The sequence below is a fragment of the Pseudomonas sp. AC193 genome (assembly GCF_979258075.1).
This window is the reverse complement of sequence record NZ_OZ409832.1, coordinates 3,793,979-3,849,617: the sequence shown is the minus strand read 5'-3', so window position 1 is coordinate 3,849,617 and position 55,639 is coordinate 3,793,979. Positions and strand designations below refer to the sequence as shown.

The following is a 55,639-nucleotide window of genomic DNA, read 5'->3' as shown; positions in this document are numbered from 1 at the left end:
TTGAGAATCGGCAGTTCAGGAATCAGGCTGCCGATTTTCAGTTCGGTGGCGGAGATTTTCACTTTGCCGGTCAGGCCGAGCTTGGAGTATTCGTCCGCCGCGCGTCCGTCATCGTGGGTCGGCAGCAGGCCGGTGCCCGTGCGATCCGGGCTGGAATCGAGTTTGACGCCGAGCATGCCCAGCGCATCGACACCAAAACCGACGGGGCCATCGGTGTATCCCGATTGCAGATTGAGCATGAAGCCCTGAGCCCATTCGTCACGCTTGGATTGCTGGGCGCTGGTGCCATCGCGGAAGTCGCGGTTGAAATACATGTTGCGGGTTTCGAAGGTGGCGCTGCTGTCTTCAATGAAGTCGGCAAAACTCAGCGGCGAAAAACCGGCAAGGGCGGCGGCACTGGCGAGGGCGGTGTGGCTGAAACGGGAAGGGCGAACAGGCGTGAATGCCTGAGTCTGCATGGACGGCATGCGGGTGTACTCCGTTTATTGTTCTTATTGGTCGAAAACGCTTCGTGGCGTTTTTCGTATCGCTGTGTGGCAGCAGCGACGGCAGTCGGGACTGTCCGTGAGCCGACTCTAACCGGCTAACCTTTCACTAACCTTTCAGCTGACTTTCACGGTTTTCGGGCTTCACAGCGGCGGTTGCGGCTGTAAACTCCGCGGCAAAGAGTGGCGTCGGCCATCCCTGAACGAGGTAAAAATCCATGCGTGTCCTGCTCGTCGAAGACCATCTGCAACTGGCCGAAAGTGTTGCCCAGGCGCTCAAGAGCACCGGTCTGACCGTGGACGTGTTGCACGATGGCGTGGCCGCTGATCTGGCCTTGAGCAGCGAGGAATACGCCGTGGCGATCCTCGATGTCGGCCTGCCGCGCATGGACGGTTTTGAAGTGTTGGCGCGGTTGCGCGCACGCGGGAAAAACCTGCCGGTGTTGATGCTGACCGCGCGCAGTGATGTGAAAGATCGCGTGCACGGCCTCAATCTCGGCGCCGACGATTACCTCGCCAAACCGTTCGAACTGACAGAGCTGGAGGCGCGGGTTAAAGCCTTGTTGCGCCGCAGTGTGCTCGGCGGCGAACGCCAGCAGCGCTGCGGTGTGCTGGCCTATGATCTCGACACGCGACGCTTCAGCCTCGGCGAAGAATTGCTGACGCTGACCTCCCGCGAACAAGCCGTGCTGGAAGCGCTGATCGCCCGACCGGGCCGCGTGATGAGCAAGGAGCAACTAGCCGCGCAGGTGTTCGGTCTCGACGAAGAAGCCAGCCCCGACGCCATCGAAATCTACGTGCATCGCTTGCGCAAAAAACTCGATGGTCAACCCGTAGCGATCGTCACCTTCCGTGGCCTCGGCTATCTGCTGGAAAGCCGTGATGCATAAGCCCAGCAGCCTGCGCTGGCGGTTGCTGTGGAACCTCGCGTTGTTGCTGGTGGTGTTGATGCTCGCCAGCGGATTGAGCGCTTACTGGAACGGTCGCGAAGCCGCCGACACTGCCTACGACCGCACGCTGCTGGCCTCGGCGCGCACCATCGCCGCAGGGTTGTCGCAACGCGATGGCAGCCTCAGTGCCGATGTGCCTTACGTGGCCCTCGATACCTTCGCCTACGACAGCGCCGGGCGTATCTATTACCAGGTCAACGACATCCATCAGAAGCTGATTTCCGGTTACGAAAATCTGCCAGGCCCGCCACCGGGCACGCCTCGAACTGACAGTTATCCGGCGCTGGCACGTTTCTACAACGCCACTTACAAGGGCCAAAACGTTCGCGTGGTCAGCCTGCTGAAAGCCGTTACCGAACCGAACATGAACGGTATGGCGGAAATCCGTGTCGCCGAAACCGACGAGGCGCGCGTGAGCATGGCGCGCAGTCTGGCCGCCGATACTTTGCTGCGTCTGGGCATGTTGGCGATTGGCGCATTGTTGCTCGTCTGGTTCGCCGTCAGTGCGGCGTTGCGCCCGCTGGAGCGTCTGCGCACGGCGGTGGAAGAGCGTCAGCCCGATGATTTGCGGCCATTGCCGCTGGTGGAAGTGCAGCATGAGTTGTGGCCACTGGTGCGCGGGCTCAACCATTTCACCGAGCGGTTGCGCGTGCAGTTCGAGCGCCAGGCGCAGTTCATTGCCGATGCCGCGCATGAGTTGCGCACACCGTTGGCCGCATTGAAGGCGCGACTTGAGTTGGGGCTGCGCTCGAACGAGCCCGAGACGTGGCGCACGACGTTGGAATCCTCGGCGCAAAGCACCGATCGCCTGACTCATTTGGCCAACCAGTTGCTGTCGCTGGCACGTGTTGAAAACGGCGCGCGGGCGATTGCCGAGGGTGGCGCGCAGTTACTCGATCTTAGCCAGTTGGCCCGTGAATTGGGCATGGCCATGGCGCCGCTGGCGCACAAACGCGGGGTTGCGTTGGCATTGGAAGCGGACGAGCCGGTGTGGTTGCGCGGTGAGCCGACGTTGCTCAATGAGTTGCTGAGCAATCTGGTGGACAACGCTCTGGCGCACACACCACCGGGCGGCAATGTGATTCTGCGCGTGACGGCGCCGGCGGTGCTTGAGGTTGAAGACGACGGGCCGGGTATTCCGCATGAAGAGCGCGATCGCGTGTTTGAGCGGTTTTACCGGCGCAATCAGCAGGTGGCCGGGTCAGGGTTGGGACTGGCGATTGTCGGCGAGATTTGCCGGGCGCATCTGGCGCAGATCAGTCTGCACGATGGCGAGGAGGCGGGGTTGAAGGTGCGGGTCAGCTTTGTTGCCGGGTGATTGCGGCGTCTGTGTTGGCCTCTTCGCGAGCAAGCCCGCTCCCACAGGGGTTTTGTGTACGACACAGATCCAATGTGGGAGCGGGCTTGCTCGCGAAGGGCGCACCTCGGTTCTGGATCAGCTCAATAAAACATCGACCGTGATTCTTCCAGATCCACGCACAGCGCTCTGTTCTCCGGATCTATCCCCAACTTCCTGAACGCCGGCACACTCGCCAGATCAATCCGCGCAAACGGATGATCGGTGCCTTTACGGCAATGCAGATTCGCCACCTGCACCAGATCGACATAATCAATCTGCGTCGAATCGCGTTTGAAATCCTGATAACGCCCCGGCAATTCCACCAGCCGTTCCGGAAACTCCCAGACCCGCAACAGTTTGTCACCGAGCAACGGATGAATGCGGTCGATCACATGGTTGAGGCTGACCGGATCCGACAGCAACTCGTAGTGATCTTCGGCGTAAGTCAGAATCGGCAGCACACCAATCTGATGCACCAGCCCGCCCAGCGCTGCCTGATCCGGCTTGAGCTGGGTGTAGCGGCGGCACAGCGCGTAGCTGACCCCGGCGATCTCCAGACTGCTGCGCCAGACTTCGCGCATCTTCTGTTCGACCACTTCGGAGCGGGCGTGGAAAATCTGCTCCATCACCAGACCGATCGCCAGGTTGCTGCTGTAGTTGATGCCCAGCCGCGTGATCGCGGTGTGCAGGTCGGTGACTTCCTGCGCGGCGCGCAGTAGCGGGCTGTTGACCACTTTGATCAGGCGCGCCGACAGCGCGGTGTCGCGACCGATGACTTTGCTCAGGTCGCTGACACTGATTTCCGGATCTTCAGCAGCCTTGCGAATTTGCAGGGCCACTTCCGGCAACGTTGGCAGAACCAGGTCATCGTTATCGATGGCCTCAACCAAATCCCATTGGGCAGCTTTTCCGCCAGTTCGCTCATTTGGACTCTCTAGGGTGTTGCAACCAGGCTGCGATCAACGCTGGATTTCGCGGTCGCGATCCAGTTCGTAGGGCAAATCGAGCACTTGCAACGCAGGCCCTTCAAGGCTGCCCAGATGCAGATCGCCCGCTTCGGCAGCTTCGGCCTGCAGCACCGCCAGGAGTTCAATGTTTTGCTCGGCGTTGGCGGCCAGCACCACTTCACCGATGGAGCTGTTGTGGCTCGGCGCGAACAGTTGTGTGCCAGGCTCTGGCAGTTCGCTCGCGTCTAGACTCAAGCGATACAGGCGACGTTTGAGTTTGCCGAGGTACTGCATGCGCGCGACGATTTCCTGGCCGGTGTAGCAGCCTTTCTTGAAGCTCACGCCACCGACGGCTTGCAGATTGAGCATCTGCGGAATGAACAGCTCACGGGTGCTCGGCATGACCTGACCGATGCCGGCGCGGATCTGGCCCAGCAGCCATTGATTCAATGCGGCCTCTGGCAGTGCGGCGGACAGTCTGGATTTGATCGCATCGGCTTGATCGGCCGGTACCCACAGTTCGGCGCGATCCGGCGAGACGCGAATCGCAATCAACCCTTCGTCGCGCACGACACTGTCGGTTTCTGCCGGCAAGTCGAGACCAAGGCTGCTCAGGGCAGCGTCAGCGTGCGCCAGACCAAAACGCACCCAAGCGGCGCTTTCGTCGGTCAGTTTCGATTTGGAGAACACCGCGTATTTTTTCAGATCGGCCAATTGCGGCTCGAGCAACTCGCTGGCCATCGCCAGCACCACGCCGTCACCTTCGAGCAGAATGCGGAAACTCGACTGCATCCGGCCTTTCTGGGTGCAGCGCGCGCCGAGGCTGGCCTTGGTGTCACTGAGGTAATTGAGGTTGCAGGTCAGCTGGCCTTGCAGGAATTTTCCGGCATCCGCGCCGCGAACCGCGAGAACGCCTTCATGAGACAGGGTGCAGAAAAAAGCAGAATCGGCCATGGGTCTTCGCAGGGTAAAAAAGTCTGGGGCACATCATAAGGGTGCGTTGTTGAAATGGGTAGTTGATAAAGGATCGGTGGTGCCCGACCAAAGCCGACTGTGCGACCCGCTTGGGGGCTGTATACTTGCCGCCAAATTTGAGGAGGGCCCCATGGTCGAACAAGTTGAACTGAATCGCCTCTTTTGGCACAGCCGTCGCGGCATGCTTGAGCTTGACGTGTTGCTGGTGCCGTTCGTGAAGGAGGTCTACGCGACGTTGAATCAGGTGGATCGCGATCTGTATGTGCGTCTGCTGACGTGCGAGGATCAGGACATGTTCGGCTGGTTCATGGAGCGCAGCGAGTCTGAAGATCCGGAATTGCAGCGCATGGTTCGCATGATCCTGGATCGTGTCCAGCCCAAGTAATACGTTCGAATGCCGCTGGCATGCCTCACGGCAGTTGCTGGCGGCGTATCTGTTGGCCCAGGCGTTCGCACTGGGTGCTTTGTTTCTTCTATCTATTCCACTCTGGGCAAGTCTGCTCGGGGCTTCTGCTTGTCTGCTGCATGGTGTTTGGGTGTTGCCACGGCAGATTTTGCTCAGCCATCCAACAGCATTCTGCGGATTGCGCCGTGATGCCGATGGCTGGCAATTGTGGAATCGTGCGGATGGCTGGCAAGTGGTGCAGCTGCGCCCGGACAGTCTGGCGCTGCCATTGATCGTGGTGCTGCGCTTTCGTTTGCACGGCGAGTGGCGGGTCAGATCGATCTGTGTGCCACGAGATTCGCAGGTCGCCGATATGCATCGACGCCTGCGAGTGCGGCTCAAGTTCAGCCGGCGTAGGTGGGCGGTATCAGAATAGTGTCGAGCGCTTCGGGCAGCAGGTTCGGGTAGTCGAGGGTGTAATGCAGACCGCGACTTTCCTTGCGCTCCATGGCTGAGCTGATCATCAGTTCCGCCACTTGCGCCAGATTGCGCAGCTCGATCAGGTCGCGGCTGACTTTATAGTTGCTGTAGAACTCGTCGATCTCGTCCAGCAGCAAACGCACGCGGTGCTGCGCCCGTTGCAGGCGCTTGTTGGTGCGCACGATGCCGACGTAGTCCCACATGAACCGGCGCAGCTCATCCCAGTTGTGCGCAATGATCACGTCTTCGTCGGAGTCAGTGACCTGGCTGGCGTCCCAGACGGGCAGGGCGCTTGGCGCATCGATATCGTCGAGTTGCGCAAGAATGTCCGACGCCGCCGAACGGGCATAGACGAAGCATTCCAGCAGCGAGTTGCTGGCCATGCGGTTGGCGCCGTGCAGGCCGGTGAAACTGGTTTCGCCGATCGCATACAAACCCGGCACATCGGTGCGGCCTTGCTGATCGACCATTACGCCGCCACAGGTGTAATGCGCGGCGGGGACGACCGGGATTGGCTGTTTAGTGATGTCGATGCCGAAACCGAGGCAGCGCTCATACACAGTCGGGAAGTGGCTTTTGATGAATTCTTCGGGTTTGTGGCTGATGTCGAGATAGACGCAGTCGACGCCCAGACGCTTCATTTCATGGTCGATGGCGCGGGCAACGATGTCGCGCGGGGCCAGTTCGGCGCGTTTGTCGAAGCGATACATGAAGCGTTCGCCGTTGGGCAGCTTCAGATGGGCGCCTTCGCCACGCAGGGCTTCGGTAATAAGGAAGCTTTTCGCTTGCGGGTGATACAGGCAGGTCGGGTGAAACTGGTTGAATTCCAGATTCGCCACGCGGCAGCCCGAACGCCAGGCCATGGCGATGCCGTCGCCGCAAGCGCCGTCAGGGTTACTGGTGTAGAGGTAGACCTTGGCGGCGCCGCCCGACGCGAGGATCACGAATCGTGCGCCGTAGGTGTCGACTTCGCCAGTCTTGCGGTTCAGCACATAGGCGCCGAGGCAACGATCGCCGTCCATGCCCAAGCGGCGTTCGGTAATCAGATCAACGGCAACCCGCTGTTCGAGCAGTTCGATGTTCGAACGCTCTTTGGCTTGGGCCAGTAAGGTTTTGAAGATGGCTGCGCCGGTGGCATCGGCGGCATGAATGATGCGTCGATGGCTGTGGCCGCCTTCGCGGGTCAGGTGAAATTCAAATCCACCGTCTTCAGTGCCGGATTGTTCGTCGCGGGTGAACGGCACACCTTGGTCGATCAGCCACTGAATGGCTTCACGGCTGTGCTCGACGGTGAAACGCACGGCGTCTTCGTGGCACAGACCACCGCCAGCATTCAGGGTGTCGTCGACGTGGGATTCGACAGTATCGGTATCGTCCAGCACGGCGGCAACGCCACCCTGGGCCCAGAAGGTCGAACCGTTGGCGAGATCGCCCTTGCTCAATACGGCAATGCGCAAATGACCCGGCAGGGTCAGCGCGAGACTCAAACCGGCAGCGCCGCTGCCAATGACCAGAACATCATGTTGGAATTGTTGGCTCATTACAGGATTCCGCTCAAAGCGACCCGGGTCGGGGGTGGCGCGATTCGCCTGGATCGGCGAGTCAGGTCAGCCACACAGCCCACTAGTATATAGAGGGGTGGGGCGGCACAATAGCCGGGCCTATATGGCATTGTGAAACTACTGTGACGGGAAAAACCGGGTGCTTCGTCGGAAGTTTTTTTCGCCGGTTTTGGGAAAAGACGACTGTATCGGCGCTGAAACAGCCTTTTTCCGCCCAGGGTTGCCCAATGTCGGGTGGGTACGGCTATAAATAATTGGAACTTTTGCCAAAGGCCCAAGATCAATAGTCGGTGCCAGAAACAAGGGACGTGTCGGCTTCAGTGCGGAATCTGCGGTTGGATTCCTGCCCGGCGAAACCGATAACAAGATTATTCGCGCAGCCGGTTCATCCCGTGCTGCGTTTTTCGTGCGTGCCAAATCAGAGTCCGCAGGAAACTTGCCTGGAGGGGGAGAACTTTTGCGAAAAGCCCGAGTCTATGTTTGCAAGTCTGGTCGTTTAGTTATGCAAGTCTCCTTCGGGCTTATCGAGGAGTGTTCATGCTAACCCAGGAAGAGGATCAGCAGCTGGTCGAGCGCGTTCAACGCGGCGACAAGCGAGCTTTCGATCTGTTGGTGCTGAAATATCAGCACAAGATTCTCGGGTTGATCGTGCGTTTTGTGCACGACACCCATGAAGCCCAGGACGTGGCTCAGGAAGCCTTTATCAAGGCGTATCGAGCACTTGGAAACTTTCGCGGCGACAGTGCGTTTTATACGTGGCTGTACCGTATTGCCATTAACACGGCAAAGAACTACCTGGTTTCTCGCGGCCGTCGGCCGCCGGATAGCGATGTAAGTTCAGAGGATGCAGAGTTCTACGACGGCGATCACGGCCTCAAGGATCTCGAATCACCAGAACGTGCGTTGCTGCGGGATGAGATCGAAGGCACCGTCCATCGAACCATCCAGCAACTGCCAGAGGATTTGCGTACGGCGTTAACTTTACGTGAATTTGATGGTCTGAGTTACGAGGACATTGCGAGCGTCATGCAGTGTCCGGTGGGTACCGTGCGCTCCCGGATTTTCCGCGCTCGGGAGGCCATCGATAAAGCCCTGCAGCCGTTGTTGCAGGAAAACTGAGACAGCGGCGATAGCCAAGAGAGGAACGCCATGAGTCGTGAAGCCCTGCAGGAATCGCTGTCCGCAGTGATGGATAACGAAGCGGACGAACTGGAATTGCGTCGAGTGATTAATGCACTTGATGACGTCGAAACCCGTGAGACCTGGGCTCGTTACCAGATCGCTCGGGCAGCCATGCACAAGGATCTGCTGCTGCCACGTCTGGATATCGCTGCGGCAGTGTCTGCTGCGCTGGAAGACGAAACGGCTCCGGCCAAAGTATCCCGCAGCCCATGGCGCAACCTTGGCCGTCTGGCTGTTGCAGCCTCGGTAACTGTTGCCGTTCTGGCCGGTGTTCGCCTGTACAACCAGGACGAAATCGCTGGTGTGGAACTGGCTCAGCAAAGCAACCAGACAACCCTGGCCACCCCTCAGGTGAAAGGCCCGGCTGTTCTGGCAGGCTACAGCGAGAGCTCGGAAGCCACTGGCCCTATGGCCAACGGCGTACTGCAAGGTCAGCCAGGCTGGCACGATCAGCGTCTGCCAGGTTACCTGCGTCAGCACGCTCAGCAGGCTGCATTGAAAGGTACTGAAAGCGCGCTGCCATACGCACGTGCCGCAAGCCTGGAAAACCGTTAAGGAGGATCATGCGCGCCATACCTCTACTTTCGCTTCTGCTCAGTGGCTGGTTCATTGTTCCAGCCCATGCCGATGAGGCCCAGGACTGGTTGACTCGTCTGGGCCAGGCCGAGCAGCAGCAAAGCTTTCACGGTACTTTTGTTTACGAGCGTAACGGTAGTTTTTCTACCCACAACATCTGGCATCGCGTCCAGAACGGTCAAGTCCGCGAGCGTTTGCTTCAGCTCGACGGCTCGGCTCAGGAGGTCGTGCGCATTGATGGACACACTCAATGCGTCAGCGGCACCCTGATCGCGGGGCTGGGGGATTCTCCCAACTCGACCGCCCGTGCCCTGGATCCTAAAAAGCTGAAAAACTGGTATGACCTTGCTGTCATCGGCAAGTCGCGCGTGGCCGGTCGCGATGCAGTGATCGTTTCACTGACGCCTCGCGATCAGCACCGTTACGGTTTTGAATTGCATCTGGATAAGCAGACGGGCCTGCCGCTCAAGTCATTGCTGTTGAATGACAAGGGTCAGTTGCTCGAACGTTTCCAGTTCACCAGTCTCGATACCGACGAAGTCCCGTCCGACAAAGACTTGCAAGCCGATGCCGGTTGCAAGACTGTGACGCTCGACAGCGACAAGGCCTCCGCCGTAAAGACCGCCCAGGTCTGGCGTTCAGACTGGTTGCCGCCAGGTTTCGAACTGACCAGCAGCACCTCGCACAAAGATCCGCAAACCAAAACACAGGTCAACAGCCTGATGTATGACGATGGTTTGGCACGTTTCTCGGTGTTCCTCGAACCGTTGAACGGCGCGACCGTCACCGACACCCGGACTCAACTGGGCCCGACCGTTGCCGTTTCCCGTCGCCTGACCACACCCGAAGGCGAAATGATGGTGACTGTGGTTGGCGAGATTCCAATCGGCACCGCCGAACGGATCGCCTTGTCGATGCGAAACGACAGTGCCGCCACCAGCAAGCAGTGAGCTGATTCCAGTCACTACCACTTCTTCGTCGAGACGGAGATGAAATGTTTGCTGAGCATTTTCATTTGCAAATAACCCGAAAATTTTTTATAGGTCAGAGCCTCACGGCTCTGGCCTTGTTGTTGTTCCTGGAATAAAAGCGCCAGCTTGTGGTTGCCGGTGATTCTTGTTCCATATCGCTTAAACCTGCTCGTCGTAACGGGAGCTGTATGTCGATACCTAGCTTGAAATCTTATCTGTCCATTTTCGCCGCCGTGCTATTGCTCGGTCAGGCGGTGCCTGCTGCGCAAGCGGCCGATCTGCCGGACTTCACGCAACTGGTCGAGCAAGCGTCGCCGGCCGTGGTGAACATCAGTACCACGCAGAAACTGCCGGATCGCAAAGTGAACCAGCAGATGCCGGATCTGGAAGGCTTGCCGCCGATGCTGCGCGAGTTCTTCGAGCGCGGCATGCCGCCTCAGCAGCGTTCACCGGGCGGTGGTGGTCGTCAGCGTGAAGCGACATCGCTGGGCTCAGGCTTCATCATCTCTCCGGATGGCTACATCCTGACCAACAACCATGTGATCGCTGATGCTGACGAGATTCTCGTGCGTCTGGCTGATCGCAGCGAAATGAAAGCCAAGCTGATCGGCACCGACCCGCGTTCCGACGTGGCCCTGCTGAAAATCGAAGGCAAAGACCTGCCAGTACTCAAACTCGGCAAATCCCAGGATCTGAAAGCCGGCCAGTGGGTTGTCGCGATCGGTTCGCCATTCGGCTTTGACCACACCGTGACCCAAGGCATCGTCAGCGCCGTCGGCCGCAGTCTGCCGAACGAAAACTACGTGCCATTCATCCAGACCGACGTGCCGATCAACCCGGGCAACTCCGGTGGCCCGCTGTTCAACCTGAACGGTGAAGTGGTCGGCATCAACTCGCAGATCTACACCCGTTCCGGTGGCTTCATGGGCGTGTCGTTCGCCATCCCGATCGACGTGGCGATGGACGTTTCCAATCAGCTGAAAAGCGGCGGCAAAGTCAGCCGTGGCTGGTTGGGTGTGGTCATCCAGGAAGTGAACAAGGATCTGGCCGAGTCGTTCGGTCTGGAGAAACCGGCCGGTGCGCTGGTTGCACAGATTCAGGATGACGGCCCGGCAGCCAAGGGCGGCCTGCAAGTCGGCGACGTGATTCTGAGCATGAACGGTCAGCCGATCGTTATGTCTGCTGACCTGCCGCACCTGGTTGGCGCACTGAAGGCTGGCGCCAAAGCCAATCTGGAAGTGATTCGTGAAGGCAAGCGCAAGAACGTCGAGCTGACCGTTGGCGCCATCCCGGACGAAGACAAAGAACTGGATGCACTGCCGAAGTCCGGCGCTGAAACCACCAGCAACCGTCTCGGTGTTGCCGTGGGCGAGTTGACCGCCGAGCAGAAGAAAACCTACGACCTCAAAGGTGGTGTGGTGATCAAGGAAGTGCAGGACGGCCCAGCTGCCCTGATCGGTCTGCAACCGGGTGACGTCATCACGCACCTGAACAACCAGGCTATCGGCTCCACCAAGGAGTTCGGCGAGATCGCCAAAGCGCTGCCGAAGAATCGTTCGGTGTCGATGCGCGTTCTGCGTCAGGGTCGTGCGAGCTTCATCACCTTCAAACTGGCTGAATAAACCAGCGGCAAGGTAAAAAAGAAACCGCCTCGAAAGAGGCGGTTTTTTTGTGTCCGAAGATTTTGTGTTGCTGGATAAAACTCAGCCCATCATGTCCTTGATCATGCGTTCCTGCTCCATCAGCTCGCGCTGACGGGCATCGATGCGAGACGACAATGGGAAGTTGTTGCCCGCCTTACGCTTGGCAAAGTCGAGTTGCTGAATCGCCTGACGGTAATCGCCAACCAGCGCGAAGTATTCGGCGCGAGCCTGATGCAAACCGATGATGTTGCCCGACAAACCACGGGTCTCGGCAACTTGGTACCAGACGTCCGGATCGTTTGGCCGCGACTTCAACAGACCTTCCAGTGCTTTCTCGGCATCGGCCGAGCGATTCTGCTTCAACAGTAAATCTACGCGAACCTGATTTAGCGGATAGTTGCCCGGATACTGCGTGAGCATGCGGTCAACACGCGATTGCGCGTCGGGCAGGCGATTGTTGGTGATGTCCAGATCGACTTGCGCGAGGTTGTAGATGATCTCGTTCGGCGATTTGGCCAGCAGTTGTTTCAGGTTCTCGCGAGCCTCATTCAACTGTCCACCCTTGATCTGCGCGATGGCCAGACCGTAGCGCGCCACATCGTTCTTCGGGTTTTCATCCAGCTGCGCGCGGAAACGCTTGGCGCCAAGGCCCGGGGTTTCTTCGTAGATCAACTGCACGCGTGCACGAATCAGCTGATAGCGCATGGTGTCTTCGATCCCGCCCGGTTTCGCCTGTTCGGCGCGGTTGCGGGTGTCGGCGATACGCGATTCCGTTACCGGGTGAGTCAGCAGAAATTCGGGTGGCTTGGCGTCGAAACGGTACTGACGCATCAAGCGTTCGAACATCGTCGGCATCGAGCGTGGGTCGTAACCGGCCTTTTCCAGATTGAGGATGCCGATGCGGTCGGCTTCCTGTTCGTTCTGCCGCGAGAACGTGCGTTGCGATTGAATCGCCGCTGCCTGGGTGCCGGCAATCGCGGCGATCCCGGCATCACCGCCACCGGCCGCCGCAATGACGATACCGGCCAGCAGCGCGGCCATCATCGGCACTTGCATGCGCTGCGAGGCTTCGACGCCGCGAGCGAAGTGGCGTTGCGACAAGTGAGCCAATTCGTGCGCCAGTACCGAAGCGTATTCGCCCTCGGTCTGGGCATTGAGGAACAAACCACCGTTGACCCCGACCACGCCGCCAGGCGCCGCGAAGGCGTTGAGCTGCGGGCTGTTGATCAGAATGAATTCGAGGCGTCGGTCAGTGACCTGGCTGGTCTCGACCAGTTTGTACACGCTGGACTCGACGTAGTCCTTGAGTTGCGGATCGTTAAGCTGCGAGACCTGGCTGCGCAGCATTGCCAGCCACGCGCGGCCAAGCTGGTATTCCTGTTGCGGTGAGACGATGGCAGAACTGGCGTCGCCGAGTGACGGCAGATCGTCGGCAAAGCCTGGTGAGGCGAGCAGGCAAGCGAGCGTCAGCAGGGTAGGGCGCAGAAAAGTCATGCACAAAGCCTTAGAAGACAAAGACCTTACTGTAGCCGGACACCGGGCTTGCGACCAGATATTCTAGGCAGCTCGACTATCTCGATCGGAGTGACGCAATGACTGACGCTGTAGCCCATGACGTGGAACTGGACGCCAGTGGCCTGAATTGTCCGTTGCCGTTGCTCAAGGCGAAAATGGAATTGAATAAACTGCACAGCGGCGCGGTGCTCAAGGTGATCGCCACCGACGCCGGCTCGCAACGCGACTTCCGCACCTTTGCCAAATTGGCCGGTCATACGCTGCTGCTCGAAGAAGACGACGCGGGCGTTTACCGTTACTGGTTGAAAAAAGCCTGAAGCCGACAGCGTAAAAACAACTTAAGGATTATTGATGTTCAAAGTGTTACGCGACTGGATTCAGCGCTACTTCTCCGACGAAGAAGCCGTGGTGCTGGCAGTGTTGCTGATTCTTGCCTTCACCGCCGTGCTCACCCTCGGCGGCATGCTCGCGCCGGTGCTGGCGGGGATGGTACTGGCGTATCTGATGCAGGGCCTGGTGGTCACGCTCGAACGCCTGCGCGTGCCGGGCGGCGTGGCCGTGGGATTGGTGTTTGCGCTGTTTATGGGCGTGTTGATGCTGTTTATTGTCGTGGTCATGCCGCTGCTCTGGCATCAGTTGATCACGCTGTTCAACGAACTACCGGGCATGCTTGCCAAGTGGCAGTCGCTGCTGCTGTTGCTGCCGGAGCGCTATCCGCATCTGGTCTCCGATGAGCAAGTGCTGCAAGCCATCGAAGCGGCGCGCGGCGAGATTGGCAAGTTCGGTCAGTGGGCGCTGACGTTTTCGTTGTCGAGTCTGCCGCTGCTGGTGAACATCATGATCTATTTGGTGTTGGTGCCGATTCTGGTGTTCTTCTTCCTTAAAGACCGTGCCATGATCGGCGAGTGGGTGCGCGGTTATCTGCCGCGTGAGCGCGCGTTGATTACGCGAGTCGCGCAAGAAATGAACCGGCAAATCGCCAATTACATTCGCGGCAAAGTCATCGAGATCGTGATCTGTGGCGGCGTGACCTACATCGCTTTCGTCGCGCTCGGGCTCAATTACGCGGCGCTGCTGGCGTTGCTGGTCGGGATTTCGGTGGTGGTGCCGTATGTGGGTGCAGTGGTGGTCACGGTGCCGGTGCTGTTGATTGCGTTGTTCCAGTGGGGCTGGAGCGATCAGTTCATCTATTTGATGGCGGTGTACGGGATCATCCAGACGCTGGATGGCAACGTGCTGGTGCCGTTGCTGTTTTCCGAGGCAGTCAACTTGCACCCGGTGGCGATTATTTGCGCGGTGTTGTTGTTTGGCGGATTGTGGGGATTTTGGGGGGTGTTCTTTGCGATTCCGCTGGCGACGCTATTCAAGGCAGTGTTGGATGCCTGGCCGCGCAAGGAACCGGAAGTGGCGCCGCTGCTTTAAAGCAAAAGATCGCAGCCTTCGGCAGCTCCTACAGATTCGATTCCCGATCGCATATTTCGCGATGGCACGACTCCTGTAGGAGCTGCCGCAGGCTGCGATCTTTTGATCTTAGGCCTTGTTCAGTTCCTGAGCAGCAGCCAGAACAGCATCCACATGCCCCGGCACTTTCACACCGCGCCATTCCTGACGCAGCACACCGTCCTTATCAATCAGGAAGGTGCTGCGATCAACGCCCAGGTATTCCTTGCCGTACAGCTTCTTCAACTTGATCACGTCGAACAACTGGCAGACCGCCTCGTCCTTGTCGCTGATCAACTCAAAGGGAAATTCCTGCTTGCCCTTGAAGTTCTCGTGGGACTTCAGGCTGTCGCGCGAAATGCCGAAGACTTCGGTGTTGGCAGCCTTGAACGCTTCATGTTGATCACGAAAGCCCTGACCTTGAGTGGTGCAGCCCGGGGTGCTGTCCTTCGGATAAAAGTAGATCACCACTTGCTTGCCCTTGAGGGCAGACAACTTGACGGTCTGCCCGCTGGTGGCAGGTGCTTCGAAATCGGCAACCGGTTGGTCGATGACAACGGCCATGAAAGCTTCCTTACATTGGGTTCTGTGGGCGCCAAGGCTCGATCAGTGCGTCGAGATTCATTGCGTCGGAGAAATCGAGGAACTGGTCGCGCAGCCAACTGATCTGGGTGCCGGCCGGCAGGGTCACGGTGAACGTGGCGTTGAGCATGGTGCCGCCGGTCTGTGGCGCCTGATACGTGTCGCAGGTCAGGTTTTCCAGCTCGACGTTGTGATCCATGAAGAACTGGCACAGCTCATTGATGATGTCCGGGCGATACGCCGAACTCACATAAGCCACGTACGGCAGGGCCTGCGGACGATTTTCCAGCGGCGCGCTGCGCACCACGTTGGCGGTGAAAGCGTGTTTCTTGGCCAGACTCGGCAGACTGCCTTCGAGGCGGGCGAGGGCGTCCCAACTGCCGGTGATCTCGAGGATCAACGCGCTGCACTCGCCGTGGCGAGTCAGACGGGAGGTGACCACGGCGCAGCGATTTTCATGGCTGGCGCGGCACAGGACGTTAGTCAGCTCCATGGGGTTGGCGCCGAGGGCACTGATGACAAGGAATTGTTCGCGAACTGTGGGGGTGGACATGCAGCATTCCTAAAGCGATGAGCGGTCGGTAGGTGACGGACGCTGGTGGCCGGGGCGCGCCTGTTCTGGCTGTCCATGCAATAGACCCGGCAAGCGCTCGCGGCTCGCTCCACTATAGCGGGAGCGCGTCGATGCGACGCAGGAACGGGGTCTGGGAGGCCGAAAAGGGAGGCTGGAACCCGGCGTACAAGCTGATCGGTACCGATCAAAGTCTGAAGGGTAGCGAAAAGCGCGGCCAAGGGGAATGGCGGCAGCGCAGTACTTCGCTTGTGCAAGCATCTTGGCGCCAGTACCATTACCGCTCTCTTTTTCCGGCAGGAGCGGTTTCATGATTGCGGGCAGTATGGTGGCACTGGTCACTCCCATGGATGCACAAGGGCGTCTTGACTGGGACAGCCTCAGCAAACTCGTGGACTTCCATCTCAAGAACGGCACCCATGCCATTGTCGCGGTCGGTACTACCGGCGAGTCGGCAACCCTTGATGTAGAAGAACACATCGCCGTCATCAAAGCCGTGGTCAAACAGGTTGCCGGGCGCATCCCGGTCATCGCCGGCACTGGCGCCAACTCGACCCGCGAAGCCGTCGAGCTGACCCGCAACGCCAAAGAAGCCGGCGCCGATGCCTGCCTGCTGGTCGTTCCGTACTACAACAAGCCGACTCAGGAAGGCCTGTACCAGCACTTCAAACACATTGCTGAATCGGTCGACATTCCACAGATTCTCTACAACGTTCCGGGCCGCACGTCGTGCGACATGCAGGCCGAGACCGTGATTCGCCTGTCCACCGTGCCGAACATCATCGGTATCAAGGAAGCCACCGGCGATCTGAAACGCGCCAAAGCGATCATCGATGGCGTGAGCAAAGATTTCATCGTGCTGTCCGGCGATGATCCAACCGCCGTTGAACTGATCCTGCTGGGCGGCAAAGGCAACATCTCTGTGACCGCCAACGTCGCGCCGCGCGAAATGGCCGATCTGTGTGAGGCCGCGCTGAAAGGCGACGCCGACACCGCACGGGCCATCAACGAAAAACTGATGCCGCTGCACAAAGACCTGTTCATCGAAGCCAACCCGATTCCGGTGAAGTGGGCTTTGGTTGAAATGGGCCTGATGCATGAAGGCATCCGCTTGCCGCTGACCTGGCTGAGCACACCTTGTCATGAAACGCTGCGCTCGGCCCTGCGCCAGTGCAGCGTCCTGGTTTAATTGAGGAAGTACAACGCATGAAGCGAATGGCCGGACTTTCCGCACTTGCCTTGATTATCTCCAGCACCAGTGGCTGCGGATGGGTCTGGGGCCCGGAAGGTTATTTCCGTGACCGTGGTAGCGATTACCTGGAAGCGCAACAGACTGCACCGATGCAACTGCCACCGGATGTCAGTACCTCCAAGCGTCTGGATCCGCTGCTGCCGATCCCGCGCAACGTCGCTGATGACACCGCCAAGGGCGAATACGTGGTTCCACGTCCTCAGCCACTGTCGGCCATCGCCGATGCCACTGACTACTCGTTGCAGAAGAGCGGCGATTCGCGTTGGGTCATGGCCCAGCATCCACCGGCCGAAGTCTGGCCAGTGGCGGTGCAGTTCTTCCAGGACAACGGTTTCCGTCTGGATGAACAGCGTCCGCAAACCGGCGAATTCACCACCACCTGGCAGCATTCCGATGAGCTGTCCGCGTCGATGGCCAAGCGCCTGAGCGCGGCCGGCGTCGCCACTGACAGCGAAACCCGCGTCCGTGTGCGTATCGAGCCAGGCGTGCAGCGCAACACCAGTGAAATCTACGTGGTCAGCGCCGAGCGTCCTGCCGGCAGCACCGCCGATGTCGATTTCACCAACCGCTCGGTCAACACTGGCCTGGACGCTGCGCTGGTCGACGACATGCTCGCAAGCATGAGCCGGATCTCCGAGAAGGGCGGTTCGGTGTCGATGCTCGCTTCGCGTGATTTCGATACCCCGAGCCGCGTCAGCCTCAGTGAAGACGGCAGCGGCAACCCGGTGTTGAACGTCGGTACCGATCTGGATCGTGCCTGGTCGAGCGTTGGCCGTGCACTGGAACAAGGCGAATGGCGCGTTGAAGACATCAACCGCAGCCTCGGTCTGTACTACATCAACCTGGCCGAAAAAGCCGAGAAGAAAGACGACAAGCCTGGTTTCTTCAGCAGCCTGTTCGGCAGTGCGCCGACCAAGGAAGAAGTTGAATCCCGTGCCGAGCGTTATCAGGTTCGCCTGAGCAAGGTTGGCGAGAACATTCAGGTCACCGTCGAGAAAAACATCAACACCGTCGCGCCGGCTGAAGTGGCGCGTAAAGTGCTGAGCGTGATTCAGGACAACCTGGGCTGATCAACCATGCGTTTTGCCGTTCTCGGCAGCGGTAGCCAAGGGAACGGCACGCTGATCGCCAGTGCTGATACGTATGTGCTGGTGGATTGTGGTTTTTCCCTGCGGGAAACCGAAAAACGCCTGTTGCGTCTGGGTGTGAACCCGGCGCAACTGAGCGCGATACTCGTAACCCACGAACATGCCGACCACGTGCATGGCGTGGGTTTACTGTCTCGGCGCTACAATCTGCCGGTCTACCTCAGTCGCGGCACACTGCGCGGGATGCGCAAACCGATTGAACCCGCAGGCTTGCTGGCCGGCGGCGAGCAACTGCAGATCGGTGCACTGAACATCGGGGTCATTGCCGTGGCCCACGATGCGCAGGAACCGACCCAGTATGTCTTCAGTGATCAAGAGCAGCGGCGCTTCGGCCTGCTGACCGATCTGGGTTCCTACTGCGAGCGGGTGCTGGACGGTTATCGGGATCTCGATGCGTTGATGATCGAGTCCAACCATTGTCGTGACATGCTGGCCCGTGGGCACTACCCGTACTTTCTCAAGCAGCGGGTGGGCGGCGAGCTGGGACATTTGAACAACCATCAGGCGGCTTTCCTGGTGTCCGAGTTGGGCTGGCAGGGCTTGCAACACCTTGTCCTGGCTCATCTGAGCAGCAAGAACAACATGCCGCAGCTGGCCCGGCAATGTTTTGTCGACACCCTCGGGTGCGACCCGGACTGGCTGCAACTGGCCGATCAAGATTCAGGGCTCGACTGGCGCCACATCGCCTAGCCCACCTACTTAGCAAGCGGAGCCCATCATGGAAAAACGTGAAGAACTCTACCGCGGCAAAGCCAAATCGGTTTACAAGACCGACGACGCTGACCGCTTGATCCTGCTGTTTCGCAACGACACCTCGGCGTTCGACGGCAAGCGCATCGAGCAGCTTGACCGCAAAGGCATGGTCAACAACAAGTTCAACGCCTTCATCATGCAGAAACTCGAAGCGGCCGGCATTCCGACCCAATTCGACAAACTGCTGGCCGACAACGAAGTCCTGGTGAAGAAGCTCGACATGATCCCGGTCGAGTGCGTCGTGCGTAACTACGCCGCCGGCAGCCTGGTCAAGCGTCTGGGCGTCGAAGAAGGCCTGAAGCTCAACCCTTACACCTTCGAACTGTTCCTCAAGGACGACGCCAAGGGCGACCCGTTCATCAACGAATCCCACGTTGTGGCGTTCGGTTGGGGCACTGCCGAGCAACTGGTTCGCATGAAAGAACTGTCGCTCAAGGTCAACGAAGTCCTGTCCAAGCTGTTCGATGACGCTGGTCTGTTGCTGGTCGACTTCAAGCTCGAGTTCGGCGTGTTCAGCGACGGCTCCATCGTCCTCGGCGACGAGTTCAGCCCGGACGGCTGCCGTCTGTGGGACAAGGACACCAAGAAGAAGATGGACAAAGACCGCTTCCGCCAGGGCCTTGGTGATGTCATCGAAGCCTACGAAGAAGTCGCCAATCGTCTGGGCGTACCGCTTTAATCGACGCAAGCATCTGATAGCACGAAGAAATTTTCGAAAGAGGGTTTGCTTTCGGTAAAAGTGTTGTTATGATGCGCGCCGTTGGAGAGATGCCAGAGTGGCCGAATGGGACGGATTCGAAATCCGTTGTACCTTCACCGGTACCTAGGGTTCGAATCCCTATCTCTCCGCCATACATAGAAAATCCCCGTAAATCAATGGTTTACGGGGATTTTTGTTTTCCGGTTGTACTACTCTGTTGTACTACTTCAGCGGTGCTGTTTGCGTTCCCCTGCGGTCATTTCTTCACATGTCTGTCAGCCAGTTGCTGGGCAGCATCTAACGCAAATTTCAGAACGTTTGCAGCCTCTGTGAAAGCTTCTGGATCATTCGTCCCTTCGTAGATGATTCCGCCCTTTGTGACGTCCTGCACAACGCTATCGACGTATTGGTAGAAGCTGACAACCAACTGTGCATCCTTCGGCGATAGGTATCCCAGCTTCCCGAGGTTCGCGACATAAACTCTGCAATAGTGTTCGGGAATTCGCACCTGCAATGATGCCCATGGACGCTCGTCTTCCGGCATTGCAAGTAATTCGTTCCCAAATTCGATCAGGGCGGAAAGGTAATCACGCTCTACGGCGACCTTTCTCAGCGCCAACACCTCCGCAACGATAGCCACGCGAACGCTTGTACGTTCCTGCCAGCGTTGCCAGAGCCAGCCACTGGCAGCTATTAAAGCGGTAAGAAGCAAGCCTGCGGTGCTGATGATTTCACTAGTTTCCATCGCATTTTACCCTTCGTACTGTAGGTGGGTCTGTGAGTGGAGGGGAGTCGCAGATGCTTGCAAGTACCGATATATATAAGTACTTGTATTTCCGTCGCATTATATAGAGAGCGAAGCGGCAACAGTCTGGCGAGGTGCAGCCCTATCACCTTGATACGAGAAAGCAACGAGCCTGCCGCCAGTGTCCAGTCCTCTGGTATCGCTGATGCTTCCAGATCCCTGTCTGGAGAAATTCCAGCCCCAGTCAATCACTCCACGTCAGCACTCCCGGCTATTCAATCGCGAGAATCGGAATAAAGTTCGGCGTGAGCTTGCCTGTAGTGTGTTCGATGTAGCTATATGCGTCCAAAAATAGCCGGAGGAAACACCGGCATAAACGGCAGCAGGGGCGGCAGGAAATCTGGACGCAAAACGTATGCACGACCCTCTGAAGTCAAAGTCACGTATTTGCCAGATGTTGCATAAGAAAATTGAATCAGTTTTCTCTTTGCGAGCACGTCTGAAGCGCCCTCAACCTGCAATAGCGTCAGTTCGGTAACGGAGGGAAGATCTTTGGTGCGGCATTCCCTGTCAGCATTGTCGTAGGCAGCGATGGCTGAGATGACCTTATCCTGTTCCGGCGTCAGAGGTGGCACCTCGGGTTCCTTCAAGCCTGCAATCTCTGCGTGAGCAGTCTTCAGCTCTGCTTTATGTGCATCCAGTTCCGCTTGAGTCGAATTCAGTTTGGCTTGGATGGAGTTCAGTTCACTGAGTTTCGCATTCGCAGCATTCAATTCCGTATCAGCGGCTTGCAGCTTTGCATTTGCATCAACGATTACCCAAACCACCACTCCCACCATCAGCAAAGCCCATACGGTGACCGCAACGAGTGCCCATAGCGGCAGGGAAACTGAAAGGTTCATCCAGTTCCACAGTCCGGAAATTGCGGGGCTGAAAAACGAAAAGTTGAATTGAGACTCGACCCATTTCGTTATCGGCACCGCTACCACCGTAGCGACCACCCACCACGCAAGCTTCTTTACGGTTTTTAACTTAGATTCCTTCTTTGCGTTAACCATCTGCATTTCTCCGCCTGTGCACCTTATTCTCGCGGATGTTAACCGAGTCATCTGTTTGAAAGCCAACCACAGTTGGGCACCTGAAAAACACAACTATTGAAGCTCACAGACTCAGCGATATCTGTATGTGCACCAGCTCTTGGCGTAACTGCAATGAAAGACGAAGTAGATGGGTTGATTGCGATCCTGCCTTTGAGCTAGGGGGCTCGCACGCTGAATTGCTTCAACACTACAACCGTTTATTAGTGCAGAGTTGGACACCACACCACACCACACACACCACACCACACCACACGCCTACGTCTACAGAAGCTCGCAGTGGCATCGTTGGATTCACAGTCATGTACCGAATCCCCACTGAACTTGCTGCACGGAAGGTGGAGCACACGGGTTTCAATGGACGCTGAGCGATGTGAACCGGCACCAAAGTGAACAGCAAACTGTTCGCATGGGACATTCCTGTGGTGACCGCAGAAAAAAAAGCTGAGACGCCGTCAGCCAGCAACTGCCAGGAAGTTAATTTCCACCCACTTCCACAGGGCGATGGTGGTACTGATTGCACCCAGTATCAGCGGAGCTACGTGGTCAGTGAACCAAGGTGTCACGAAAGCGCCTTTGACTATGGCAAAAGCTTTCGCCGTCCGCGTCAGGATGGCACTGGGCTGGTACTCGCCGTAACTTGCAGTGCCGCAGAAAGGAGTCCATTCCCCCTTTGAGGTGTACTTGTAGTTTGCCCAAAGAGAAATTTTGGTGCGGCTTTCGCGAGTAATCTGGTGTAGCTCTGGCGCTTCATCCCCATGGTATCGCTGATCCTCCGCAACAGAACTACGCCCCATAGCTTGACCACTGCACGCATGTAGTTTCATGCGCTCGCCCGGCTCATGCTTCGACTTGAACTGTTCTTCTGCACATCGCCTAAGCGCTGACCGCTTTACCTTCACCGCCAACCACACCAGTGCTGTGTCATACAGATCGTGCATAGGCTCGTCAAAGTACAAGCCGAGACGGGGCATACGTTGCCAGCAGCGGAACCAGAGGTATGCGTTGAGAAGCGCCAGCACCAACCAAATGCTTTCTTTGTGATGTTCCAGTGTCAGGCTAACGCCAAGCAGGTTGAACGATTTCAGTTCGGCTTTGAAGAACCACATTGCGAGCAGAAAGACAGAATACGTCAACAGAAAACCACGGGCTTTCTTGAAATCCCCTCCATCGTCCATCAGACCCACTCCTTCATTTTTGCAAGAATGCTAGCACGACGCCCACCGCAGCCGGTGCAGCTCGTACATATGAAAAGGTACTGCTCAAGGGGCCTTTCTCAGAAAGAGTCTCGGCTACACTCGTTGAATAACTGGGAAAGCACGGGGGGCTGTCTGTGGCGAATCTAGGAAAGCTGTGGGCAGGGCGAGCATTCGGAACAAACACAGGAAATCTTTCAATCATTTTTGAAAAAGACGGGGAAGAGCTGGACGGAGTAGTTCGTTTCCGTGACGACGAATACGGGCTCGTCACCTATAAAATACAAGGCACGTACAAAGACGAAGTAGTGCTGACTGGCAAGGCCATAACGGAAACTGAGGGGGTTGAATACGCTGAGCTGACCGTCAAAGCAGCCCTCACGCCCGAAGGCAGCCTAAAAGGCGAATGGTATACATCAGCGGGATCGGGGGGGCCGTTTGTTGCTCACATGCACGATGTAGGAGCGGCAAACACCGACAAGACAAACCTCGACATTGAACAGTTTTACACGCAGGGATACACGCTTGGAGCGTTGAGGCTGGCGAAAGACGATGTGATATCGCTGATGGAAGCAGTGAAAAAAGATTTCAACGCCGAAGCGAAGCTGGTTGTGACCTACCGAAGCGCTGGAGCGGAGGTGACGCAGCATGAGAAGGACTTCCTTGCACTGATGGGCGGACATAAAAAGCTGACCTACCTGAAGGTGTACATGCAAGAGCCTGATGAATTTGGCGTGAACAAGTTTGCGTTTGCAGAGCTTGCAGAATCCGGCTTCAATCGTGTGGTTGCACAAGGTGTGCGTGAAATCTGGGTTGAAGGAAAGGCGCAGATGCTGCGTAGCGAACTGGCGAAGAACGAAAAAAGTATCATAACAAACTTCAAAAAGTTCGGACTCAACCTAAATCAAGTTGCACTGTTCGTCATGATAGTTGCCATAACCTACGTGCCAGAATTCTGGATGAAAGCAGTGGTTGGCATATTGGTTTTTGGGTTGATAAAGTTTATAGGTTGGCTGCATGTGACATTCATACCAAACGCCTCTATCCGGCTCACGGATATCAAAGAAAATTGGATTACACGCTGGGGGTCGTCAATTTTCTCTTGGGTGGCTACGCTCGCCTCGACTGTCTTTGGCGGGTATTTAATCTATATATTGACGAAGACGACATCATGACCGGAGGAGTGTATGAGCAGTGAAATCACATGCGAAAAATGTGGCTCCATCTATAAGCTCACGGGAATCAAATTCCCTGTGCGAGATCAAGGCTCTATAGATTGCAGCGTCTGTGGTGAAGAGCTGAAACGCTGGAGCGGAACAACAGACTGGATGGCAGAACTCATAGAGAAGCATGAAAAACACTTGCAGAAGTAGCCAAGACAACAGGGAGAGCAAAGCGTGAAGGAAACAATTTACAGCTTCTACTTGGTTGCAGATGCACAAGAAAGGGTAGGATTTCTCGGACATATACGCTACGAAGTTGATGGCGCAGATGAAGACAAACTTGCGTACCTGAAAGCTTCGGTAGAGCGGGATTATCAAAAGGCAACACTAACGAAAGCTCCAGTAGGTTTGACAATCGGTGCATATACTGCACGCTGTCGCTTGGGTACAGCGCTTGAACTATTCGAGCATGTATTTGAGCCGCACGAAACACGGACACCCCTCTATGGAATCACAATAATTCTCGACGGAAAGCCCTCGATAAATTATGTCTCGGATCACGCACCGCTAGATATGGATGACGTGAATAAGGAGATGGGAGAAAAAAGCGTCATGGATGATTGGCTGGCAAAATATACAAGAGACAATAGATTTCACTACGCCGATCTTATAAATGACGATTTTTTGTTGGCCTACAAACTCCTTTTCAATAACAAGCACTATGCATCTGCTGCCAAGCTATTCATGTCCTGTATCGACAGCATTGCACATGTTGAATATGGTTATGACAAGAAACCATCAGAGCGTGCCGTGTTTAGCAGATGGCTTGACGCTTATGTTGACTTGAAGCCTATAGGCGTCACTGCCGACGAACTTTGGGAGATGAGAAATGGAATGTTGCATATGTCGAATCTGGATTCAAACAAGGTATTAAAGAAAAAGTCTCGACGAATTTCAATATCGATAGGAAATGTACCAGAGGAAGCACAGGGTGTAGGTGACACCTATTATTTCAATCTCCATCCATTCTATCTTGCTGTGTGCGAAGGGATAGGCAAGTGGCTTCAAACATATGCGGATGACTACAATAAATTTCTCATATTCATCGAGCGATGGGATAGAACAATATCTGATTCAAGGATGGCGCTCTACGATCCTGGCAGATAGCACGAGGGAATCTGGAAATTATCCCACCCCCCCAATTTTTTTTTGATGCGCTTCGATAGTCGTTTGGTTTTTTGGCTGGAAATATAATCTGGTGCCCCGTCACACCCACTTAACAAAAGCCATAGCCCCCACTGGAAACCGTGGCTTTTTGAAAATAAGTTGAAACTCTGTCAGACACAGAGACGACAAAGCCCCGCGTTGGCGAGACTATAGGGCATCGTGCAAACCTTTATGGGGAGGCGTGGAAGATCGTACAGGGGCTCACAGAGCCGCTTCACTCGAAGGGAAGTGAAGGGCCAGGTTCTTCATTACACGACTCACTTGCATGGAAGACCATTGGCCTCCCCGGCTTGTCGTGATGCCCTTGCCGTTCAGGCAATCAGCAACCTGTTGGAGTGTCCGACCTCCCTTGTGTATGCACAGGTCGATAGGATCACGCACAGACTCTTGCCATGTATTCACGCGCTGTTGGACTGCCTCAGTGGCCTTCGCACGATTGGCTTCTGTACGGCCTTTATCCAGCGCTTCGGAACGGCGGGAAATCTTTCCAACAGATTGCACGTCGCCAGCGTCCGCACGCTTCTTGAGGGCTGCTAGAGCTTCTTTGGTACGGTTGGCAATGAACTCTCGTTCCTGTTGAGCAAGAGCTGCAAACAGATGGAGTTGGAAAGAGTTGGCGGTGGGCATCGTTGCAACTTTGAACTCTGTTTCTTCCATCAGGCGGGCGATGTGATGAACCGAACGGGATAGACGATCCAGCTTGGCGACAACCAGTTGTGCACCCAGCTCTTTGCATGCTGCCAGTGCCTTCTCCCCTTCTGGACGATCTTCTATTGCCAACTTGCCCGACACTACGTCCACGAACTCACCAACGATGTTCCAACCATTCTGTTGAGCTGCACGAGCGATGTACTCGCGTTGAGCTTCCAGACCCAAGCCACTTTCACCTTGTCCCTGACTAGACACACGGCAGTAGCTCACTACGTCGATTGTGTTGGTGGTGATGTTGGTATCGGTGGTCATGTTCCCGCCCTCTGAATTCCGTCTGAGAGCAACTATAACAGTTCTCGAATGGTCGTTCTAGATTTGTTATAGAGATTTCCCAGCGAAGCTTTTACTGCCTGAGCTTGAAAAGCCCTGCGGTGATGGCGGATGCGTTCGCATCAAGAGTTTGCAATGCGGTGACGGCGTTATCATGGGTTTCACTTGAGCCTCCAGCTTTGGCCCACAACGCCACCTCTTCAATTGCAGCAGCCAGAGCGTGCTGGTTGTGCAACAGGAGGGTTAGTACGTCCGCCGCAGCTACATTGGCTTCTGTGTTGTCTGGCATGGCTGTCGTCCTTGAGGGAATGGATGCACGGATCGTAGCTCAGCAACTGGATGAACGGGTTGGCGCTCATATGCAGAATCCGCATGGCCCAGGTCGAATCTGTGACGAAAGCGACGGTGACGCGCTTCTGTGTGAAACGGATCGACCATTCTCCCTCGACACTCTCCAGATTCTGCGTGCAGGCGGAGAAAACCGGCTTTTGTTTGGTGTTCTGGAAGGCAGGGGGCTCTAGAATCAATGTTTCCGGGCATCGAACCACTCCAGCGCCCTCGAATAACCACACTCAATGGCCCAGTTTCGACCGTTAAAACAGGGTTTATCAGGGTTTTTTTCATACTTTATTTTGTATAAAACTGGTGCAACTCAAGCGCTCTCGTGCAATCCGTGTGCAGGCTACGGGTGCGTGCTGGATGCCCAATCGAAGGAATGACCCTGCTAGGGCGCCCGAGCTGCCAGTGCAGTTTCATAGACAGTGCCAGCAGTACCACTGTCGCCAACCATTGCACGCGCTCGCGTCCACCAATACCAGCTGGAAGCCACGGAATACAAGGTCTGCAAGCGAATCGCACCGTGTGCGTTACACTTCTACTGCGTGCATCCGGTTGTTCTAAAACGGAGCTGGCATAAGTTCGCGATCAACTGAGGCAGAGCCGAAATACAGTGCGTCTGGAGCGATGTAAGGCGTGCAGTTATCCAAGCCGTCAAGGAACGACTCTGTCACGCTCATGGAAGCTCGTAGAGGCTTCAAAACAACTGACACAAGTGCTTCGGTTGCTGAGTACAGCAGAGGGCTAGCAAATACCTTGGCGTACATTGCGTCGATGATCGAAGTGACGGTGTGGGCTGGTCGGCCATGCAACATGTCGAAGACCAACCGAAGGTCGATGGCGTCGAATTCGAAGCTATAGCGGAAACGTGAAAAGGCTGTGTTGGCGAACAGATACTGGATGCGTTCGAGGGCTGGCAACAACTCAGGGCGATACGCCTTGCCAATACGTTCCCACTCGCTCAGAAGAACACTGGTGTCATTGTGGTAGTCGAGCCACGCACGGAAATCACCCACGGGTTCCTTGCCTTCAAGCTGGCGTTTGATGCCATCCAAAATACGAGCTGTCGCGGTTTCGATTGTCTTCAAGTGTTCGGTGTGGTCTGGATTGGCCGGGTCGAGATGATCGACTAACCACGAGTACAAGGCTTGTCGCTTGCTTGGCTTGATCTTGCGGGACTGAACGACGGCTTGCACTACTTCCACACCGATTATCTGGATAACACGCTGCACCACCTCCGAGACACTGGCGTCCTTGGAAACTGCGAAGCGAGCCGAGAGTTCTGCACGAGGGATTGAAGCCCCGCCGCTGTAGTGCTTGGCACCATGCGAACGATTGAGCGACATTGGCGCTATGACCAGATTGTCGGCTCTGAACAGGCCGATAGAAGCTTGTCCACGCACAGGGGCGATATGGGACAACTCGAATGGAGCTTCGCCGTGGTCTCTGCGTAGACCATACCCATTCATCCGCTGACAACTCGCGTACACGTCGTACAGAGCTTCAAGTTCCTGCTGGTCGAAGTGGTGATAAATCTGAACGGTGCGGGCTCTGATCGCCTGACGAGCGAGTTCGTAGAAGAACGGGGAAGTACTGGCGTTGGCGATTCGTCTAACGTGGCGTGCTTTGTTGTAGAACGCTGTGCGGCATGATGTGTTGCAAAACTTCGCTGTTTTGCTGCTAGTGCGAAAACGCTTTTTGCACAGTTGGCAGGTTGGGCGGCGTTCAGTTGTTGTTCTGGATGTTGCGGTCATGTGTATAGGCTCCATTATGGTTGGCATTGATCGGACTTTGGGCTTTCGGGTTTACGGGATCAGAGTGAAAGCAGACGGCATTGCAATAGCGACGTCGTTTCGGAACTGAGAACACATGGCCGCAGTAATTGCAGGTACAGGTCTTGTTCATTGGTTATTCTCCTGGGGGTTGATATTCTGGATCTTGGATCTTGGATGTTGCTCGCGTAACTTCAATGGACACAATTTTTCGAGTCTGTTCTTCGTTAACTTCTCGCTCTTGCGAACGTTCTAACTGGACTCGATTATATGTCTGCCGATTCAAATCGATGGAGTGCTGGCTGATGGATTCAATCTCTGCCCCTTGACTAAAATGCAGTATCACAATCAGTGCCCAAGTCATACAAAAGGCGAGCGGAGTTTTGCCGATGTACACTGGCTCTTTCCTTTATGTAGGTATATGGGGAATGACCCGAAGGCCATCCGGATATATGAAGCTTTGTGACTAACTTGTACGGTTGATCACTTCGAAAGCTCAGCACGGATACGAGTTTCGATTGCATTGCGTTGAGCCAGACGCTCCGCTGCAAGCTCCCGTTCAATCTGTCGATCAATGCTCGCTTGTTCAAGTTGAACTTGGCGGACAATGATCAATTCGTTCTCACGTTCAATACCTGCACGGTAATCCGATTCGACTTGAGCATGGATCGCCTTCAAATCGGCTTTCTGCTCTGCCTGCGGTTTCTTGACGTAGAAGGTGATATAGGCACCGAGTTGGATCGGACTCACATCGCTGTGCATGTATCCGGCGGCCAGGAATTCATCGCGGAGTTTGAATGCAGCTGGAAGACCCAAGGCCATGACGGCCAACTGACTCACTGTAGCGCGTATTGCTGGAAGCGCATTTTCATCGCAAGATCCACCATCATAAAATTTTGTGGCGTTGTCTTTCAGGGCTTGCAGTTCTTGCCTTGTTTCTTTTCGTAGAATCGACATTAATTTGTTTCCTCGTGGTTGGGTTTAAGTGCTTGGGTTGGCCGTTCTAATTGGCCTATTTCTTCATTGTGTTTCATCTTGTCCTCCTATCAGTTTGTTGTCGTTGCTTGAAAGATCGACCAGATGTTTCTTGCTTGCTCGATGTGCTGCCACTCGACAGCGAATGCTGCAATAGTTCCGAATACGAATACGCTCTGGAGCGTGTATGCGGCCGCAACACGGGCAGCGAACAACCTTGTTTGCCATCAATGGCCTCCTGTTCTATGGGGATATTGGATGTAACGATTATGAGCGAGACAATAAAAATGGCCGCTAGGGCCATTTCGATTTCAACGCCGATTGAATTAGTTGCTGTTTTCCATCACCCTACAGCGAAGGGCTCTTTGAACAAACGGAGACGAACCCGTTTGCCCTGATGTACCAGTTTTGCCAACGATACTGGAAGAACGCAAGGATGGCGGGGAAACGTCCGCCATTGGCATTTCTCAAGGACACACAAGTAGACATTGAGAGACATGTAGGAACCACGTTGAACGTAGTTCGCCCACCGTCACAAGAGGGAACAGAACAATGACAGGAGGTAGGAAATAGAGGTAGCAACAGGACGTTACCACCAGACAACAACAGCAAACCCATTCAGACTATGATTGATAAAAATCTGTTGTTGAGAAGAGCCGAGAAGGATTACTGCTCTACATTGAACATGATAACACGAAAGTTTATTTTGTCAAGATAGTACTTGCTTGTATAGTTTGTTTTGTGTATGGCGTTTTATTTGTGTGCATCGTTCCTGCCGGGTTGTAGGGCGCACCGTCAACCCAACTTTAACCAGATGTCTCCTGAACAGCTTCGGGGGTTATGGGAAGCAGGGGTAGTTTTGAAATAGCCTCTAGTTTCTGTGCTGCTGTCGCACCTTGGCTGTACACGTCGAAAGTCACTGAGCCTGTTTCATGACCAACTAGTTCAGCGATCAGGGCGCCTTGCACAGAGGCTCTATAAAGTTGAGTAACGACAGTCTTTCGGATGGAGTGAAAAACCTGCTGGCTACCATATCCATGCGTTTTCTTGAGTCTGCCAAACGCCTTTGAGAGAGCGTCTGATCGGATGCCGTATTTGTTTCTGCTGCCAGAAGGCACCAGATAACCGCCCTTGGATTGCTCAACCAGACGATCAACGAGAGCAGACAGGGCAGGGTGGATTGGTACAACACGGATGCCTGCTGCTGTCTTGGAGTCGACAATGTCGAAGCTCCTTATACCGTCTGGCTCAATGACGTGTTCAGCCTTCAACTGACAAAGCTCTTCGATGCGGGCGCCGGTATATGTGCCGAGAAGGATCAGATCAGCCAGTGTGGTGTGCCCCTCGGCTGACGCTGCTGAATGTAGTTTGCTGATGTCTTCCAGATTGAAATCTTTTCGCTGAGCATCGTTCTTGGCCTTTCCCCTCACCTGCGGCAGATCGTGATTCTCGAAGGGGTTCGCACGATCCTTGAATTCCTCTCGCCAGCGAGCGTCGTGCTTCATTGCCCATCTCCAGAACACGCTACCAGCCAGCAGGTATTGTGTCAGGGTCTTGCTTGTCAGCTTGAGGGAGTCCAGCCACGCCGACACAGCGTCAAAGTCGAGACTGCGTTCTCCTGTTTTCAAGAAGTCGGAAAGCTTCTCCAGCTTCGATTCCTGCTGGTCGATGGTCTTTGCGGCAATTTTCCGACCTTGCCGGTATTCGCGGAATGTTGCCAATCTGGCCTTGGTGATGGGTGACTTTGATTTGTAGCTGGAAGGATTGCCCGTCAACTCCCCCAACTCTACCCGTTGCTGTGCGGTCATCTGATAGCTCTCCATGAGCTGGAGCGGCACCATCCTCTTGAACATATTGGCGAGGCTATCTTCATACTGGAGGTTGCCGGTCAGCCCATTTGCCCTTTTGGCTGTGACGAGCTTGGTGGCGATTTCAACCATGCGGGGCTCAGCCATCATTCGGGCCACCATTTTAGGGTCTGCTTGCGGCAGCTCTGGCACCGTCTCTCCGATCAGTTTGCGTTTCTGGTCGGTAGCCATTTGATCGAACTGTTGCAGTTGAGAAATGACCCCGGCTTGCCAGTCTTCGGGCAGCGCCCGTCTCTCTCTCGCTGCTGCAAATGCTGCCTTCCAGTTCGCGAGTATGCTCAGGCGTCGACTCATGGCCTCCGACCGAAGCCCGGTCTTCAATGATTGGACGAGGACAGATTTCCCTCCCATCGCTTTTCGCACATCCGCAGGTACTGCTAGCCGCACATACCAAGTGAACTCGCCTTTCTTTTGAATCAGATTGTCAGCCATTGGCACGCCGTGAAAATAAGTGAGTGATACAGCCGATTGTACTACTCAATTGTACCACTATTCGACCGTAAAGCGTTGATAAACGGCGTTTATTGGGGCTGGATGACGTTTATGGTGAGTCCCTATCTCTCCGCCATTACATAGAAAAAGCCCCGTAGATGAAAATCTACGGGGCTTTTTCGTTTCTGCGAGTCTGATTTTTCGTCGCCACAGCGAACGCGCTCCAGCGCACCGCGCGCGCAGTGGGGTCATTGGGCGAGAAGCAGTTCTTAAGTAAACTCCGCCTCTGCCGACATTATCGATACGGTGCTCACGAGGCTTGCCAACGAATTTAAAGCTGGTTTCGGAGAGTGCCGCGCGCTCATCGAAGCGGATACTCGCGATCGCCTTGGCCGCACAAGGCGCATCCCGCGAGTTCTATCCTCGCCCCCTATTCAAATTTGGTTTGAACATGACGATTCCACCATCAGCCCAAGTTACTGGCCAGACCTCTGACATCCAGACCATCAATGCCGGCAGCCGTACAGATTTGTTCGAGGGTTGCGAAGTGCTGGTTGCGCAGCAGCCCGCCTTCGAAGAGGGCGAGCCACCAGTAGGGGTGGTGATCCACGCGTTTTATTCCGAGGTGCTGAAGGACATTCTGGTTCGTTTGCTCAAACTGCCTGAACGCCTGCATCTCTACGTAACCTGCGTGGCCGGGCGTGACGACGCGATAGGTAATCTGCTGGCAGCCAGTGGCTTGAGTTACTCGTTATACCGGGTGCCGAACCACGGCAGGGACGTGTTGCCGTTCCTGCGTGTGCTGCCGTTTTTGCGGGCCGATAACATTAAAACGGTCGTCAAGCTGCACACCAAGCGCTCGTTACACATGGGTGGGGAGAACGACTGGGGCCGTGAACTGTTCGATGACCTGTTAAGCCCGTCACGCTTTCGTCGAGCGCTGGAACAGCTTGCCGATCCGGTGCACGTTCCCATGTTGGGTTCCCAGCAATACCTGCTACCGGTCACTCGATACCTTACCGAAGCCAACCGCACGTTGCTGGTCACCCTCGCCGAGCGGGCAGGCATTGATCCGCAAGGCATCAATGAGGCGGATTTTTTTGCCGGCACCATGTTCATTTCGCGCACCGAAGTATTTGCCCCGCTGGAGCGGGTGCAACTGACGGGCAAGGATTTCGAAGTTGAACGCGGCCAGCTCGACGGCACCCTGGCACACACGTTAGAGCGTTTTTTCGGCGTTCTGGCAAATGTTGGCCGACAGCAGCGCAGTCTTGACCTGTATCAGCGCTGGTTGGCTAACCGGCAACTGACGGCTGCCGAGGTTGAAGGTTTACCCGCACGATTGGCGAGTTGGCCTGGGCAACCGAGCGTGTTGTTGGTGTTGACCGACACCACGGGTGACATTGAGCTATTGCGTGCCAGCCTGAACAGCATCGACCGCCAACTGTATGAAGCGGCGGCGATCGTGGTGCTCTCCAATACCGAACCTGTGGGGGTGACGCCGGCCGCCAATCTGGTCTGGCTACCGCTGGCCGATTCCTGGCCGAGTCAGCTCAATGAACTGCTGCAGGGCATCGAGGTTGACTGGTGGTACCTGCTGCGGGGCGGCGACGAACTTGATCCCCATGCGCTGCTTTTGCACGCCGAAGGCATCGCACTGAACCCCGGCGTCAGCGCTTGCTACAGCGATGAAGACTCACTGACGGTCGACGGCTGCCAGAACCCGGTGTTCAAACCCGATCTGAACCTCGATATGTTGCGCAGTTATCCGTATGTCGGCCGCACATTGGCCTTCAGTCGCGATGCCGCGTTGGCGGTTGATGGCTTCGATCCTGCCTTCGGCGAACTGGCGCCGCATGATTTGCTTTTCCGGCTGATTGAAACGCATGGGCTGGGCACTGTCGGGCACTTCGCCGATGTGCTTGTGCACCAGACAATCAATTTCGGCCGGTGGCTGGGTGAGCCGCAGGTCATCGCGAACTCGGCGGCCATCGTCGAGGCGCACTTGCAGCGCTTGGGCGTGGCTCATGAGTTGCAGCCCGGGCCGTTGGCAATGGCTAACCGAGTGGTTTACCAACACGCCGAGCAGCCGTTGGTGTCCATCATAATTCCCACCAAAGATTGCCTGGCGATGCTGCTGCGCTGCATCGAAAGCATCATGGAGAAAACCGGCTATACCCATTACGAACTGATCATCGTCGACAACAACAGCGAAACTGACGAAGCCCGTGAGTGGTTCGCTGGCATGGAGCAATTGAACGACCCCAAAGTGCGCATCCTGCGTTACGCGCATCCTTTCAATTATTCGGCGATCAATAATTTTGCCGCCAGCCATGCTCGTGGCGAATACCTGGTGCTGCTCAACAATGACACCGTGATCATTGATGGCGACTGGATGGGTGCGATGCTCCATCACGCTCAGCGGCCAGAAGTGGGAATCGTCGGCGCCAAACTGTTGTTCCTCGACGGGACTATTCAGCATGCCGGCGTGGTACTCGGCTTGCGTGGCGTTGCAGACCACCCGTTTATCGACGATCCAATGCACTCCAATGGCTACCTGCACCGTTTGCATCTTGATCAGAACTACAGCGCGGTAACCGCCGCCTGCCTGATGATCAGCACCGAACTATATCGTCAGGTCGGTGGCATGGACGAGGTCGACCTCGCCGTTTCCTTCAACGATGTGGATCTGTGCCTGAAAGTCGGCCAGGCTGGCCGACTAATTGTCTGGACGCCTTACGCGCAGCTTGTGCACGAAGCCAGCGTGAGCCAGAACAAGGTCGACACGACCACGCAGGAAGCCAAGCGCAAGCGGTTCAAGCACGAGCAGTCGGTGATGTACCAGCGTTGGCTTGCACCCATCGCCAACGATCCGGCCTACAACCGCAACCTGACTCTGGAGGGCAGCGGCTTCTCCTCAAAATACCGCACGGATACTGACTGGCACCCGTTCGCCAGTCGTGAGTTGCCGCACGTGCTCTGTCATCCCCTCGACGCTTTCGGCAGTGGACATTATCGGGTGCGCCAACCCTTCGCTGCCCTGAAAGATGCGCAACTGATCGGCGGGGCGGTGAGCGACGCGGGGCTGCAACCGACAGAGCTGGCGCGCATGGCGCCGGACACGATCATTTTCCAGGGGCAGCACACAACGCCTCATCTGGAATACATGCAAGACACCAAGGCATTCTCCAAGGCCTTCAAGGTTTACGAGCTGGATGACTACATTCTTGACGTGCCAGCCAGCAATCTAACCCCCGAAGCGCTGCCCAAAGACATCGCCAAACGCTTGAAGAAAGCTTTAGGGCTGTGCGATCGGTTGGTGGTGTCGACCCAGCCGCTGGCCAATGCGCTGAAGGGTTTCAACGCCGACATTCGGGTAATCGAAAACCGTCTGCCAAGTCATTGGTGGAGCGGTCTGACCGCCCTGCGCGAACAAGGCCGCAAGCCTCGGGTCGGCTGGGCAGGCGGCTCGAGTCACAGCGGCGATCTGCAAGTCATTGCCGAAGTGGTTCGTGAGCTGGCAGGGGAAGTTGAATGGGTGTTCATGGGAATGTGCCCACCGGCACTGCGTCCGTATGTTCATGAGTTTCATAGGGGGGTGAGTATCGAAAAATACCCGCAAAGACTGGCCGGCTTGAACCTGGATCTGGCTTTGGCGCCTCTGAAAGATAACTTTTTCAACACCTGCAAAAGCAACTTGCGGTTGTTGGAGTACGGTGCCTGCGGCCTCCCCGTGATCTGCTCGGATATCCTCTGTTATCGCGGTGACTTTCCGGTGACGAGGGTCAGGAACAGAGCGCAGGACTGGATTGCCGCTATTCGCGAACATCTTGCTGAGCCTGATGCCAGCGCCAAGTCCGGAGAAGCGCTGCGCAGCGTGGTACTTGATAACTGGATGCTCAAGGACGCACATCTGCTGGCGTGGCGAGACGCCTGGCTCGCGGATTGAAAAAAGCCCCACAGGCGCAAAACCTGTGGGGCTTTTGCATTTCTGCAGGATCTACATCATCCCGCGTCTCCAGCCAATCAAGGCTGCGAGTGGCCCAACTTGCGCTTGATCAGTTCATACACATCCTTATGCGTCGAGTTGTGCAGCGTCTTGTCCTTGCAGGCCGAGCTGAGGAAGGTTTTCACTTCTTCCTTGGCGTGCGGGTAGAGGCTGGCGACGTAGTCGGCTTCGTGTGCTTGTGTGCAGTTAAAGTGCATGTCGTCTTTCGCTTTGTCTCTGGCCATGTCTGCGGCTCCTTTTTGAGTGTGAATGATCGGGAGAAAACAGGGCCGGATGGCCCCCTGCATTGCTGAGCGTAGGGGTGCAGCGGTGGCCCGCCAGTCATTCGGTCAAAAAAGGAAGGAGCTGTAGGACGCAGCCTTTTATCGACTCACGCGGTTAAATTTCCTTGACCGGGGTTTCGCCCTGTACCGCTTTGATCAGCTCGATCACGTGCAGACAATCCGCTTTGTTCACGTATGACTCGCCGCTGGCGATGGTCTCGTGATTGCCCGCGCGTAGCCTCCAGCGCCATTGGCCTTTGCCGGTGGTCGGGGTGCCTTTGGATTGCCTGTAAATCTCGAAATACATTCAGTTCGCTCCATGCGATAGACGGGTGCGTCAGCCAGTGTGGCGCATCGACGCAAGCCTAGCGCAGGCGGTTTTTTTGGCCATCGGAGTTTTGTTTCCAATCGTTGGTGGATGTTTCTAAAGAGTGCGGACTAGAGCGCCAGGAACGTCCCCTTGATTGGCCGGAACGGCGTTTTTTCACCCTTGCATCGCTGTCGGCGCTGCTGCTTAATACGGGTCGGCTCATGGCGTCGAACAAGTCTTCGGCGACCGACAATCACTATAAAAAGAGCACTCCCTTGACTGAGCACGGACTGCAACAGGCAACGCGGGTAACGTTATCGCTGGTGGTTCCCGTTTTTAACGAGGAGGACAGCCTCGACGGATTTCTCCTGCGCATCGATGAAGTCTTTCAACAGCAGCCGTTGATCGAGCTTGAACTGGTGTTCATCAACGACGGCAGCACCGATGCCACGCTTGAGCGCCTGCTCAAGCATCAGCAGAGCGATACGCGTCTGCGTATCGTTGACCTGAGTCGCAACTTCGGCAAAGAAGCGGCGTTGTCTGCCGGTCTGCAGATCGCCACCGGGCAGATCGTGGTGCCGATTGACGTTGATCTGCAGGATCCACCCGAAGTGATTCTGCAAATGATCGAGCGCTGGCGAGAGGGCTACGAAGTGGTGCTCGGTCATCGAGTCAGCCGACGCAGCGATACCTGGGCGAAACAGACGTCTGCGCACTGGTTTTATCGCCTGCACAACAAAATCGCCGAACAACCATTGCCCGAGAACGTCGGCGATTTTCGCCTGATGGATCGTTGTGTGGTCGACGCGTTGCTGACGTTGCCCGAGTCGCGTCGCTTCATGAAAGGCTTGTTCGCCTGGGTTGGCTTTCGCACCACCCACGTCGACTACGAGCGCCCGGAGCGCGCAACGGGGCAGAGCAAGTTCAACGGCTGGCGGCTGTGGAATTTCGCCCTGGAAGGCATCACCAGTTTCAGCACCGAGCCCTTGCGCATCTGGACGTACGTTGGCGCACTGGTGTCGTTTGTTTCGTTCGCCTTCGCCATCTTCATCGTGTTGCGCACCCTGATTCACGGCGTCGACATGCCCGGTTATGCCTCGCTGATGGTGGCGGTGACCTTTCTCGGCGGCCTGCAACTGATCGGCATCGGCGTGCTCGGCGAGTATCTGGGCCGCACCTATATCGAATCCAAACGTCGACCGGTTTTTCTCGTGCGTCGCGTCTACGACCCCAAGGATTGAAACATGGATCTCAAGGAAACCGACATCCTCGGCGACAGCATCGGCGAGCATTGGTATTACTGCTCCAAAGCGGCGGCCACCCGGCGTTTGCTGGGGGACGCGCCGATAGCGCGGATCCTCGATGTCGGCGCCGGATCGGGGTTTTTCTCCCACCATTTGCTGACGCATACCGACGCGCGCGAGGCATGGTGCGTGGACATCAGTTACCCGAGCGATTCCAGCGCAACCACCGCCGGCAAACCCGTGCACTACCTTCGGGATATCGATGCCATCGACGCCGATCTGGTGCTGTTGATGGACGTGCTGGAACACGTCGATGACGACCTCGGCTTGCTCAAGCATTACATCGACAAAGTGCCTTCCGGCAGCCGCTTTCTGATGACGGTGCCGGCGTTCCAGTTTCTCTGGAGCGGTCACGATGATTTTCTGGAACACAAGCGCCGCTACACCCTGGCGCAGTTCGAAACCCTGGCGCGGGACGCTGGTTTGAGTGTGCAGCGCGGTGCCTATTATTTCGGTGCGGTGTTCCCGATTGCAGCGGCGTTGCGCTTGCTGCCAAAGGGTGCGCAGGCACAGCCGCCGCGCTCGCAGCTCAAGCGCCATCACCCGCTGGTGAACGGCGTTCTGAAAACCTTGTGCAGCCTCGAATTGCCGCTGATGGGCATGAATCGCCTGGCCGGGTTGAGCGTGTTCGTGCTGGCGCGCAAACCGTGACCTCAACGGAAAAAACGGCGTTGATCCAGCGCGGTCTGCGCTTTGCCGTGACCGGGTTGTTTGTTACCGCGCTGCACGCGTTGATCGCGGTGCTGTTCATCAACTTCGTCGCCCCGCAACCGCCGCTCGCCAATGGTGTGGCGTTTGCCGTGGCGACGGTGGTGTCCTACGTGATCAATACCACCTGGAGTTTTTCGGCGCGTCTGCACGGTCGAACGCTGCTGCGTTTTTCGCTAGTGTCCGTGGGTGGGTTTTTCCTCGCGATGTTCGTTGCCTGGGTCGCGCAGATGGCCGGGCTGCATTATTTGTTGGGCATCGTGGCCGTGGCGCTGACGATTCCGGCATTCACTTTTGTACTGCACAATTTCTGGACGTATCGATGAAGGATTCCGCAAAACGTTTGGCCGTCACTCTGTTGCCTTTGATGATTGGGGTAGTGGCGTTCTTCATCGTAGTGGGCCCTAGGGCGCTAAATCCGCAGAACATCGCCTGGCTCGGTCAGGGAGACCCTGCAACGCATTATCTGGGGTGGGTGTTTTTCCGCCAGGGGCCTTGGACATTTCCGATCGGTTTGAACCCGACATACGGGCTTGAGTTGAGCAACGGCTTGATTTTCTCCGATTCAAATCCGCTGTTGGCATTGTTGTTCAAGCCGTTTTCTTCATTGCTTCCGCACACATTTCAGTATTTCGGCATCTGGTTTCTCGCCTGTTTTGTTTTGCAAGCGTGGTTTGCCTGGAAGCTGGTGGGGTTGATCACCTCAAGTGTCGCGTTGCGCGCTCTGGGTAGTGCGCTTTTCCTTTTTGCGCCACCGATGATTATCCGCATGCCGACACACTTGTCGTTGGCCGGACATTTTCTGATCCTGGCCGCCTTGTACCTGGCTCTGCGCCCCGTGGATCAGCGTCGGCGTCTGGCTTGGGGGGCTTTGCTGGCGTGTACCGCGTTGATTCATGCGTATTTTCTTGCCATGGTTGCGCTGCTCTGGCTGGCCGATCTGGTCGCTCGGCATTTCAAAGCCAGAATGACTTTGCGCGATGTCGGAATCGAGCTGGTTTTGTTGTTTGCTCTGGTGAGTTTCTGTTGCTGGCAAGTGGGCTACTTTTCCGTCAATGGCTCCGATGCGGTTTCCGACGGATTTGGCTTGTATCGAGCCAATGTGCTGACCCTGTTCAGTCCGAATCATTGGTCATACATCCTCAAGGATTTACCTGGTGGTTTGGGCGATACGGAAGGGTTCAGTTATCTCGGGCTGGGGCTGTTATTGCTCGCGGTCTGTGGGCTGGTCGGGTGGTTGCAGGGGCAAACCGGGTTGGGGCAGACATTGCGTCGACAGAGGTTTGTGCTGATCGCGTTGGCGGGGCTGACGGTATTTGCGTTATCCAACAACATTGCCGTTGGAGGGGCGAACGTTACCTATTCATTGCCGGAAAAAATAATCGCTATCGCCAATATTTTTCGAGCCTCGGGACGCATGTTCTGGCCGGTTTATTACGCGTTCATTCTGTTGATCATTTTCCTTGTCGTACGCGCGAATAAACCGCGTGTGGCAATCTTGTTGATGGCTCTTGCGCTGTTAGTTCAAGTCGCCGATACGCGCAGCGGCTGGTCTTTGGTGCGCAAGCAGTTGATGGTCGAGCCCAGCGCGCATTGGAAGACGCCTTTTGTCGATCCGTTCTGGAAGAATGCCGCAGCGCACTATCAAAAGGTTCGCTGGATCCTTCCTCAAAACCTGTCACCGGCGTGGATGAATGTCGCCGCATTTGCCGCAATGTATGGGTTGCCGACTGACGCCGTCTATCTGGGGCGGATGGGCAAGGATCAGTGGGAAGTTGCCGATCGGTACAGCCGCACGATGCTGGCGTCGGGTCAATATGATGCGGATTCGTTGTACTTGCTCAGTGACCGGGCGTTGCTGCAGGCGGTCTCGAGCGTTAATACCGAAACGGATCTGTTCACCAGTATCGACGGATTTAGAGTGCTGGCGCCGGGCTGGAAAAAATGTGGTGAATGCGTGCAGGTGGCCGTCAACAAGACGCCACAACAACTAGTGCCTGAGTTCGTCTCCGGAGAAAAAGCACTGTTCAGCTATGGTGCTGCGGGCAAGGACTATCTCGCACGCGGCTGGTCGGATGCCGAAACCTGGGGGGTATGGTTCAGCGGCGCCGAAGCCGAAATGGTGATGCGAGTTCCCGAATCGGCTCGTACCCTGCTTCTTGAGACCACAGCGTTTCTGGCGCCGGGACATCTGAGTCAGAGCGTGGTGATCAAACTCAATGGCATTGAAGCGCTGTCGACCACACTGGACAAGCCCGATGGCAACCATCTTGAACTGCAATTGACGCCGGCTATCCGGCAACGCATCAAGGAAGAGGGGTTGCTGCATGTGCAACTACAATTTGCCGATGCGATCAGCCCTGAGCAGTTGGGCGTTGGCCAGGATCGCAGACAGCTCGCCATTGGCTTGAAGGCAATGTCGATCAACTAACCTGTACCCGCATAGACGTTATTGGCGGAGCTTTCTACACTGCCGGCAGTCTGGGGATCGGGGAGCAATGGATGAACCGCAATGAACTACGCAAGGCCGACATCAACCTGATGGTGGTGTTCGAGACCTTGATGCTGGAGCGCAACGTGACCCGGGCGGCCGAGAAGCTGTTTCTTGGCCAGCCGACCATCAGTTCGGCGCTCAATCGCCTGCGCACGATGCTCAACGATCCGCTGTTCATCCGCGTCGGCCATCGCATGGAACCGACGGCCCGCGCTGAAGATATCTTCCGCCACCTGAAGCCGGCGCTGGATTCGCTTTCAGTGGCGTTGAGCCTGACCCGTGATTTTGATCCCGCCGTGAGCACCATGACCTTCCGTATCGGTCTGTCCGATGACGTCGAGTTCGGTCTGCTGCCGCCGCTGCTGCGCGCCTTGCGTCAGGAAGCGCCGAACGTGGTGTTTGTGGTGCAGCACGTCGATTACTGGCGCATTCCCGATCTGCTCGCCGCCGGTGACATCACCGTCGGCATCAGCCAGACCCGTGGCTTGCCGGCGAATGCCAAGCGCAAATTGCTGCGGCACATTCAACCGAGCATCCTGCGCGCGGATGCTTCCGACACACCGCTGACCCTCGATGAATATTGCGCGCGGCCGCATGTGCTGGTTTCCCACACGGCGAATGTCAGTGGTTTCGCGGATGAGTGGCTGGCGGAACTGGGCCGCACCCGGCAGGTGGTTCTGTCGGTGCCGCAGTACAGCGCGTTGCCGGCGTTGTTGGCGGGCACCGATCTGATCGCCAGCCTGCCGGATTACACGGCGGCAGCGATGGCCACTTCGGGGTTGCTGTTCAAAGAGCCGTTCCCGTTCAAAACGCCGACGCTGGATCTGTCGATGGTCTGGCTCAGCCACGTCGACAGCGACCCGGCCGAGCGCTGGCTGCGTTCCCGGCTGGAGCAGTTCATGAGTGAACGGCCCGTCACCCCACCTTAAGCAACACCACAAATCCCCTTGTGGGAGCGGGCTTGCTCGCGAAAGCGCCGGGTCAGCCGATGCATTTGTAACTGATCCTCCGCCTTCGCGAGCAAGCCCGCTCCCACAGGAGATTTTCCCCAAGCCGGTCATTGAGCGCTGGTATAAATCTTCGTCCGACAGTCCGGAAAAAGCCGCGGAAGGGTAGGGCGGGGCTGTGTTATACGTACGACCTTTCTGCCGCCCGACTGGAGCCTCCCGATGCCACACCTGCACATGGAATACACCGCCAACCTGCCGCAGCTGAACGCCGACGTCGCGTTGATTCGCCTCAATAACACGCTGGTGGGTTCTGGTCAGTTCGCGGCGGAGTTCGATATCAAGAGCCGTGCGTTGAAGGTCGAAACCTTCAAGGTTGGCACGGCGATGAGCGAGCGCGGTTTTGTGGCGGTGAAGCTGGCGTTGCTCAGCGGGCGCTCAGCGGAGACCAAAAAACAGCTGTCGCAAAGTCTCTTGGCCGTGCTCCAGGATCTGTGTGAATGGCCGGCCGGTGTCGAGGTGCAGTTGAGTGTCGAGCTGATCGATATCGATCGCGAGTCCTACACAAAAACGGTCATCGGCGTGTAGGAATCAGGCCGCTTGCAGTTCACTGCACACCTTGACCACTTGTTCGCGCAGCCAGACGTTGGCGCTGTCCTGATCAACGCTCTGGCTCCACTGCATGTCGAGGGTAAACCCCGGCAAACCGTTCGGCGCCTCGCAGTGATTGAACACCGCATCGTTGGTCAGTAACCGCTGAATCCGCCGGGGCAGGGTGAGGATGAAATCGGTGCCAGTGATCATCTTCAAAGCCGCGCTGTAACTGTTCGAACGCGCGACGATCTGACGTTTTTGCGCCTGTCGCGCCAGCCAGCCATCAACCATATTCGTCGTCGACGTCCACGGCGTCGGGAACACATGCCGGCGCTCGGTAAACGCTTGCAGGCTCAGGCGCGGTTCCAGCGGCGTCGCGCGTTTATCGAAGACGCAGACCAGGTCATCTTCCAGCAACATGCGCGACTTCAAGTCCGTGTGGTGGCGGTGAAAGTTGGGGCCGAAACTGATGACCAGATCGAGGCTGCCATCGCGCAACTCATCGGCGGGCACATCGGTTTCGAACTTGTGCATGTTGACCATCACTGGCAAGTCATCGAAGTCGAAGCGCTTCAACAGGCGCGGCAAAATCAGTTGTTCGAAGTATTCCGGGGCGCAGATGTTGAAAGTGACAGCTTGCTGGCTCGGGTCAAATGTCGGTGCGCCGGCGTGGCAGAGGTTGATGCTTTCGAGGATTTTCTGCACATGGCCGTACATGCTGCTGGCCTTGTAGGTCGGGCGCATGCCGGTGCGGGTGTTGATGAAGAGTTCGTCTTCAAAACTGGTGCGCAGTTTTTTCAGGCAGTAACTGACGGTGGACTGACTGACGAACAACGTTTCCGAGACCTCGGTGACGCTGCTCTGCTCATACACGGCGATAAACACCATGAGATCCTGCATGTCGAGCTTTCGAAGCAAGTTACTGTTCAGCATCCGTTCCGTCCCGCTGTGCTCCTTGCGCTGAATCCGCGCAAACGTGTGCGAACGATCCTAACGGAACGATGGTGCAAGGACAAAGGCTTGTAGGACGTTTCATGGACAGTTGTGGGACAGAAAGTTTTAGCAACACGACGTTACCGCTAAAACCGCTGAAAGCTGGCCAGAGGCCTGTAGCCCGATCACTGGAAGTGTTGCGAATAACGTCGCGGATCGAAGCGCAACACCATCAACGCCATGATCAGCATCACGCCGGTCAGCGACCACCATGCCCATTCGAAACTGCCCAGTTGATCGCGGATCATCCCGGCGATCAGCGGCGAGAGGCCGGCAATCAGATAGCCGATGCCTTGCACGAAAGCGGTCAGGCCGCCGGCGCGTTGCGGGTTGTCGAGGTGATCGAGCGAGACGATCAGGCTCATCGGAAACAGTCCGCCGATGCCCAGACCCAATAGGCAGGGCCACAGCAGGCTGAAGTGTTGCGGGCTAAGGATCAGTCCGCAGAAACCGGCGATGATCAGTCCAAGGAGGGCCATCAGTACGATGCGTCGGTCGCGGCTGCGATTGGCGATGGCTGGCACTACCAGGCCGGAAATCACCTCCATGGCTGTCAGAAAACCTAACAGCAGGCCGGCGTTTTGTTCGCTCCAGCCTTTCTCCACGTAGTACGGCGCCAGCCAGGCGAGGACGCAGGTGTAGGACGCAGTGCCCAAGCCGAAGAAGATTGCGAGTAACCAGGCGCGGGAATGTTTGAAGAAGGTTTCTTTTCTGACTGAAGTGTTCGCGGTCGCAGGCAGGTTGCCGCGTTGCGACCACCAGAACAGCAAAGCCAACATTGCCAGGATTGCCCAAACGGCCAATCCCATCCGCCAACTGCCGGTGCTGATAAGCACCAACGGTGCGAACGACGCAGCAATGGCGGCGCCGCCCATGATCGAGGTGACGTACAAACCCATGCACAGGGCGACGTTGTCGGGGAAACGCGATTTGATCAATGCTGGCATCAAGGCCTGAATCAGCGCAATGCCGACGCCGGCCAGCACCGCACTGACAATCAGCTCGGCGGCGGAATCGACAAGCAACCGCGACAACGTGGCCAGACCGATCAGCAGCAACGACCACAGCACCGTGCGTCGCTCACCCAGACGCTGGCTGATGCCGATGCCAAAAAACATCGCCAGTCCCATCGCCATCACCGGCAGCATGGTCAGCAGCGAGGCGAGGCTGAAGCTCAACGGAATATCGCCGCGAATCGCCGACAACAATGGCCCGACCGCCGCCATCGAAGGGCGCAAATTGAGGGCTACCAGCATGATGGCGAGCATCAGCCAGATAGCGGGGCGGGCAGTGGCGCGGACGTTTTCCATCATCAGACCTTGGGAAAGGGCAGATGATTAGGCGCGGAGCCCTATGATTCGGGCAAATCAGAAAACCGACAGGCCTACCTAAAAACTCGATACCTCCACAATTCCCCTTGTGGGAGCGGGCTTGCTCGCGAAGGCGTCCTGTCAGTCAAAACAGATGCTGGCAGACGGACCGCTTTCGCGAGCAAGCCCGCTCCCACATAAAAGCCAGATCCGTGTTTCGCTGAATAAAAGCTGAACCATTCCCAAATACTCCACAAGTTTCAGACTTTGCTCTCAGTCCAACTAATCGTTGGCGTCTTTTTCACAAAAAATTGATGGTTGCCAGCCTAAAGTTTGTCATGCCTTGGTTAATGAATTTTTCACAACTAACCAAGGGTTCTTTTCAGGAACTGCCCCTCATCATGTTGAAGTTAAAAGCCGTGCGCCCGGAATGGGTGACGTTGATTGCCAGCGCCTTTCTTTTGATTGGTTTTAACGTTGTGCTCTGGCAGCACCTGTTCGACATCACCGCGTCAGACGGCAAGGGCATTGCCATGCGCGTGGCGTTTGGGGTGATGATCTTCGCGGCGTTCAACATCGTGCTGACCTTTCTGGCCTTCCGCCCGCTGCTTAAACCCGTGCTGACGCTGATGTTTTTGATCAGCGCTGGTGTGGCTTATTTCATGAGCCAGTATGGCGTCATGATTGACCCGGGCATGTTGCGTAACTTTGCAGAAACCAATGCCACCGAAGTACGAGACCTGCTCTCGTTAAAGTTGTTTGTGTATATTTTCTTTCTCGGTGTTTTGCCGTCGTTGTTGTTGTGGAAGCTGCCGATTAATTATCGGCGCTGGCACCGCGAGTTGTTCAGCAAAGTTATTGTCAGTGTGGCCTCGGTGGCGGTGATTGGTGGTGTGGCATTGGCCAACTATCAGGGTTTGTCCTCGTTATTTCGCAACCACCACGAAATTCGCTTGATGTTGGTGCCGAGCAACTACATTGGTGCGGCGGCCGGTTACCTGCGTGAGCAAGTGGTTTCGGCGCAGCAACCGTTCGTCAAAATCGGCGAGGACGCCGAGCGCAATCCCGATGTAAAACTTGAGCCGCGCAAATCCCTGACTGTATTGGTGGTCGGCGAAAGTGCCCGCGCCGAGAATTTCGGCATCCTCGGCTATAACCGTGACACCACACCAAAACTCGACAAGGAAACCGGGCTGATCGCGTTTACCGACGTGCATTCCTGCGGCACGGAAACTGCCGTCTCGGTGCCGTGCATGTTCTCTAACATGGGCCGCAAGAACTACGATGCGAGCAAGGCAAAGAACGAGGAAGGCCTGCTCGACGTACTCAAACGGGCCGGCATCGATGTGATCTGGCGCGATAACCAGTCCGGCTGCAAAGGCACTTGTGATCGCGTCACCGTGCAGGATGTCAGCAACTTGAAAGACCCGACGCTGTGCGCCAACAGCGAATGCCGCGACGAAATTCTGCTGCAAGGTCTGCAGAGCTTTATCGATCACTTGGACAAAGACACCGTGCTGGTTCTGCACCAGATGGGCAGTCACGGTCCGGAATACTTCAAGCGTTATCCAAAGGAGTACGAGCACTTCACGCCGGTCTGTGAAAGTAACGCCCTGAACAATTGCAGCCGCGAAAGTATCGTCAACGGTTACGACAACACGCTGGTGTACACCGACCATGTGCTGTCGAGTCTGATCGATGTGTTGCGCAACAATCAGGACAAAGTCGATACCGCGATGTTGTACCTGTCCGATCACGGCGAGTCGCTGGGTGAGTACAACCTGTTCCTGCATGGCACGCCGTATATGCTGGCGCCGGAACAACAGAAGCACGTGGCGATGCTGGCGTGGTTCTCCGACAACTATCAAAAGTCCTACTCGGTCGACACCCATTGCCTGCAAATGAGCCGCGATAAACCGCTGAGTCAGGACAACCTGTTCCACTCGATGCTCGGTTTGCTCGAAGTGAAGAGTTCGGTGTATCAACCGGATCTGGACATGTTTGCCGGTTGCCGCGGGTCAGTGATCGACGGCGTGCTGGCCAAGGACTGAAGCATTCCCCTGTAGGAGCTGCCGCAGGCTCGGGCCGCGATCGGACGATCTTTTGATCCTGTTTTTGAAGATCAAAAGATCGCAGCCTGCGGCAGCTCCTACAGTTAATGGCCACGTTTGATCCTTCTGTCAGACTATTCTTGCCCATTGGCAGGACATTTCGTTACAGCTCTTGCCCTTCGCAGGCGCGTAAATCGCCGGTGGCGATATATACTGCGCGCCATTCTTCAAGGGAGAGCCGTGTGGCCATCGATATTCACTGGATTCGCGACAACGAAAGCCTCGCGCAGTTTTGCGCCGAGTGGCAGCAGCTGCCGTTCGTTGCCCTCGACACCGAATTCATGCGGGTCGACACCTTCTACCCGATTGCCGGCCTGTTGCAGATTGGCGACGGTAAACGCGCCTACCTGATCGATCCGCTGACCATCAATGCCTGGCAACCGCTGGCTGCGCTGCTGGAAAACTCGGCGGTGCTGAAAGTCCTGCACGCCTGCAGCGAAGACCTCGAAGTGCTGTTGCGTCTGACCGGTAGCCTGCCGGCGCCGATGTTCGACACACAATTGGGCGCGGCTTATCTGAACCTCGGTTTCTCCATGGGCTACTCGCGTCTGGTGCAAGCGGTGCTGGGCATCGAACTGCCGAAGGGCGAAACCCGTTCCGACTGGTTGCAGCGTCCGTTGTCCGACACACAGATCAGCTACGCCGCTGAAGATGCCGTGCATCTCGCGGAAGTTTTCGTACAGCTGCGCCCGAAACTGTCCGACGACAAGTTCGCCTGGGTGCTGGAGGACGGCGCCGAACTGGTGGCCAACCTGCGCCGCGAAACCGATCCGTACGAGGTTTACCGCGAAGCCAAACTGGCGTGGAAACTCTCCCGTGCACAGCTCGCGGTATTGCGTGTGCTGTGCGCATGGCGTGAAACCGAAGCGCGTGCCCGTGACTTGCCGCGCAACCGCATCGTTCGTGAGCATTCGCTGTGGCCGTTGGCTCGCACGCAACCGGACAACCTCGCCGCGCTGGGCAAGATCGAAGACATGCACCCGCGTACCGTGCGTCAGGACGGTCAATTTCTGCTTGATCTGATCAAGCGCTCTGGCAGTGTGGGCCCTGATCAATGGCCGCCTGCCGTGCCGGAGCCGTTGCCGATCGAAGCTGCTGCGTTGATCAAACAACTGCGTGCGCTGGGTCAGGCCGAGGCCGAGCGCCTCGATATCGCGCCGGAACTGATGCTACGCAAGAAAACCCTCGAAGCGCTGGTCAAAAGTGGCTACCCCGAGGGTCACTTACCAATTGCCTGAGTCGCTGCGTGGCTGGCGCCGCGAACTCATGGGTCAGACGCTGCTCGACAGCCTGGCCACCGCCGGAGAACAGCCTTGAAACGTATTTGTTCCATCTACCAAAGCTCGAAGCGCAGCGGCATGTACCTTTACGTGCTGAAAAGTGATGCACTCGAGCGCGTGCCGGAAGCGCTGATGCTGGCGTTCGGCAAGCCGAAACATTCATTTGACCTGGTGCTGTCGCCTGAGCGCAAATTGGCCAGCGAAGACATCGTCGTCGTGCTGGAAAACCTCGACAAGCAGGGCTATCACCTGCAAATGCCGCCGGCCGAGGACGAGTACATCGAGCACTTGCCCGAAGAGTTGCTGCGACGCAACGACCCGGTCTGATCTGCGAGGCCCTGTTCTGGGCCTCGATTAACCCAGGAACTGTTTTTACCGCGACGGTCGCCCGACATCCGGCGACCGTCTGCACGGTTTGCGAAAGGTTTGAAGATGCGCGTTCTGATTGCCGAACACGACCACGCGATATACGCCCGGCTGCTGCGTCAGGCAGTGCCCGAGCTTGAAGTGCTGACCAGTGGCGACTCCGCCGAACTGGCGCGGCTGGCCGCTGATTGCCCGGTGTGGCTGGGTCAGCCGGATCTGCTGGCGACCCTGTTGCGTCAGGGCCACCAGCCACAATGGCTGCAATCGACCTGGGCCGGCATCACGCCGCTGCTTGCCGATGGCTTGCGCCGCGATTATCGCCTGACCCGTGCCGTAGGCATTTTCGGCCAGGTGATGGCTGAATACGTTTTGACCTACATGCTCGGTCATGAGCGCGAGGTATTGGCGCGACTGGTCAGCCAGGTCGAGCGCAAGTGGGACAACCGCACCGGTCAGAGTCTGGTCGGGCGCAAGGTGCTGATCGTCGGCACCGGCGACATCGGCCAGAGCGTGGCGCAGTTCCTGCTGCCGTTCGGCGTCGAGTTGTACGGCATCGCCAGCAGTGCTCGCGAGCAGGCGCCGTTCGTTGAAGTCGCTCCGATGGCGGATCTGCCACGGCTGGTCGGCGAAGTGGATTACGTGGTCAATCTGCTGCCGAACACCGAACATACCCACGATATCTACGACGCGGCGCTGTTCAAGCAATTCAAGCCGACCGGATTGTTCATCAACGTCGGGCGCGGTGTGGCCGTGGTTGATGCGGATCTGGTCGATGCGCTGAAGGAAGGGCACCTGGCGGGCGCGGTAATTGACGTGTGCCGTCAGGAGCCGTTGCCGCAGCGTCACCCATTCTGGACGGCGTGGGGCTTGCTGCTGACCGGGCACAGCTCGGCACCGACTTCACCGGCGTTGATGGTGCAGTTGTTCGTCGACAACCTGAAGGCCTATCAGGCGAGCGAGATATTGCGCGGGGAAGTGGATTTCAATCGCGGGTATTGATTCACCACAAACAATGTAGGAGTGAGCCTGCTCGCGATAGCGGTGTAACAGTCAATGATGATTTTGAATGTTACGGCCTCATCGCGAGCAGGCTCACTCCTACAATTGGTTTTGCGGTGTGGCTTAGAGGGTGAAGTCGCCTTCAGCTGCCAGTTCGCTCAGCGGACGACGCGGGCTTGGCTCTTCGCGTGCTTGCAGGTAATCCGCCAGCGTTGCCTTGTCACCCAGTTTGCCTACCGCAACAGCGGCATGCAGCGCATAACCTTCAGGAATATTCAGCTCCTTGCGCGTCAGCTCCTGATCGAAGCCGGCCATGCCGTGGGTGTGCCAGCCGCTGATGCTCGCTTGCAGCGCCAGATGGCCCCACGCCGAACCGGTGTCGAAGGTGTGCCACAGCGCCGGGGTTTCTTCGGTCGCGCCCGGTGCCGTGAAGGTGGTTTTTGAAATCACGATCACCAGTGCCGACGCATGCTGCGCCCAGCTACGGTTGAATTCATTGAGCAGACCCAGATAACGCTGCCAGTTCGGCGTGTCGCGGCGCGCGTAGAGGAAACGCCATGGCTGCGAGTTGTACGCCGACGGTGCCCAGCGGGCGGCTTCGAAGAAGCTCAGCAGGGTCTCTTCCGGGATCGCTTCGCCGGTGAAAGCGCGCGGCGACCAACGGTCGGTGAACTGCGGGTGAATGGCGTATTCGGCAACGCGAGGGTTGGCACTCATCAAGAGATTCCTGGCTACGTTTGAGTAAATGAATTCGAGGCAAAACCCTACTCGGCAGCGCTGAGGCTGACAAGCGCGATTTACCGACAGTCGCCAGCGCTTGGCCCGCGCGGCCCGGGGCACTAGACTGGCGGCCTTTCACCACCTGATGTTGATGCTTGAGCCATGGCCGCCGAAGTCGAACCGTTCTGGAAACACAAAACCCTTGATCAACTGGATCACCAGGAATGGGAATCGCTGTGCGACGGCTGTGGTCTGTGCTGCCTGCAAAAACTCGAGGATGAAGAAGACAACAGCGTCTATTACACGCGCATCGCCTGCAAACTGCTGGATCTGAACACCTGCCAGTGCAGCGATTACCCGAATCGCATCAAGTTTGTCCCGGATTGCATCCAGCTCACCCCGGGCCAGGCCGAAGAATTCAAATGGCTGCCGCCGACCTGCGCCTATCGACTGGTCAGCGAGGGCAAGGATCTGCCGTCGTGGCATCACTTGGTGAGTGGTGATCGCGAGGCGGTGCACCTCGAACGAATTTCACAATCCGGGCGTATGCTCGCCGAAGGCAGTGTGCCGGAAGATGACTGGGAAGATCACCTGATTTTCCGCGCTGGCTAACGGGATAACCTGTAGCGAGGGAGCTTGCTCCCGATATTGAGTGCGCAGCACTCACACAATAATTCTGACTGCCACAAGGAGTGGGTATGGCTGTGGGTTTGCTGCGAGCGTTGCTGATCGGCCTGCTGATGTTCAGTGCGCCCGTCTGGGCAGCAAAAAAAGTCGATCTCGATTACCACATACGCCTGTTGCCACAGAGCGATCAGGCCGAAGTGCGCCTGACCCTGGCCAAAGGCGAAGCCGTGCGCAGCCTCGATTTCGACCTTGGCGACGGCAGCCATTACAGCGACTTCAAAGCCGATGGCCAATGGCTGCTGACTCCCGGCAAACACGCGCGCGGCGTCTGGCGCCCGACCAGTGCCAAGGCCAGCCTGACCTACCGCGTGCGCATCAGCCACGGCCGCAAAAACGGCAGCTTCGACACACGCATGACGCCGAGCTGGGCGCTGCTGCGCGGTGATGAACTGGTGCCGCCGGCCAAACTCGATCAGCAGGACGGCACGGAGCTGGTCTCGCGTCTGCAATTCGAATTGCCCGATGGCTGGAAAAGCGTCGAAACCGCCTGGCCACGAATCGGCAAAAACAAATTCCGCATCGACAACCCTTCACGCCTGTTCGACCGCCCCACCGGCTGGATGCTCGCCGGCAAGCTCGGCAGCCGTCGCACGCGCCTGGGCGAAACCGAAGTCACCGTCGCCTCACCGCAAGGGCAGGGCATGAGGCGCATGGACGTACTGACGTTGCTGACCTTCGTCTGGCCGCAGGTGCAGGCGGTTTATCCACGTCATCCCACCAAACTGCTGATCGTCGGCGCCAACGACCCGATGTGGCGCGGCAGCCTCGGTGCGCATGAATCGATCTACGTGAACACGCGCTTGCCGCTGGTCAGTGAAAGCGGCAGCAGTGCGCTGATGCGTGAACTGGCGCAGGTGTTTGGGCGGATCAACGACGAGCAGCGCAGCGACTGGATCAGCGAAGGCTTTGCCGAGTATTACGCGATCGAACTGCTGCGCCGCGCCGGTGGCATGAGTGATGAGCGCTATCAGAGTCTGCAGGCGAAACTGGCGAGGGACAGCCAGAAAGTCACGACACTGCGCGGTGAGCAGATCAGCCCGGCGCAGGTAGCAAAAGCCGTGATTGTGTTGCAGGAACTGGATCGCGAGATTCGTTTGAAGACCCGCAATAAACGTTCGCTGGATGACGTGTTGCGTGGGGCGATGCATTTGGGGACGGTGAGTACTAAAGAGTTTGTGCAACTGGCTGAGAGCGTGCTCGGCGAGTCCTCTAAAGTCCTTGATACCGAGTTACTACAGTAATACCGCTTTCGCGAGCAAGACCGCTCCCACAGGGGAATGCATTTCAAATGTGGGAGCGGACTTGCTCGCGAAGGGGCCATCAGCCCCAGCGCAAATGCTGGATCAAACCCCGGCTTTCGGCGATTTCACCGAATCATTCCCGGTCACTGTCGCCGAGCTGGTCGCCGCTTCGGCATTCGCCTTCAGCTTGCTCAACTCTTCCCCGGCACGTTCGATCTTCGCCCGCACGTTATTCATGTCCTGACGACTCTTCTCGATCAGGCTTTTCACCGAACTGTGTCCGGTGATACCGCGCGCCATGGCCACACCGCCAATCGCCACCTGAATCAAACCGAACACACCGCCACGGCGCAGGCCCTTGCCGACCATGATCACGCCACCGGCCAGCGAGCCGATGCGCTCCCAGCCTTCGACGTTCTGCTCGGAACGGCTCTGAAACGGGGTGGATTCGATACGTTCGACGCGTTTGAGCTCGGTCATGATCTTTCTCCAGGCTATGAGTAATGGATAAATAAGCTGACTGCGCGAGCGGTCAGCTTGTTCCATCGGATGTGCCACGCTTCAGCGGAATTTCGGCCCGGAGCGGGTGTTCAGGCCTTTGGCCATGCGGTCGTAGAGCACGACGTTGACGGTGGCAGCGAGGTTCATGCAGCCGGTGGTCGGGATGTACACGACGTCTTCGCACCAGTCGCGGATCTCTTTATCCAGCGAACCGTCTTCAGGGCCGAAGATGTACAGGGCGCGATCCGGGTGGGTGTATTCAGGTAGCGGACGGGCGCCTTCGACCAGTTCCACGGCGACGGGCACGCAGTTGAGCGGGAGGATTTTTTTCAGATCATCGATGCCGATCAGCGGGATGTCGTAGTGCACGCGTTTGGTGTCGGTGACGAAGTCGGCGGCGCGTTCATAACGCTTGCCGGTGTAGAACACTGACGCCACGCCGTAGCAGCCTGCGGCGCGCATCACCGAACCGACGTTCTCCGGTGATTTGGGGTTGTACAAACCAATGCAGCTGTACCGTTTGTCTGCCACGAGCGGGGTGCCTTCGGGAAAAAAGAGCGCGATTATACGGGGATAAGATCAAAAGATCGCAGCCTTCGGCAGCTCCTACATTTGGATGGCGTACACCCTGTAGGAGCTGCCGAAGGCTGCGATCTTTTGCTTTTTAATCTTCTTTCTTCATCAACCCGGCAAGGGCGGCAAACGGGTTATGCGTGGCCTTGGCGATCTTCGGCGTGCTCAGCGAGCCTTCGCTGAAGTACTGCTGATCGGTATAGCGCGAGTGCTCGTTATCGTGGCAATACAGGCACAACAGCTCCCAGTTCGAGCCGTCCTGCGGGTTGTTGTCGTGGTTGTGATCGCGGTGATGCACGGTCAGTTCGCTCAGGCGCTTGCCGGAAAATTCACGGGTGCAGCGGCCACAGACGTGCGGGTACATCTTCAGGGCTTTGTCGCGGTAGCCCATTTCCTTGTCGCGCTGGTTGTCGGCGAGGATGCGATCCAGCTTCGACGTGTTGGTTGGGGTGGACGAACTCATGGGTTCACCTTTGTAAAAGACTAATGACGGTTATGGGCAGAGTTTAGCTCAGCCCTTGAGCTTCTCGGCAATCCAGATCGTGTGGCGCGTGCCCTTGTTGCCGTGGGCGAAGACCTGGACTTCCTCGGCCTTGAACCCGGCCTTCTTCAATTTGTCGGAAAACAGCCGATCAGCGCTGGCCGACCACACCGCCAATACGCCTTTCGGACGCAATGCCTTGGCGCAGGCATTCAGACCAGCGGCGGAGTACAGCCAGCTATTGGCCTTCTGGGTCAGACCTTCGGGGCCGTTGTCGACGTCGAGCATGATCGCGTCGAAGCCGTTCGGCTCGCTTTGCAGCACTTTGGCCACGTCTTCCTGACGGATGACGGTGCGCGGATCCAGCAGCGGACGACCGGACTTCTCGCCGAGCGGGCCACGGTTCCACTCGACCACGCCGGGCACCAGCTCGGCGACCACGACTTCGGCAGTCTTGCCCAGATGCTTGAGCGCCGAGGCGAGGGTGAAACCCATGCCCAGACCGCCGATCAGCACCCGCGAATTCGGCCGGCCAGCGACCTTGCGGCAGGGAATTTCGGCCAGCGCATCTTCGGAACCGTGCATGCGCGTGTTCATCAATTGCCCGCCGTCGCCGCCCTGGATCTTGATGACAAAATCCTCGCCATACTCGAACAGGCACAGGGCACCGCCGCTTTCAGGGATCGGGGTGGTGTCGAGCAGAACGAAACGTTTCATGGAAATCTCTACAAGGGGGAAGGCAAGCAGGCCCGTTGGGAGTAGCCTGAGCGCAGACTAAGGCCAAACGGAGCCCTTGATGAAGCGCACCATTCTAACGGTCATTGCCCTGGCCGCGCTCTCGATTACTGCGGTGCAGGCGCAGCAGACCATTCCGGTCAGCCCGACGCCGCAGCCCGGCGCGCCGGGCACTGCGACACCGACGCCGTACCCGCCTATCACGCCGTTCAACATTCCCAAGTCCGGCCCCGGCAGTGGCAGCCCACCGCTGGTGCCGATCGAAATGCCCAGCCCGCCGAGCAAGGATCAACCAGTGCCGGGCATTGAGCCAACCGGCACCAAGACTAAGTCCCCCGGCGGTTAAACCTGTTGCGCCGCCAGTTGGCCGTCGGCCATGCGCAGACGTTTCGACAGAGAGACGGCGAGGGCGCGGATGATTTTCGCGGCGATCTTCGGCGCGTCGTTGAGCATTTTTTCCAGCGAGTCCTTGCCCAGGTTCAATAGCTGACAGTTCGTCGCTGCCACGCACGTTGCCGAGCGTCGTTCGCCATCGAGCACGGCCATTTCACCAAAGGCGCGGCCGCTGCGCAGGGTGGCCATGGTGATGACCTGGCCGTCGGGCCCGGTTTTCTGCACGGCGACCTGGCCGGTGTGGAGGATGCACATGAAACTGCCGGCATCGCCCTCGCGGAAAATCGCTTCGCCTTCAGCCACGGTGCTGATGCTGAAGTAGCCCGAGGCGGCGGCGAAGTCGGCCAGTTGCAATTGATCGAACAGGCCACAGTCCATCAGCCAGTCGCGGATTTCATTGTTCAGGAAGGTTGGTTCTGACATGTCGGTGCGGTCTTTATTGTTTTCACATTTCAAGGCTATACACGGATCCCGTAGGAACGGGCTTTTGTGGCGAGGGGATTTATCCCCGCTCGGCTGCGCAGCAGTCGCAAATCCTGCCAACTCGGTGCTTCAGGAATACTGAGTTTGCAGGTTTTGGGGCCGCTTCGCAGCCCAACGGGGATAAATCCCCTCGCCACAATGGGTCTGGAATTAAGACCCAAGTGACCGACGGAGTTCCTCAGGCCAGGCCCAAAACCTTGAAAACAAATGCGTATTCGAGCGCTACGTCACGTAATCCCTGATAACGCCCGCTCATCCCGCCATGTCCGGCGCCCAGTTCGGTCTTGAGCAGCAACACATTGTCGTCAGTCTTGGTCGCGCGCAGTTTCGCCACCCACTTGGCCGCTTCCCAATACTGCACGCGGCTGTCGTTGTAGCCGGCAATCACCAGCGTCGCCGGATAATCCTGCGCGCTGACGTTTTCGTATGGCGCGTAAGCCTTGATCCGCTCGTAGACGTCCGGCTCCTCGGGATTGCCCCACTCGTCGTACTCGGTGACGGTCAGCGGCAGTTCCGGGTCGAGCATGGTATTGAGCACGTCGACGAACGGCACTTCGGCAATTGCCACGGCGAACAGATCCGGACGCTGGTTCAACACGGCGCCGATCAGCAAACCACCGGCGCTGCCGCCGCTGATCGCCAGTTTTTCAGCCGTGGTGATGCCGTTGAGGATCAAGAATTCGGCGCATGCAATGAAGTCGCTGAAGGTGTTCTGTTTGTGTTCCTGCTTACCAGCGCGATACCACGCTTCACCCAGCTCACCGCCGCCGCGCACATGAGCAATGGCAAAGGCCATGCCACGATCGAGCAGACTCAAACGCGCATGGGAGAACCAAGGATCCAGACTGGAACCGTAAGCGCCATAACCGTACAGATACAGCGGCACCGG

The 55,639-nt window shown here is 57.0% G+C and carries 54 protein-coding genes, 1 tRNA gene and 3 pseudogenes (2 of these 58 cut by a window edge); 32 read left to right on the top strand and 26 right to left on the bottom strand.

The features are described 5' to 3' along the window. Window positions 1-467, bottom strand: partial view of an OprD family porin gene (locus tag ACZZ0D_RS17335; protein WP_463553875.1) — the 5' portion only. Its footprint begins 826 nt before the window's first position; 467 of the gene's 1,293 nt are visible here — the first part of the coding sequence; the start codon lies at window positions 465-467; the stop codon falls past the left edge of the window. Window positions 468-703: 236 nt separating this feature from the next. Between ACZZ0D_RS17335 and ACZZ0D_RS17330 the strand changes: the two genes are divergently transcribed. Both ACZZ0D_RS17330 and ACZZ0D_RS17325 read left to right on the top strand, forming a co-directional pair. After that, on the top strand, window positions 704-1,375 hold the full coding sequence (locus ACZZ0D_RS17330; RefSeq protein WP_053118046.1) for a response regulator: 672 nt from the start codon (window positions 704-706) through the stop codon (window positions 1,373-1,375). Further along, the gene (locus ACZZ0D_RS17325) at window positions 1,368-2,753 is read left to right on the top strand and encodes a sensor histidine kinase (protein ID WP_463553874.1); all 1,386 of its coding nucleotides are present in this window, start codon (window positions 1,368-1,370) and stop codon (window positions 2,751-2,753) included. The genes ACZZ0D_RS17330 and ACZZ0D_RS17325 overlap by 8 nt, the downstream gene beginning before the upstream one ends. A 122-nt stretch (window positions 2,754-2,875) precedes the next feature. On the opposite strand, the pseudogene ACZZ0D_RS17320 reads toward ACZZ0D_RS17325, so the two are convergent. After that, window positions 2,876-3,699, bottom strand: a pseudogene (locus tag ACZZ0D_RS17320) (HDOD domain-containing protein). Window positions 3,700-3,733: 34 nt separating this feature from the next. Next, on the bottom strand, window positions 3,734-4,675 hold the full coding sequence (ygfZ, locus tag ACZZ0D_RS17315) for a CAF17-like 4Fe-4S cluster assembly/insertion protein YgfZ (RefSeq protein ID WP_463553873.1): 942 nt from the start codon (window positions 4,673-4,675) through the stop codon (window positions 3,734-3,736). A 151-nt stretch (window positions 4,676-4,826) separates the two neighbouring features. On the opposite strand from ygfZ, the gene ACZZ0D_RS17310 reads away from it, so the two are divergent. Then, entirely contained in the window at window positions 4,827-5,081 is a 255-nt protein-coding gene (locus ACZZ0D_RS17310) for an FAD assembly factor SdhE (protein WP_053118052.1), read from the top strand. Then, the gene (locus tag ACZZ0D_RS17305) at window positions 5,065-5,517 is read left to right on the top strand and encodes a protein YgfX (protein WP_463553872.1); all 453 of its coding nucleotides are present in this window, start codon (window positions 5,065-5,067) and stop codon (window positions 5,515-5,517) included. The genes ACZZ0D_RS17310 and ACZZ0D_RS17305 overlap by 17 nt, the downstream gene beginning before the upstream one ends. On the opposite strand, the gene nadB is transcribed toward ACZZ0D_RS17305, so the two are convergent. Continuing rightward, window positions 5,486-7,102 carry an L-aspartate oxidase gene (gene nadB, locus ACZZ0D_RS17300; protein WP_212550563.1) on the bottom strand — a complete coding sequence of 539 codons (1,617 nt, stop codon included), beginning with the start codon at window positions 7,100-7,102 and terminating at the stop codon, window positions 5,486-5,488. The genes ACZZ0D_RS17305 and nadB overlap by 32 nt on opposite strands. A gap of 558 nt (window positions 7,103-7,660) precedes the next feature. Between nadB and rpoE the strand changes: the two genes are divergently transcribed. From rpoE to ACZZ0D_RS17280, 4 genes are all read left to right on the top strand, one after another. After that, the gene (rpoE, locus tag ACZZ0D_RS17295) at window positions 7,661-8,242 is read left to right on the top strand and encodes an RNA polymerase sigma factor RpoE (RefSeq protein WP_003172477.1); all 582 of its coding nucleotides are present in this window, start codon (window positions 7,661-7,663) and stop codon (window positions 8,240-8,242) included. A 30-nt stretch (window positions 8,243-8,272) separates the two neighbouring features. Continuing rightward, window positions 8,273-8,860, top strand: a complete 588-nt coding sequence (locus ACZZ0D_RS17290; RefSeq protein WP_053118059.1) for a sigma-E factor negative regulatory protein — start codon at window positions 8,273-8,275, stop codon at window positions 8,858-8,860. Window positions 8,861-8,868: 8 nt separating this feature from the next. Further along, window positions 8,869-9,831 carry a MucB/RseB C-terminal domain-containing protein gene (locus ACZZ0D_RS17285; RefSeq protein ID WP_463553871.1) on the top strand — a complete coding sequence of 321 codons (963 nt, stop codon included), beginning with the start codon at window positions 8,869-8,871 and terminating at the stop codon, window positions 9,829-9,831. 209 nt (window positions 9,832-10,040) lie between these two features. Beyond that, window positions 10,041-11,474: a DegQ family serine endoprotease gene (locus tag ACZZ0D_RS17280; RefSeq protein WP_463553870.1), complete on the top strand. Its 1,434-nt coding sequence runs from the start codon at window positions 10,041-10,043 to the stop codon at window positions 11,472-11,474. 81 nt (window positions 11,475-11,555) lie between these two features. Here ACZZ0D_RS17280 and ACZZ0D_RS17275 read toward each other — a convergent pair whose 3' ends face one another. Continuing rightward, window positions 11,556-12,989 carry a M48 family metalloprotease gene (locus tag ACZZ0D_RS17275; protein ID WP_053118065.1) on the bottom strand — a complete coding sequence of 478 codons (1,434 nt, stop codon included), beginning with the start codon at window positions 12,987-12,989 and terminating at the stop codon, window positions 11,556-11,558. Between the two features lie 98 nt (window positions 12,990-13,087). Between ACZZ0D_RS17275 and ACZZ0D_RS17270 the strand changes: the two genes are divergently transcribed. After that, window positions 13,088-13,327 carry a sulfurtransferase TusA family protein gene (locus ACZZ0D_RS17270; protein WP_053118067.1) on the top strand — a complete coding sequence of 80 codons (240 nt, stop codon included), beginning with the start codon at window positions 13,088-13,090 and terminating at the stop codon, window positions 13,325-13,327. A gap of 34 nt (window positions 13,328-13,361) precedes the next feature. After that, window positions 13,362-14,432 (top strand): AI-2E family transporter, encoded by a 1,071-nt coding sequence (locus ACZZ0D_RS17265; protein ID WP_282356012.1) that lies wholly within the window; start codon window positions 13,362-13,364, stop codon window positions 14,430-14,432. A 108-nt stretch (window positions 14,433-14,540) separates the two neighbouring features. Here the strand turns inward: ACZZ0D_RS17265 and ACZZ0D_RS17260 are convergent, their stop codons facing one another. Both ACZZ0D_RS17260 and ACZZ0D_RS17255 read right to left on the bottom strand, forming a co-directional pair. Further along, on the bottom strand, window positions 14,541-15,014 hold the full coding sequence (locus tag ACZZ0D_RS17260) for a peroxiredoxin (RefSeq protein WP_159814175.1): 474 nt from the start codon (window positions 15,012-15,014) through the stop codon (window positions 14,541-14,543). A 10-nt stretch (window positions 15,015-15,024) separates the two neighbouring features. Then, window positions 15,025-15,585, bottom strand: a complete 561-nt coding sequence (locus ACZZ0D_RS17255; protein WP_053118073.1) for a glycine cleavage system transcriptional repressor — start codon at window positions 15,583-15,585, stop codon at window positions 15,025-15,027. A 328-nt stretch (window positions 15,586-15,913) separates the two neighbouring features. Between ACZZ0D_RS17255 and dapA the strand changes: the two genes are divergently transcribed. The 5 genes from dapA to ACZZ0D_RS17230 all read left to right on the top strand — a co-directional run bounded on the left by dapA (window position 15,914) and on the right by ACZZ0D_RS17230 (window position 19,608). After that, window positions 15,914-16,792 carry a 4-hydroxy-tetrahydrodipicolinate synthase gene (gene dapA / locus ACZZ0D_RS17250; RefSeq protein WP_007911392.1) on the top strand — a complete coding sequence of 293 codons (879 nt, stop codon included), beginning with the start codon at window positions 15,914-15,916 and terminating at the stop codon, window positions 16,790-16,792. 17 nt (window positions 16,793-16,809) lie between these two features. After that, complete coding sequence (bamC, locus tag ACZZ0D_RS17245; RefSeq protein WP_053118076.1) at window positions 16,810-17,925, top strand: outer membrane protein assembly factor BamC; 1,116 nt, start codon at window positions 16,810-16,812, stop codon at window positions 17,923-17,925. 6 nt (window positions 17,926-17,931) lie between these two features. Next, window positions 17,932-18,693, top strand: a complete 762-nt coding sequence (locus ACZZ0D_RS17240; protein ID WP_159814173.1) for an MBL fold metallo-hydrolase — start codon at window positions 17,932-17,934, stop codon at window positions 18,691-18,693. Between the two features lie 28 nt (window positions 18,694-18,721). Further along, complete coding sequence (purC, locus tag ACZZ0D_RS17235) at window positions 18,722-19,435, top strand: phosphoribosylaminoimidazolesuccinocarboxamide synthase (RefSeq protein ID WP_077571533.1); 714 nt, start codon at window positions 18,722-18,724, stop codon at window positions 19,433-19,435. Window positions 19,436-19,518: 83 nt separating this feature from the next. Then, window positions 19,519-19,608: transfer RNA gene (locus ACZZ0D_RS17230), tRNA-Ser, on the top strand. Between the two features lie 104 nt (window positions 19,609-19,712). Here the strand turns inward: ACZZ0D_RS17230 and ACZZ0D_RS17225 are convergent. From ACZZ0D_RS17225 to ACZZ0D_RS17215, 3 genes are all read right to left on the bottom strand, one after another. After that, window positions 19,713-20,201, bottom strand: a complete 489-nt coding sequence (locus ACZZ0D_RS17225) for a hypothetical protein (protein ID WP_463553869.1) — start codon at window positions 20,199-20,201, stop codon at window positions 19,713-19,715. Window positions 20,202-20,536: 335 nt separating this feature from the next. After that, window positions 20,537-21,265 (bottom strand): coiled-coil domain-containing protein, encoded by a 729-nt coding sequence (locus ACZZ0D_RS17220; RefSeq protein WP_463553868.1) that lies wholly within the window; start codon window positions 21,263-21,265, stop codon window positions 20,537-20,539. Window positions 21,266-21,753: 488 nt separating this feature from the next. After that, window positions 21,754-22,476 (bottom strand): hypothetical protein, encoded by a 723-nt coding sequence (locus tag ACZZ0D_RS17215; RefSeq protein WP_463553867.1) that lies wholly within the window; start codon window positions 22,474-22,476, stop codon window positions 21,754-21,756. Window positions 22,477-22,631: 155 nt separating this feature from the next. Here ACZZ0D_RS17215 and ACZZ0D_RS17210 point away from each other — a divergent pair, with 155 nt between their 5' ends. Genes ACZZ0D_RS17210 through ACZZ0D_RS17200 form a run of 3 tightly spaced genes read left to right on the top strand, consistent with a single transcriptional unit; the run spans window position 22,632 to window position 24,824 of the window. Beyond that, window positions 22,632-23,669 carry a hypothetical protein gene (locus ACZZ0D_RS17210; RefSeq protein ID WP_463553866.1) on the top strand — a complete coding sequence of 346 codons (1,038 nt, stop codon included), beginning with the start codon at window positions 22,632-22,634 and terminating at the stop codon, window positions 23,667-23,669. 12 nt (window positions 23,670-23,681) lie between these two features. Beyond that, complete coding sequence (locus tag ACZZ0D_RS17205) at window positions 23,682-23,867, top strand: hypothetical protein (RefSeq protein WP_463553865.1); 186 nt, start codon at window positions 23,682-23,684, stop codon at window positions 23,865-23,867. A gap of 24 nt (window positions 23,868-23,891) precedes the next feature. Beyond that, window positions 23,892-24,824: a hypothetical protein gene (locus ACZZ0D_RS17200; RefSeq protein WP_463553864.1), complete on the top strand. Its 933-nt coding sequence runs from the start codon at window positions 23,892-23,894 to the stop codon at window positions 24,822-24,824. Between the two features lie 261 nt (window positions 24,825-25,085). Here the strand turns inward: ACZZ0D_RS17200 and ACZZ0D_RS17195 are convergent, their stop codons facing one another. The 5 genes from ACZZ0D_RS17195 to ACZZ0D_RS17175 all read right to left on the bottom strand — a co-directional run bounded on the left by ACZZ0D_RS17195 (window position 25,086) and on the right by ACZZ0D_RS17175 (window position 31,248). After that, complete coding sequence (locus tag ACZZ0D_RS17195) at window positions 25,086-25,847, bottom strand: recombinase family protein (protein ID WP_463553863.1); 762 nt, start codon at window positions 25,845-25,847, stop codon at window positions 25,086-25,088. A gap of 91 nt (window positions 25,848-25,938) precedes the next feature. Then, entirely contained in the window at window positions 25,939-26,154 is a 216-nt protein-coding gene (locus ACZZ0D_RS17190; RefSeq protein ID WP_463553862.1) for a hypothetical protein, read from the bottom strand. Window positions 26,155-26,761: 607 nt separating this feature from the next. Continuing rightward, window positions 26,762-27,955, bottom strand: coding sequence for a hypothetical protein (locus tag ACZZ0D_RS17185; RefSeq protein ID WP_463553861.1), 1,194 nt, complete (start codon window positions 27,953-27,955; stop codon window positions 26,762-26,764). A gap of 501 nt (window positions 27,956-28,456) precedes the next feature. Next, entirely contained in the window at window positions 28,457-28,930 is a 474-nt protein-coding gene (locus ACZZ0D_RS17180; protein WP_463553860.1) for a hypothetical protein, read from the bottom strand. A gap of 824 nt (window positions 28,931-29,754) precedes the next feature. Then, a complete protein-coding gene (locus ACZZ0D_RS17175; protein WP_463553858.1) occupies window positions 29,755-31,248 on the bottom strand; it encodes a tyrosine-type recombinase/integrase in 1,494 nt (497 codons plus the stop codon). 451 nt (window positions 31,249-31,699) lie between these two features. On the opposite strand from ACZZ0D_RS17175, the gene ACZZ0D_RS17170 reads away from it, so the two are divergent. After that, window positions 31,700-35,197 carry a glycosyltransferase gene (locus tag ACZZ0D_RS17170; protein WP_463553857.1) on the top strand — a complete coding sequence of 1,166 codons (3,498 nt, stop codon included), beginning with the start codon at window positions 31,700-31,702 and terminating at the stop codon, window positions 35,195-35,197. Between the two features lie 77 nt (window positions 35,198-35,274). On the opposite strand, the gene ACZZ0D_RS17165 is transcribed toward ACZZ0D_RS17170, so the two are convergent. Continuing rightward, entirely contained in the window at window positions 35,275-35,481 is a 207-nt protein-coding gene (locus ACZZ0D_RS17165; protein WP_053118083.1) for a hypothetical protein, read from the bottom strand. A 154-nt stretch (window positions 35,482-35,635) separates the two neighbouring features. Beyond that, window positions 35,636-35,827 (bottom strand): YegP family protein, encoded by a 192-nt coding sequence (locus tag ACZZ0D_RS17160; RefSeq protein ID WP_463553856.1) that lies wholly within the window; start codon window positions 35,825-35,827, stop codon window positions 35,636-35,638. A gap of 278 nt (window positions 35,828-36,105) precedes the next feature. Here ACZZ0D_RS17160 and ACZZ0D_RS17155 point away from each other — a divergent pair, with 278 nt between their 5' ends. The 6 genes from ACZZ0D_RS17155 to ACZZ0D_RS17130 all read left to right on the top strand — a co-directional run bounded on the left by ACZZ0D_RS17155 (window position 36,106) and on the right by ACZZ0D_RS17130 (window position 41,871). Beyond that, window positions 36,106-37,071, top strand: a complete 966-nt coding sequence (locus ACZZ0D_RS17155; protein ID WP_463553855.1) for a glycosyltransferase family 2 protein — start codon at window positions 36,106-36,108, stop codon at window positions 37,069-37,071. A 3-nt stretch (window positions 37,072-37,074) separates the two neighbouring features. Continuing rightward, entirely contained in the window at window positions 37,075-37,785 is a 711-nt protein-coding gene (locus ACZZ0D_RS17150) for a class I SAM-dependent methyltransferase (protein WP_463553854.1), read from the top strand. Beyond that, the gene (locus ACZZ0D_RS17145) at window positions 37,782-38,168 is read left to right on the top strand and encodes a GtrA family protein (protein ID WP_463553853.1); all 387 of its coding nucleotides are present in this window, start codon (window positions 37,782-37,784) and stop codon (window positions 38,166-38,168) included. Before ACZZ0D_RS17150 ends, ACZZ0D_RS17145 begins: the two co-directional genes overlap by 4 nt. Further along, the gene (locus tag ACZZ0D_RS17140; RefSeq protein ID WP_463553852.1) at window positions 38,165-40,273 is read left to right on the top strand and encodes a DUF6311 domain-containing protein; all 2,109 of its coding nucleotides are present in this window, start codon (window positions 38,165-38,167) and stop codon (window positions 40,271-40,273) included. Before ACZZ0D_RS17145 ends, ACZZ0D_RS17140 begins: the two co-directional genes overlap by 4 nt. 71 nt (window positions 40,274-40,344) lie before the next feature. Beyond that, the gene (locus ACZZ0D_RS17135) at window positions 40,345-41,265 is read left to right on the top strand and encodes a LysR substrate-binding domain-containing protein (protein ID WP_122591708.1); all 921 of its coding nucleotides are present in this window, start codon (window positions 40,345-40,347) and stop codon (window positions 41,263-41,265) included. Window positions 41,266-41,505: 240 nt separating this feature from the next. Further along, entirely contained in the window at window positions 41,506-41,871 is a 366-nt protein-coding gene (locus ACZZ0D_RS17130; RefSeq protein ID WP_053118089.1) for a 5-carboxymethyl-2-hydroxymuconate Delta-isomerase, read from the top strand. A gap of 3 nt (window positions 41,872-41,874) precedes the next feature. Here the strand turns inward: ACZZ0D_RS17130 and ACZZ0D_RS17125 are convergent, their stop codons facing one another. Together ACZZ0D_RS17125 and ACZZ0D_RS17120 are read right to left on the bottom strand one after the other, a co-directional pair. Then, window positions 41,875-42,810 carry a LysR family transcriptional regulator gene (locus ACZZ0D_RS17125; protein ID WP_053118090.1) on the bottom strand — a complete coding sequence of 312 codons (936 nt, stop codon included), beginning with the start codon at window positions 42,808-42,810 and terminating at the stop codon, window positions 41,875-41,877. 185 nt (window positions 42,811-42,995) lie between these two features. Further along, on the bottom strand, window positions 42,996-44,180 hold the full coding sequence (locus ACZZ0D_RS17120) for a cyanate transporter (RefSeq protein WP_463553851.1): 1,185 nt from the start codon (window positions 44,178-44,180) through the stop codon (window positions 42,996-42,998). A 401-nt stretch (window positions 44,181-44,581) separates the two neighbouring features. On the opposite strand from ACZZ0D_RS17120, the gene ACZZ0D_RS17115 reads away from it, so the two are divergent. The 4 genes and pseudogenes from ACZZ0D_RS17115 to ACZZ0D_RS17100 all read left to right on the top strand — a co-directional run bounded on the left by ACZZ0D_RS17115 (window position 44,582) and on the right by ACZZ0D_RS17100 (window position 48,936). Then, window positions 44,582-46,231, top strand: a complete 1,650-nt coding sequence (locus tag ACZZ0D_RS17115) for a phosphoethanolamine transferase (protein ID WP_463553850.1) — start codon at window positions 44,582-44,584, stop codon at window positions 46,229-46,231. Between the two features lie 242 nt (window positions 46,232-46,473). Beyond that, window positions 46,474-47,608, top strand: a pseudogene (gene rnd, locus ACZZ0D_RS17110) (ribonuclease D). After that, window positions 47,605-47,898 carry a YcgL domain-containing protein gene (locus ACZZ0D_RS17105; RefSeq protein ID WP_007911350.1) on the top strand — a complete coding sequence of 98 codons (294 nt, stop codon included), beginning with the start codon at window positions 47,605-47,607 and terminating at the stop codon, window positions 47,896-47,898. Before rnd ends, ACZZ0D_RS17105 begins: the two are co-directional and overlap by 4 nt. A gap of 105 nt (window positions 47,899-48,003) precedes the next feature. Beyond that, entirely contained in the window at window positions 48,004-48,936 is a 933-nt protein-coding gene (locus ACZZ0D_RS17100; protein WP_463553849.1) for a D-2-hydroxyacid dehydrogenase, read from the top strand. 123 nt (window positions 48,937-49,059) lie between these two features. Here ACZZ0D_RS17100 and ACZZ0D_RS17095 read toward each other — a convergent pair whose 3' ends face one another. Beyond that, a complete protein-coding gene (locus ACZZ0D_RS17095) occupies window positions 49,060-49,653 on the bottom strand; it encodes a nitroreductase family protein (RefSeq protein WP_053118102.1) in 594 nt (197 codons plus the stop codon). Between the two features lie 165 nt (window positions 49,654-49,818). On the opposite strand from ACZZ0D_RS17095, the gene ACZZ0D_RS17090 reads away from it, so the two are divergent. Next, window positions 49,819-50,268 carry a YcgN family cysteine cluster protein gene (locus tag ACZZ0D_RS17090; protein ID WP_463553848.1) on the top strand — a complete coding sequence of 150 codons (450 nt, stop codon included), beginning with the start codon at window positions 49,819-49,821 and terminating at the stop codon, window positions 50,266-50,268. Between the two features lie 86 nt (window positions 50,269-50,354). Beyond that, window positions 50,355-51,584, top strand: coding sequence for a hypothetical protein (locus ACZZ0D_RS17085; RefSeq protein ID WP_463553847.1), 1,230 nt, complete (start codon window positions 50,355-50,357; stop codon window positions 51,582-51,584). A gap of 102 nt (window positions 51,585-51,686) precedes the next feature. Here ACZZ0D_RS17085 and ACZZ0D_RS17080 read toward each other — a convergent pair whose 3' ends face one another. The 4 genes from ACZZ0D_RS17080 to ACZZ0D_RS17065 form a co-directional block, all read right to left on the bottom strand. Then, the gene (locus ACZZ0D_RS17080) at window positions 51,687-52,064 is read right to left on the bottom strand and encodes a YgaP family membrane protein (protein WP_008087099.1); all 378 of its coding nucleotides are present in this window, start codon (window positions 52,062-52,064) and stop codon (window positions 51,687-51,689) included. An 81-nt stretch (window positions 52,065-52,145) separates the two neighbouring features. Then, on the bottom strand, window positions 52,146-52,616 hold the full coding sequence (locus ACZZ0D_RS17075) for an RNA methyltransferase (RefSeq protein WP_007911337.1): 471 nt from the start codon (window positions 52,614-52,616) through the stop codon (window positions 52,146-52,148). Window positions 52,617-52,749: 133 nt separating this feature from the next. Beyond that, entirely contained in the window at window positions 52,750-53,121 is a 372-nt protein-coding gene (locus ACZZ0D_RS17070) for a YajD family HNH nuclease (protein WP_007911336.1), read from the bottom strand. 48 nt (window positions 53,122-53,169) lie between these two features. Continuing rightward, window positions 53,170-53,856, bottom strand: coding sequence for a spermidine synthase (locus ACZZ0D_RS17065; protein WP_093438218.1), 687 nt, complete (start codon window positions 53,854-53,856; stop codon window positions 53,170-53,172). A gap of 79 nt (window positions 53,857-53,935) precedes the next feature. Here ACZZ0D_RS17065 and ACZZ0D_RS17060 point away from each other — a divergent pair, with 79 nt between their 5' ends. Next, complete coding sequence (locus ACZZ0D_RS17060) at window positions 53,936-54,220, top strand: hypothetical protein (protein ID WP_422608479.1); 285 nt, start codon at window positions 53,936-53,938, stop codon at window positions 54,218-54,220. On the opposite strand, the gene ACZZ0D_RS17055 is transcribed toward ACZZ0D_RS17060, so the two are convergent. Next, complete coding sequence (locus ACZZ0D_RS17055) at window positions 54,217-54,690, bottom strand: cyclic nucleotide-binding domain-containing protein (RefSeq protein WP_034153174.1); 474 nt, start codon at window positions 54,688-54,690, stop codon at window positions 54,217-54,219. The genes ACZZ0D_RS17060 and ACZZ0D_RS17055 overlap by 4 nt on opposite strands. A gap of 238 nt (window positions 54,691-54,928) precedes the next feature. Next, window positions 54,929-55,639, bottom strand: a pseudogene (locus ACZZ0D_RS17050) (S9 family peptidase); it runs 1,346 nt beyond the window's last position.

Bases quoted from the DNA above. Each gene is read 5' to 3' on its own strand.
- ACZZ0D_RS17100 (WP_463553849.1), top strand. From the start codon at position 48,004: ATGCGCGTTCTGATTGCCGAACACGACCACGCGATATACGCCCGGCTG.
- ACZZ0D_RS17310 (WP_053118052.1), top strand. From the start codon at position 4,827: ATGGTCGAACAAGTTGAACTGAATCGCCTCTTTTGGCACAGCCGTCGC.
- ACZZ0D_RS17260 (WP_159814175.1), bottom strand. From the start codon at position 15,014: ATGGCCGTTGTCATCGACCAACCGGTTGCCGATTTCGAAGCACCTGCC.
- ACZZ0D_RS17140 (WP_463553852.1), top strand. From the start codon at position 38,165: ATGAAGGATTCCGCAAAACGTTTGGCCGTCACTCTGTTGCCTTTGATG.
- ACZZ0D_RS17055 (WP_034153174.1), bottom strand. From the start codon at position 54,690: ATGTCAGAACCAACCTTCCTGAACAATGAAATCCGCGACTGGCTGATG.
- ACZZ0D_RS17165 (WP_053118083.1), bottom strand. From the start codon at position 35,481: ATGGCCAGAGACAAAGCGAAAGACGACATGCACTTTAACTGCACACAA.
- ACZZ0D_RS17065 (WP_093438218.1), bottom strand. From the start codon at position 53,856: ATGAAACGTTTCGTTCTGCTCGACACCACCCCGATCCCTGAAAGCGGC.
- ACZZ0D_RS17150 (WP_463553854.1), top strand. From the start codon at position 37,075: ATGGATCTCAAGGAAACCGACATCCTCGGCGACAGCATCGGCGAGCAT.
- ACZZ0D_RS17265 (WP_282356012.1), top strand. From the start codon at position 13,362: ATGTTCAAAGTGTTACGCGACTGGATTCAGCGCTACTTCTCCGACGAA.
- ACZZ0D_RS17280 (WP_463553870.1), top strand. From the start codon at position 10,041: ATGTCGATACCTAGCTTGAAATCTTATCTGTCCATTTTCGCCGCCGTG.
- ACZZ0D_RS17180 (WP_463553860.1), bottom strand. From the start codon at position 28,930: ATGTCGATTCTACGAAAAGAAACAAGGCAAGAACTGCAAGCCCTGAAA.
- ACZZ0D_RS17325 (WP_463553874.1), top strand. From the start codon at position 1,368: ATGCATAAGCCCAGCAGCCTGCGCTGGCGGTTGCTGTGGAACCTCGCG.
- dapA (WP_007911392.1), top strand. From the start codon at position 15,914: ATGATTGCGGGCAGTATGGTGGCACTGGTCACTCCCATGGATGCACAA.
- ACZZ0D_RS17125 (WP_053118090.1), bottom strand. From the start codon at position 42,810: ATGCTGAACAGTAACTTGCTTCGAAAGCTCGACATGCAGGATCTCATG.
- ACZZ0D_RS17120 (WP_463553851.1), bottom strand. From the start codon at position 44,180: ATGGAAAACGTCCGCGCCACTGCCCGCCCCGCTATCTGGCTGATGCTC.
- ACZZ0D_RS17190 (WP_463553862.1), bottom strand. From the start codon at position 26,154: ATGCCAGACAACACAGAAGCCAATGTAGCTGCGGCGGACGTACTAACC.
- ACZZ0D_RS17115 (WP_463553850.1), top strand. From the start codon at position 44,582: ATGTTGAAGTTAAAAGCCGTGCGCCCGGAATGGGTGACGTTGATTGCC.
- ACZZ0D_RS17205 (WP_463553865.1), top strand. From the start codon at position 23,682: ATGAGCAGTGAAATCACATGCGAAAAATGTGGCTCCATCTATAAGCTC.
- ACZZ0D_RS17175 (WP_463553858.1), bottom strand. From the start codon at position 31,248: ATGGCTGACAATCTGATTCAAAAGAAAGGCGAGTTCACTTGGTATGTG.
- ACZZ0D_RS17270 (WP_053118067.1), top strand. From the start codon at position 13,088: ATGACTGACGCTGTAGCCCATGACGTGGAACTGGACGCCAGTGGCCTG.
- ACZZ0D_RS17275 (WP_053118065.1), bottom strand. From the start codon at position 12,989: ATGACTTTTCTGCGCCCTACCCTGCTGACGCTCGCTTGCCTGCTCGCC.
- ygfZ (WP_463553873.1), bottom strand. From the start codon at position 4,675: ATGGCCGATTCTGCTTTTTTCTGCACCCTGTCTCATGAAGGCGTTCTC.
- ACZZ0D_RS17240 (WP_159814173.1), top strand. From the start codon at position 17,932: ATGCGTTTTGCCGTTCTCGGCAGCGGTAGCCAAGGGAACGGCACGCTG.
- ACZZ0D_RS17095 (WP_053118102.1), bottom strand. From the start codon at position 49,653: ATGAGTGCCAACCCTCGCGTTGCCGAATACGCCATTCACCCGCAGTTC.
- bamC (WP_053118076.1), top strand. From the start codon at position 16,810: ATGAAGCGAATGGCCGGACTTTCCGCACTTGCCTTGATTATCTCCAGC.
- rpoE (WP_003172477.1), top strand. From the start codon at position 7,661: ATGCTAACCCAGGAAGAGGATCAGCAGCTGGTCGAGCGCGTTCAACGC.
- ACZZ0D_RS17135 (WP_122591708.1), top strand. From the start codon at position 40,345: ATGAACCGCAATGAACTACGCAAGGCCGACATCAACCTGATGGTGGTG.
- ACZZ0D_RS17330 (WP_053118046.1), top strand. From the start codon at position 704: ATGCGTGTCCTGCTCGTCGAAGACCATCTGCAACTGGCCGAAAGTGTT.
- ACZZ0D_RS17195 (WP_463553863.1), bottom strand. From the start codon at position 25,847: ATGACCACCGATACCAACATCACCACCAACACAATCGACGTAGTGAGC.
- ACZZ0D_RS17070 (WP_007911336.1), bottom strand. From the start codon at position 53,121: ATGAGTTCGTCCACCCCAACCAACACGTCGAAGCTGGATCGCATCCTC.
- ACZZ0D_RS17170 (WP_463553857.1), top strand. From the start codon at position 31,700: ATGACGATTCCACCATCAGCCCAAGTTACTGGCCAGACCTCTGACATC.
- ACZZ0D_RS17080 (WP_008087099.1), bottom strand. From the start codon at position 52,064: ATGACCGAGCTCAAACGCGTCGAACGTATCGAATCCACCCCGTTTCAG.
- ACZZ0D_RS17255 (WP_053118073.1), bottom strand. From the start codon at position 15,585: ATGTCCACCCCCACAGTTCGCGAACAATTCCTTGTCATCAGTGCCCTC.
- ACZZ0D_RS17130 (WP_053118089.1), top strand. From the start codon at position 41,506: ATGCCACACCTGCACATGGAATACACCGCCAACCTGCCGCAGCTGAAC.
- ACZZ0D_RS17215 (WP_463553867.1), bottom strand. From the start codon at position 22,476: ATGGACGATGGAGGGGATTTCAAGAAAGCCCGTGGTTTTCTGTTGACG.
- ACZZ0D_RS17185 (WP_463553861.1), bottom strand. From the start codon at position 27,955: ATGACCGCAACATCCAGAACAACAACTGAACGCCGCCCAACCTGCCAA.
- nadB (WP_212550563.1), bottom strand. From the start codon at position 7,102: ATGAGCCAACAATTCCAACATGATGTTCTGGTCATTGGCAGCGGCGCT.
- ACZZ0D_RS17290 (WP_053118059.1), top strand. From the start codon at position 8,273: ATGAGTCGTGAAGCCCTGCAGGAATCGCTGTCCGCAGTGATGGATAAC.
- ACZZ0D_RS17220 (WP_463553868.1), bottom strand. From the start codon at position 21,265: ATGCAGATGGTTAACGCAAAGAAGGAATCTAAGTTAAAAACCGTAAAG.
- ACZZ0D_RS17225 (WP_463553869.1), bottom strand. From the start codon at position 20,201: ATGGAAACTAGTGAAATCATCAGCACCGCAGGCTTGCTTCTTACCGCT.
- ACZZ0D_RS17085 (WP_463553847.1), top strand. From the start codon at position 50,355: ATGGCTGTGGGTTTGCTGCGAGCGTTGCTGATCGGCCTGCTGATGTTC.
- ACZZ0D_RS17060 (WP_422608479.1), top strand. From the start codon at position 53,936: ATGAAGCGCACCATTCTAACGGTCATTGCCCTGGCCGCGCTCTCGATT.
- ACZZ0D_RS17160 (WP_463553856.1), bottom strand. From the start codon at position 35,827: ATGTATTTCGAGATTTACAGGCAATCCAAAGGCACCCCGACCACCGGC.
- ACZZ0D_RS17090 (WP_463553848.1), top strand. From the start codon at position 49,819: ATGGCCGCCGAAGTCGAACCGTTCTGGAAACACAAAACCCTTGATCAA.
- ACZZ0D_RS17285 (WP_463553871.1), top strand. From the start codon at position 8,869: ATGCGCGCCATACCTCTACTTTCGCTTCTGCTCAGTGGCTGGTTCATT.
- purC (WP_077571533.1), top strand. From the start codon at position 18,722: ATGGAAAAACGTGAAGAACTCTACCGCGGCAAAGCCAAATCGGTTTAC.